Below are 57,671 nucleotides of genomic sequence, written 5' to 3'. Positions count from 1 at the left end.
GACTAAGGGGACTTGTGGGAACTACTTACCAGCACTGTATTATATCTGTCCCTGTTAAATTTACTGGTTTGGGACATTGGGACATTTCTAATAAATTATACTATCGCTCATAACACAATGATTTTTCTTTCATATTAATATTTTTTATCTGATTATAAAAATCAAGATGTTGGCTTTTGACATAAGTGCTAAAAGCTTTATTGCTTAATAATTGTTGTGACAAAGCATTAATTTGCTTATCAGCTCGCTCAGCAATGTAACCTGTCTGTCTTGGCCTCTCCTTTATAAGGGTTTCAAGTTGTCCAACCTCAAGGAAATCTTTTTTCAGCTGTTCGCAAGGTGTTTTAAATAACATGTTATCTTTTCTTATTTTTTCTTTTAAATCATTTCTTAACTGTAGATTACCTTTTGCTCGAATTTTACTAAGCTCCTGTTGCGGGTTTTGTTGTTTTTCTTTCAATAAGTATGTCTCATAATTAACAATAAAGTTATAAGCATTTTTAACTTTATGGGTAATGGCAAATATATGATTCACCACCTTACTTACTAATGAATCCGAATCAAAACCAACTCTCATAGCAAAATCAAATGGCCAATCGATGACATTATCTTTTGTGGTACTTCGAGATAGAGTTTGCTTCAGAGCTTGTTCAGTAGGATGATTTTGTTTATCTGCGTAGATATTCAGACTTTCTTTATGTCGGGTCATAGCAACGAAACTGAGGTTTCTGTCCCAGTATTTGCTATCTATCAGGACTCTAACCTTTTTGGCAGTCATACCTTGAGATTTATGTACAGTCAGTGCATACGCATAATCCAGTGCTTTATAATCTTTAGGGATAATAAGTTCTTCTCCGCTATCAAGATGCACCTTCATTTGTTGAGCAGTGACCTCCTTAACTGTTGCCGTATCACCATTGCGAATTCCTAGAGTCTTATTATTCTCTCTGAATAACAGACGCTCACCTGTTGATATAGACAAACTTCGCTCTAAGCCTTGATATGAAACGTTTTCTGTACCTATTCTATTGCTAACTATTAATGTTTCTCTAGCTCGATCATTAAGACTATTAACCGCTTTCCTAGTGAAAGAAAGCATAATGTTGTCTGCAAGGTCCGTATTATCAAGATCTCTTTTCCAGTCTGCGACTAGTAGCTCTGCGGCTTTCTCACTCGTTTCAGCCATAGCTATTGCCTGTTTGCTCTGATAATGCTGAATAGCCTTATCCATTTCACCCTTAGCTAAATCCATACTGGCCTGTCTGTCTCCAGCATCTAATTGTCGCTTGATATTTTCAAGCTCTATATAGCCTGTTCTCGCGGCTATCCCTCTGAATATCTCCCCTTTTTGAATAGGCTTTAATTGATCAGGATCGCCTATCAAGATTACTTTGCTACCAGCCTTTTTCGCTTCCTTTAGCAGATAAGCCATACTGGAAAAATCCACCATGCCAGCCTCATCAATTATCAACACATGCTTATCGCTTAACTGCATAGTGTTATTGGCTAAACGATAGTATAACGACTTAATAGTAGAGGATTTAATACCTGTTTCAGCTTGTAATGCTTTGGCAACCTTACCCGATAAGGCTGCCCCAATTACTAGTTGATTAGCTTGCCTATAGAATTCATTGACTGGCTTTAGCAGATAACTTTTCCCAGTTCCTGGACGCCCTATAACAACAGCGATATCAGGACTTTGCGCAATATAGCGAAATGCCTCACTCTGCTCCTCACTCAAAGCGTATTGCTGAGCAAGATAATCTATAGGCTGATTACTAGAATGTTTAGTACAGTGCATCATTTTTTCTATATCATCTAATAACGCTGCTTCCTCGAGAAAATGGCTACGAGTTGTATAAGAAATCTTTCCCTTATTATTCTCCCCTAACGAAATTACATCTTTATCACTTAATACCTTTTCAACAAACTGCAAATATTCTTGCGGATTATTAGAAAGACTAAAGGTCTTAAATAAAAGACGCTCCACATCTCTTTTTGTAAATACACTATGTTGTGATGATAAATGTTCAATAGCATGAGTAATATTATCCCGCGTAATTTCCATGCGCGCTTGTAGAATCAATTGATTTTCTTCTTGTAAGTAATGCGCGGATGAATTGCGTTGTTGTCCTCTGTGCCTCTCTGAAATTAAATGATTAGCATCAACTTCTAAATCAAGATTCTGCTCAATAAAATAGTCATTCTGCGTCTCACGCCATAACTCACCCCAATAATCATTTTCTACAATAAAGCCTTTTGCAAAAGTAGGATTCAGATCACGTGCTTTATATTTAGAAAATTGTTTTCCTTCAAGTCTACGAGTAGTAATTAAAATATGAGCATGAGGATTACCATCGCCATGATCGTGAATCGCGATGTCAGCTGGCAAACCATTCTCAACAAAATGGGTATGAGCAAATCGTCGAGTTAAATCAATCTGCTGTTCTCGATTCAATTCTTTAGGCAAAGCCAAAACCACATCTTTACACAACTGCGCATCAACTCTTTTCTCAGCAGCCTCAACAGCATTCCATAGGATCGAATGATCTAAAAAAGCAGAGTCTGAATTTTTAGGCAGTAACACTTCTGAAAAAACGACGTCATGACGATAGGAAAAATCGTGAGTTAATCCTGTGCGCTCATCAACTAACTTGAGTCCTGCTCGATAAGAAATTGCAGCAACTGCACTATGACCTTTTGATCTGGAATGAATTGAAACTCTAGCAAAAGCAATAGCCATGAATACACCTATTTAAAGTGATCCATCGGTTGCTTTTATAAAGAAAAATCCTTGTCCATTAAGGATTTTGTTTTAACCTGATTTTTATAATTTAGCAAACATTCGAATGAATGTATATTGCGCCCTTCTGCATTCGCTAAGGGAGATACCCTTCTTATCTAAAGTCGAGAGCTATATTAGAATATTATATTTTATCAACTGCTTTAAAAAACCATGTCTCAGAATTTATTACTTCTTGACCAGTAGGATGAATCATGACTTGCCCATTTTTTAATTTCCTAATATGAGTAATATCACCTAAATTTGGTGGATAAATTGGATGTAAGGCGTAAGGGTTATGGAAAAATACTATACCTTCAGACCAAGATTCAATATAGCTAGGGTCTTCTAATTCTGTAGCTTCAGGAGGTTCTTGAGATATTGTTAACTTACCTTCATCATTATTAAGAAATTTCAATTTTTGTCGGATTCTTAATCCTTTAATACGATTGTTACCATAACCGGCTAATATCCCCATACGATTAAATTTTGGTACGGTTGCTTGACCTGAGACTAAAATTCCACTAATGAAACTAGCATTACTCCAATCAAAAAAATCTAGATAGGTCTTTTGATTTTTATTTGGATATAACCAATTAGTTAAATGAAAGGGTGTATTTCCCAGAGATTCATTTAAAGTGTAATCATGAATGGCCAAAATAAGTGGCTTACCCCTAATCTCGGGCAGATCCCAATACTTCTTCTCCATCTTTTTTTTAAGTGTTTTTTTATATTTCTTAAGAAGATATACTTCATCTATTGATTCAGCGCTACCTTCTGGAATGTTTAATGTGGTAGCTTCGATATAATATGTAAATTGATTTTCACAAATACATATATCAGGACTTATACTTTTAATTATTATCTCTCGTTCATTTTTACTAGATAAATAAGAGTATAAATACAGTTCCCATAATCGATGATGAAAACTCGGTTTCAATTGAAATTGTTGAACAAACTTTTTTTCTTTAATTACGAAATGATTGAGCAGTTGCTCGATTATTTTTCTTGCTGGTTCATAGTCTTCACTAAAAGCCAACTCTCGGAAAATATGATGTTGCTTGGATGGGGAAACAAGTTCTGTGAATAAATCCATTTCTTTTCAGCCCCCCAAGAATATAGTTATATTGATTCTATCTAATTTAATTGCTAAAAATTTAGCTTGAATATTTTTATTTCTAGTTACATTTTAGTCCATTATCAGCCTATATGAGCAATAAATAACCGTTATTTTATTAAAATGAAACTAGAATCTGATTCGCGATTCATAACTCCATGTAGGTTATGAATCGGCTTTTTAAGGTTATTCCTCACCCCAAATTTTCTCACTAAAGAAATATAACCTAGGTGTGCCTACCCCATTAATTCGAGGTTTATGTGAAGACTTACCATCCGATGCAGGCATTAACCACCCAGCGTTAATTAACACCCGGGTAGCCATTCTAGGCTCATAGCCTTTGCAAAGTTCATTTTTATAAACTTCTGGAAGTACCATAAACAATCTAAAGCCCTTATCATCAGTACGATAGAATCCAGCACGATTGACTATTCGCCCATTATTAGGGTCACGCACATTATCAAATCTGCTCGCTCCATGGGATTCAAAGAAGGCACGAACTTGTGCCATAATAGCTCTGTCTTCTCGATTACCATCAGTACCGAAATTCTCTTGCCAGGATTTAAAACATTGCTGTGCTGCTTGAAAAGACTCTCCTCGTTGCCATCTAGTTAGGCCAAACTGGGTGGCGAGTTCTCCTGCTGCAGCTACTAGGGCAAATCGTCTTGCTACTCTTATAACTTGTCCGGTAATGTCTTTGCTACTAACTTTTTCAATAAACTGATTAATCATATTATTGATTACTGGAATAAGGGTTTGACGATTGGCTACAACATGTTCTAGCCATGACAAGCCGACAGCACCGTACAGTTTATCGGTTAATTCTTTAAGAGTTATTGCCATAGCTGCTGGGCTAATTTGCTCGTGCGTCTTTTCAAATAAACCCATACCTGTCCCAGCATCTGCTTCAATATCTGCAAGTCTAATTTCTTGGCCGGCATTGACCCGTTGACCGGCTTTTGCCATTAATGCAGTTAATGACTCCTCACCTGCTGAGAGAAAAACTAAAGACCAACTGGCTGATTTTTTGGCTGCACCTGTTTTTGATGCCCGCGTTTTTCCTTGACCATTTGCCAGTAGATAAGCCGCCTCCCCAGCTTCTCTTGGATCTATTTGACTGAGCTCGTCGAGAATTAATAAGCCGTCATTATGTAAGGCAGCCAAACCTTCTAAACCATTAGAGGTACTGCGCCATAAACGGCAATAGGATTTTGGATTACCCCACACAGAGGCAGCTACTTTAAGAGCGGTGCTTTTACCAGATGACGAGGTACCTCTAAAATGAAAACCGCCAGAGTCTTCGCCAGCAAGTTTTGCTAAACTTGGAGCAAAAGCGGTGGCAATAGCAAAGACTAAACGTGAATTACCTGAGGCTAAACGCCCTATTGAATTTCGCCACTCATCAACCGAACCAGAACATGACAAGGCCGGTTCAATAGCATTGTTATTTTGAAATACTACTTTTTCTTCATTAGTACCAATTGAACCATTTGCCGTGACGAACACATCCTCATACCATCCTAGTCTATCAACACACCGAGCACGTGCTTCGATAGGAAATACCTGTAAATAAGAGGTCAGTAGATCTCTTGCTAGTTTATTAGGCGAAATTGCTAAGCCTAAGCGAGCAAGTTCTCGTCTAACATCTGAGGAATCACCTTGTAATAACGCCAAAGGCATTGCCCATTGATGAATAACTCCATCATCATCTTTCCATTCGAGTAATCGCCCCCACTCCCCACTTTTAGCATCCCGTGTTTTAGCCACTACGGACAGTGCAGAGCATATCCAACGTGGTGGCAGTTGATTACCGTCTTTATCTGTACCAACAAAGGTTATGCCTTTATCGCTTAATTTAAAATGACCACCGGCATATTCACAGATGATTGGACGTTTTTGTGCATTAGGTAATGAAATAACCTGATTTTGTGACATAAAAAATTCTCCAACTTAAATTCAGAGAAGCATTAAGCTCTAACACATAAGAAGCTTTCTGAACTGTGAAACAACAATAAAAGTTATTCGTTACCCATTGCCAGTGCCTGGCCTTCATCACTGGTTGAACGGTATACTCGTTGTTGTTGGAGAAAACCCAAGACATCACTCTTGCGGTATAAAACTTTACGCCCAATTTTTAAATAAGGAACGCTTGTACCTGCCCAGCGGTTACGTTCAAGTAACTGCGTTGAACAGCTTAATACAGCCGCAATGGTTTGTTGATTAAATAAAGCTGATTCTGGAGCAGAATCGAATTCGTTTAATAGATGTAAACGGGTTGGTTTTTCTATAGACATGGTGAACCTCTACAATTGATTTCATTTCAGCTTAATGCCGACCGTTTGCGATCCATGCTGCAATGAATATCAAGTGCTTATACAGCTCACATTGATAATTCGTATCCATAAAACAATGGCCTTTCCATGCCATAAGCCTGTCCTAAATCTTAAGCTCGAAAAAAGTATCGCTTAAATATTCAAACTCTGTCAAGGGGTTTGGATCTAATTAAAAGTTATGGATTGGAATGATAGTAATTAAAAGATATTACAGGTTTGATGTCCCACTCGTCCCTAATATAAAATGGAATTAGGGACGTTTCTAACTCAGTATTTATAAGGGTTTCCCACATGTCCCTTTTATCCCCCCAGGTTTTTATAAAATTATTCGCAATTTAATTATTGCTACATTCTTGCATTCCATAATAGTCGGATTCATAATCCATAATAGTCGGATTTATAATCCATAATAGTCGGATTCACAATCCATAATAGTCGGATTCACAATCCATAATAGTCGGATTCACAATCATAATAGTCGGATTCACAATCATAATAGTCGGATTCACAGAGAATAAAGGTAAGCAATGAAAGCAAAGAATTTTCCTCGTCAAATCAAAAGCCGAATGGAAATTGCAATGCAAGATACTCCCGTTGTTTTAATAAACGGTCCTCGACAATCAGGGAAAACAACTTTAGTACAAGAGTATTCGTTGGATCTACCCTATTATACTTTAGATGACGAAAATATCCTCAACTCTGTAAAACAAGACCCGGTTGGTTTTATTAACCGAATTGATAAAGCAATTATAGATGAAATTCAGCGTGCACCTGAGTTACTTCGCGCAATAAAGCTCTCTGTAGATCAAAATAGAGAACCAGGTCGTTTCTTATTAACGGGGTCCGCCAACTTGTTAGCTTTACCTCAAGTCGGAGATAGCTTAGCTGGCAGAATGGAAATATTAACTTTATTCCCACTCTCTCAAGCTGAAATTCAATGCCGAGAAAATCATTTTATTAAATATGCCATTAACCAATCATGGCCAAACCAAGCACCAAGTACAGAAGAATCAGACATTATTTCCCAAGCTTTGACAGGAGGATATCCTGAGATGTTGACTAGATCCGCTCCTGCAAGGCGAAATACTTGGGCGAAATCATACATTAAGGCAATTGTAGAACGCGATGTAAAAGATATCTCTTCTATTGAAAAATTGGTTGAAATGCCTCGCCTGTTAGAAGTCCTCGCTCAGCAGTCAGGGAAATTAACAAATTTCACACAAATTGGTGGGCAATTAAATTTAGACACTAAAACCACACAAAAGTATGTTGGCTTACTGGAAACTTTGTTTCTAGTACAGCAAATAAGGCCTTGGCATAACAATACCTTAAGCAGAATTACTAAAACACCAAAAATCCATTTCATTGATAGTGGTCTTTTAGCATCGGTAAATAGAATTACAACTGAAAGTATTGAGGTTGATAAAACTTCCTTTGGAGCTTTATTAGAGACATGGGTGTATGGTGAATTATTGAAAATGTCCACCATGGAAGATGATCCTTGGAATATTTACTACTATCGTGATAAAGACCAATTTGAAGTAGATTTTATTCTCGAAAATCATGCTCGTAAGATTATTGGTATTGAAGTTAAAGCAAGCCATACCATTATTAATCAAGATTTCCGTGGCTTGAGAAAATTAGCTTCTTTAGCTGAAAAGGATTGGGTTAGCGGTATAGTGCTTTATAATGGGGATAGATGTTTATCCTTTGGTGATAATCTTTGGGCAATTCCATTTTCACTTCTTGATTAACTATCATGCGTAAGTCAGTCGTGCCTGGCTTTTAAAAGTACTACATTATAAATTCGCAATTCGCGAATCGCGAATTGCAAATTAATACGCGGATGCAAGTTAAATCAAACCTCCGCCGTTTCCATCATCTGTTCAAGCAAAAAATTAGTAACCTGCTGCATTGGCTTACGTAATCGCTCAACATCCTTCATGATATACCCTGCTGTGACGTCATTATTCATTTTATGATTGAGTAATCGTTTTAATGCATAAGCAGGTAAATCTAGACTATCAGCAACAGTGGCAAAGGTTCGTCGAAGATCGTGTAAGGTAAATTGTACCCCTGATAACTCCACTACCCTATTTACCGCTTTCTTAGGTTCATAAATATAACCAGTCTTACTTTCAGCTGGGAATACAAACTCACTCGTTTTATTTCGACTCCTACGTTCCATTAACTCAAAGACAAAATCAGACATGGGCAAAGTATGGATTTCGTGATTTTTTGTGTCTTGCAACGTAATGGTTTGAGATTTGAGATCAACATCTTTCCATTGTAACGATGCAGCTTCCGTTTTCCGCATGCCAGTAAAAAGTAGTAAGAGAAAGTAATCATGCCATAATAAAGCATTGCGATAGTTATCTGTCTCAACCAACACAATCACCGCTTTATACCAGTCAGCTAACTGATGCGATTTAATTACGGTTTGCTTGCGATCTACTCGATACCAAGCACGAGTATGGGATAGGTATTTAACAGGGTTAAGGTTAATAACAGGATTGCCATTGCCATCACGATATTCATACATCGCATAATTAAAAAGGGCTCTTAACACCCTCATGGCATTATTAGCTCGCGCTTTACTATTAGACTGACCATGCTTTGTATGTCGTTTAGCAATCATTTCACGAGTAATATTGACCAGTGGTTTATCAAGCCAGTCAGGTACCACTTCATGTAAAACAGATTGATAATCATCAAGAGTTCGAGGTTTTAAGTCTTTTCTGGCTTTTAAGTAATCATTCAACACTTGCTGCAAAGTCATAGCATGGACTTTTTTAGTCTTCTTCTCGGCAATAGGATCATCACCTCTGGCCACACTCCCTAATAGACTTTTAGCTTCTTTTCTTGCTTCTTCAACAGTTAGATTACCGTATTTACCTAAGGTGACCCGTTTTACCTTACCATTGATTCGCGTTTCTACAATAAAGCTTTTTACCCCGCCTGAAGTAATTCTGAGTCCAAATCCTTTTAAGCCTTCGTCTCGATAAAAAGTCTGGGTTTTTCCAGGAATATGCTCGAGTTTATCAACAATCGTTTTAGTTAATTTAATACCCTTTTCAGCTCCTGACATAATTACCCCTTAAATTCCATGTAGACGCCATGTAGACAGATTATTTAAAACAAATGAAAACTAAATAAAATTAATTATGGCCTATAAACGTTGATTTTAAAAGATTTTCAAAGGAAATTAAAAAATACTAAAAGTCGCTAAAAGTGGTATTTAACAGACTCATAATCCGTTGGTCCTAGGTTCAAGTCCTAGTGGGCCCACCAATTTAAACTTTTAAAATCAATAAATTACGTTGATTACCTGTTTAGTACAAAAGTCCTTGCGTAACTTTTGCGTCACTTAGATCACGAACTTACAAACTTACCTGACTATCCCTTAGAGTATTTTGACTGGCAGGTCTACTCTTTGGGTTTCGCAATAATGTTAATATCACTCCACTTTTACGATTCTCACAAATCTTATTCGCAGCTTGATATAAACTTTGCAACTCAGCTGAAGAATAGTGAGTTGTAATCCTACCTGAACAATGTCCAAGTAAATCTTGCCTGTCTTCAAAACTTACTCCTGCGGCTCTCAATCGTCTGCAAAGGTATGCTTTAAATCATGCACTCTTACTTCAGGCAATTTCGGGGTCTTTCCCAATTACGGGGGCACCTTAATCACCCGCAGAGCACCTTAACACGCACTCTATAATTTTCAAAATTTCGAAACCCATAAGCCCTTCTTTGAATCAATTTCATTTTTCGATGAAACCCTTCTGTTATTCCATTAGATTTGCTAAATCGCCACATTCTAGCCACCTCATCTTTCCAAGAAGTTAAGGTCTTTCCTAATGAAACTAATGCCTTAAATCCACTTTGTTTTAATCCATCAAGCATACCCAAGAAGGTAGGTATCACTTTGCGACAAGCACGCTGAGTTAATGCCCGTTTCATTAATAGAGCATGAAGCTGTTGCTGAAATTGATAGATGGCATCAATCGCGGGGTTCTGCATTAAAAACGCATCTCGTTTCACTTTCTTTTCTGTACTTAAGTTATCCGGTCGGGTTCTAAGCAAAGCCAAGACCCCCCTATTGCTTTTTATCTCACTGGATAGTTCTCGATAAGTCATCATGCATTGATGTTGAATTAAACGAATTACATGAAATCTATCCGCTACAATCAGGGCATTAGGGAAGTACTTTTTTACTATCGAACGATACGTGCTACTTAAATCCATGCAAACTACTTTTACTCGTTCTTTTCCAGGTAACCGCTCTAGATAATCCTTCAAGTCGCCTTCACTTCGTCCCTTTACCACATCATATATTTTATGGTTTTTCAGGTCACAAAAGGTGGTGGCAAATCCCTCTTTTTTACTAAAGAAGTGTTCATCAATACCCAGTACTGTTGGGCATGGTTTATTGATTAACTCTCGATGTTGTTCCTCATAATGGCGTTGATACCAACGTTCTATTGTCGCTTTACCTTTCTTATAGCGTTCTGATAGGTCTTTTTGAGAGACCCCTCGGCTATGCTCATGAAATACTGCCGCTTGGGCTCGCCAAGTCGAACGTTGGTGTTTATTTATTACAGGGAATTGTTGGTTCCCATAACGCTTACACGCATGACAATACAACTTATACGCTTTAAATCTTAATATACTTCGACGATGACCTAACAGCTCATGATGAACCTCTCGAGTATAAGCCGACTTCTTTCTAACGTGTTTACTTTGACAATGACCACAACGCGCTAAAAGACTATATCGAACATCTAATAGTAAGGGTTGATAACCACTCACTTTTACTATAGAAAATCCAGGTAAGTTTAGGATAAGATTATATTTCGGCACTTTAATTTCCTTTTGATCGCTAAATCAAGGAGTTAGTCTAGACTAATTTAATTAAAGTGCCCCCTTAATTGGTGTAGAGCCGAATATAGTATATGAAACATAACAGCAAACACCAATTATAGTACTTTACCTATGTTTTTTTATTCTTTATTACTTATAATCTTCAATATGCCATATAAAGGTGAATATTATGAGCGTCTTGACCAAATTTGAAAACTTGGCTAAACAAGCCATATTCTCTAGTAATAAAGATCAAACTCTTAAATCGCTTGGCCTACTTGATACATTTAAGGCTAAAAGCAATCAAAAAGTAAGAGCGGCGTTATCAAATAGTTCTGAACAATTTGCTGATATGTCCCGGGTGGTTAGATAGATAGTAAAAGGATTTATCATTAAAAAATTAGCTTTAATTGGTTCCGGTATTAAATCTATATCTCATTTTACAACTGAATTTAAGACTTATGCTACTAGTGCAGATAAGGTTTTGTACTTGGTTAACGAACCTATTACCAAACAATGGATAGAGCACTATTCTAAATTGTCAGAATCTCTTGAGCCGATATATTTTTCTGAAAATGATCGGCAGGATTCCTATGACAAAATACGAGATAAAATTCTCACGGACTTAGAGAGTTATGATTTTATCACTGTAATACTCTATGGACATCCTACAATTTTCGCAGATCCAGGTTTACAAGCTATATTTGAGGCTCAAAAAAATTCGATTGAAACAATTATTTTACCTGGTATTTCTGTTGAAAATTGCCTCTATGCGGATCTTAAAATCGATCCTGGACAATTCGGGTGTTTTCATGTAGAGGCAACGGAATTATTATTGTATGACAAGAGCATTGATCCTACAGCACATCTTTGTATTTGGCAGCCAGGAATGATTGGCAATCGCTCAATACCTAAGCTAAATCAAAAAATTAAACATTTAAATTTACTAAAACTCAAATTAAAAAAACATTACCCTGACGACCATATAGCTATTATTTATGAGGCGTCGATGTACCCCAGTGTGGAACCGAGAATACATCCATTCCCATTATATGAAATTGAAAATCAAACTATTGAAACTCTTTCAACACTATACCTACCCCCACTTCCTCAAAGGAAACCGGATTTAGAAATTCTGAATCAATTAACCTCATAGATCTAACGAACTAATATTTAAGGAAAAATATGTTTGCTGTGCTATCTCATCGATTAAGTTTAATACCTAAACTATCAAAGACGTGCTATTTACTTCTTCTTTTTTCATTCTTGGAATGTGCCGCAGGAGGAATTGCTTACTATTTATCATTATATTTAGGGACGTCGACCCCATTAACAAAATTGCAAATTGGTCAAGTTGGATCAATTGTTGGATTTGGAGCATTATCAGGCGCGTTATGCTCTGCATACATAACGGACAGGCTGAGTAGTAAAAATATTATTATCATCAGTTTTCTTTTTCTTGGCTTAAGTTTTTTCTGCCTACCTCAAAGTATTAATTTTCTAGCAATATCTGGCTGTGCATTCATCATTGGCATTGCAACAAGTATTTTTCTGACTACGAACAATACTCTCTTATTGCAACACGCCCCCCAAGATCAAAACAGCCTTCGCTTTGTACAAAGTATGAAAGTAGTCAGTGAAAACCTGGGTAGTAGCTGTTCTATACTATTGATTATGTTCTTTGCAGCACAATATTATGGACAAATTTTTGAAATAATTGGTCTATTCTTCCTTCTTTTTGCTCTGAATACGATGAAATATCTGCGTGTAGAGAAACACTCTCTAGCGCACTCACTCCATGAAGAAAAAGAAACAATTCACCAGCACGGTAACAATAAACGGCTTTACATTACCATTAGCGCAGTATTTATAGCAGGAATTATCTACGCCCAGCAACGGATTGCTTACCCGCTTTTTTTAAATGAAACATTTTCAAATTTTACTATCACTGCAACCCTTTTCTGGCTAGATCCCATTATTGTTTCCTTATTTCAAGTCAAAATAACAAAAATAGTGTCCCCCTTAAAAATCAATCATCAATTGGCAATTGGTGGATTTTTATTAGGTACAGGCTTATTTGCATTGATGATAGTTAACAGCGTTGCTGGAGCAATCTTGGCCTGCTTAACGTTTATTGTAGGAGAAATGTTATTCATGCCTACATCCTTTCTGGAATGTTATGAATCTGCAGGAGACAAGCGCAAAGGCATGGCAGCTGGAGCATGGAGAAGCGCATATTCCTCAGGCTTGATTGTTGGACCTATCTTATCAGGTCTCTTAATGGAATATTATAGCTATAATGCATGTTGGATTTTAGCTGGCATCCTTGGTTTTTTCTTATTTATTTTATTTTTTAGCCAAGAAAAAAGATAATTCCTCAGGGTACCTCTTCTTAAGACGACTATTTTCCGCTTCAAGTTCTTTCAGCCGCGACATCATCGATGCATCCATTCCACCATACTTAGTACGCCATTTATAAAATTTGGCGCTACTAAGGCAAAGCTCCGAACCAGGCGTTCCACCTCCCGCTTGTTTTAAAATTGAGTGGCTTTGGCTGTCTGTAAATTTTGATCTTTTCATGACGAATCTCCTTCGTCATAGGGTACGAGAAAATTCTACTTTTGACATCAGTTATTTTTAGGGGGAATTATCCCCTTCTTTACCATCACTACCACCTTCTTTTCCATTACTATACATACCAAAGAATATTTCAACTTCAGTGTTTTTATTTATACTTCCAGTCATATTAAATCCTTAACTCATTATTTTGAAACTGCATGTCCACCAATTACTTTTCCACCAAGTTTTGATTGGCCTCTTAAGATTACTTTCCCATCACCATCATCAAAAATAATATCGCCAGATACTTCAGAGAAGTTATCCAAATAAATAACTTGTTTTCTGGAGTCAGTATGTCCTAAATGCAAATCATTACTTACCTTACTGTTTATAAAACGTGTTTCGCTTGAATATACATTTAGTGTTTTTTCAAACTTTGTTGAAGATGCCGTTAAAGATCCCTTAATACTCGCTACATCATTAACAGTGCATTGAGTTAATTTGGCGCTTCCATTTACATCTAAAGAATAGAAGTTGGCACCATCCGCATTTAATAAACCATTAACAAGTGTTGCACCTGATACAGTTGTACCATTAACGGTAACCATTCCATTTCCAGATAAACTATCCACTGTACCATGGCCACAGGTAACACTTCCTGGAACAATATTACATACTCCCGCATTTGCAGTTACAACACTCCCAATTAAGCAAAGCGTTGCTGCTAATTTTTTTAGTTTTACCTTCATAGTTAACTCCTTTTTAATAAAACTGATTAATCAAATTTTTCTAGCTCAAATAGATTTCTACTCTCTTTTGGAGTAATAAATTTATTGATTGTCTTTAAGTTTCTTGCTGCACCATATTTTTTTCCTCTTGAGGAGCATCATTAAACGAACCATCTATTCTTAGAACACCCCTGTTCCTGAAAGCCAATACTGGCACTTGCCCTTGTATGGCTCTATTTATATTAATCAAAGCAATACTTAACGCCATACTTGAACTCTTAGAATCTTTCACAATAAACTGATCACTATTGGACTCTAATAAGTAACTAATTGACTCAAAATGTTCCCATGATTTTTTCATTGATGACATTATTTCAATAATGCGGTTGAAGTTTCATGCCTCGGCAAGTAAATGTAGCTTGTATGGCTTGAGCCAGGACTTGATTATCCAACTGCTCGTTACTTAATAATACATAAAGATCTAAGTAGTCTTTTAATAGACTATTCGACATGCCCAATAATGCAATTGCGTACAGCTTTTCTGCAATTACCGTATAAATTGGATAAATACGGGATAATGGGCATCTATTGGCCCTGGGGTAACTGCATCATCATAACCAATATCAATTTGTATTTTAATCTTTGCTTTTGCCAATTCCAAATAACTCAACTCTTGCTCCAGTATAACCTCCATCTTTTTTGATAGTGTCAACTGTCACTGTTTCAGACAGAAAACTTATTCCATTATCTGCAGAGATTCTGCAAATTTTACTGAACTTTTGTTTAATATACGCTAGATCATTATCACCAAACCCCAATAAATCAATATTTTTAGTTGGGCGATGAGGCATGTCATAAGTTAAATAGTAACGCACCTTTCAACAAAAACTGTTTAGAATATTCTGACTCACCAATATTTTTTGTCATTGAATTGCCTTAATATAAGGACGCATTACGTTTGCAACGCGACAAATTTTCGCATAATGCCATAGTTCATCAACTGTTACTTTATTTTTTGAATAAGCTTCTTTGAGTGCCTCAATAGCCACATTAAGGCCAATTTTATTACGGTGTTTGAAACAATCTGCAATTGTCTTGGCACGGTTATACCCCCTTAGCTTAATATTATCTGATTCTATAATTTCAATTCTTTCACTAAAGGCTTCATCTGAATATTGCACCATTTTTAGTCGAGGATAATCCATTTTTGGCGCATGACTTCCTTTTGGCCCCCATTCGTCTCACTACGAATTTCCATACCCACAACAAGAAAGAAAAAGGTCATCAGAATCTTACCTTTTTCTTTGCCAATATGTTTTAAGCGCGCTTTTAAAGCTTGTTCATTCATGTTGTCAACGTCAAAATATAAGGCTCAAGATTAAGTCCAAATTGTCTCGCATACTGCTGAAGCTTTTTAATATCCAATTTTTTTGTCCGCTCTACCACTCACCGCTGCTTTAAGCGCTTTAATGGCAATTTCTTTACTGAGATAGCGAAAAGCGTCTATTATCGTTCTTTCTCTGTCAAAAATGACAACTGTTTCCTGCCCTATTGGGTACAGTGTTTTACCTGTTTCTATATCTCGCATTCTAACAATACGAGTATGATCTCGCCTTGGTGCCGTAGTAAAATGAGGAACGGCTATCCAATGCTCTCTTGGCATTTCCTCTGTCAACTCGTACAGAGCCAAAGCGGAGACTAGACAGACCACACCCTGTGGGATACTTTTGGCAATGATAATCAGATCCTCGCATTTAAAATCCGCATCCATAGAGGATTCTACACCTCGATAAACACCGTGACTAATGCGTTCAATCCTATTAGTTTTTACATAATAGCTGAGCCGGCTGGGATGGATACCTGCTTCACGTGCCTCTGCGGCGTAAAAGACTGGTCTTGCAAACAGATCTTTCAATGTAATTTCATTATTTAGTTTCATCTTTATAATTTTAATATTAAAATAGCCCGGTAAAAATCCATTGTGGGGGATTTGCATATTTGAGTCCGACACAGTTATACATCGTAGGACATTTGCAGTGGATTCCTTCGATAAAAATTATAATAAAATCAATTTTTTATTTTTGAATTGACGGACTATTAATCCTTCACTTGCTGGACATGAAGATTTGATAAGCATCTTAATTCATGTTTTTTCTGGGCTTTCCTTTTATTCAATCAACTACACTGTCAATTTATTGAAAATAATTTTGTCATTACAAAAATTTAATTTGAAAAGAAATACCGAATTCTTCCATAACCAATAAGATAAGAATAGAGTGCTTGATTTATAGTTCAATTGTAGCAAAAATGGAGCCTGTTTGGTGGAAGTAAGGCCAGGGGATGTGACGAACAGAACTCTATAGGTTAACTTTTAATTATATTGAATATCCTATCGCAGTTAAATAAATAACCTAACCTTGACTATACGAAAAAATACTCGTACAACTTAAAGAATATTATCATTCTCTCCTCTAGGTTCATGGCAAGCTTAATTAATTTCAGAAAGTACGTGCTCATAGGTTTTTTACTATTATGCTCGACATTACATGCCTCTTTTATTGAACAAACAATGGGAACTGCTGTAGTGAAGGATGCAACAGCCCTTTACTTTAATCCTGCAGCATTAACTATTTCACCTCATCAACAATTTATTCTTCTGGGCACCCTGGCAAGGGCACAATTTGAGTTTAGCGGGAGTGCACAAAAAATACCTTTTGGGGGTAGCGAGTCAGGATCAACCGCCACTAAATCCAATTTTTTCTTGCCATCCATGTATCTTAGCATCCCTATAAATGAAAGATTTGTGGCTGGTTTTGCTGTCGTTGCAAATGATTTTAATCGCGAATTGGATAATCAACCGATCCTTCGCTATTTTCTTGCACGCAATCAAACAAAAAATATTGATTTGATTCCCGCGCTTGGCATTAAAATTAATCAATTTCTTTCCATCGGGGGAAATATTAATTTTACCTATGCTCATCTCATTCAGGAGCCTATTGCTGCAGGCATACCCCGTTTAAATATTCCTGAAAGCCGTAGCTTAAATGACAGTCAAGCAAACAATGTGGGCGGTGATTTCGGGATACTCATTAAGCCGGGTAAAAAAACAGCCTTGGGTCTTAATTATCGCAGTGCGGTGACTTATAATTTACAGGGTCGTAGTACGATCACTGCTTCGCAGAGTATTTCATCGAATGATTATCATTTTAAATACTGGACACCTGCAAGAAGTGTCGCAACATTAAGCCATTTTATCAATGAAAAATTAGGCTTTTTAGGAACTGTTCAATACCTGCAATGGAATATCTTTAAAGAAGTTTCAGTTCATAATTTTGCCACACAAGCTGGTTCCCAGGTCTTGATTATCCCACGGACTCTCATTAATTATCACTTTCACAACAGTTGGCTTCTAACCCTCGGGACAATTTATCAAGTTTCACCAAAGTGGGTTGTCCGAGTGGCAGGAACATATAATCAGTCACCGTCGAATGGGAGATTTCAAATAGGTGCTGGCGACAGTTTTATTACTGGGTTTTCCATGGGATATCGATTGATGAACCATCTCACTGTTGATTGCGGTTATGCTCATGCTTTTTATAGAAAAGCACCGATTGATATCCTGACCTCCCAGAATATTATCACTGGCATTAATGAAGGCTACCATGATGCAGTCTCACTCAAATTTACGCTCACTGCTTAATGGTAAACTTGCATGAGACAATAATTAATTATCTCGAAGCGAACATTGTTGTTTTAATCCTCTTAGGAACGCTTTGGTAAAAGACACTCCGACACCAGATTAGCCTCGGAGTGCTTAATAAAAGAGCATTATTTTAACCATAAATTGCAAGCAAAAATCAGCTAACCACAAGTTCCCACTATTGTTGCAACGGGAGCATTAAAATCTCCGCCTGTATTATTGCAATTAGTTAATACTCCATCGGTATCTGTACAGATAGTGATAGAATTATCAACTTGGTTTGTAATATAAGCAAATCCATTGTCCGATTCATAAATAGATACCGGCTGATTAAAGTTAGATCCAGTAGGAGTGCAATTACTTAACATAAAAGTTTGATTATCAAATGTGCATCTTAATACCGTACTATTACCTTTATTGGTAATCAGCACATAATAAGAGGACCCAAAAGTGACGACTCTTCCACCTACAAATGTTGGTTGATTAAAACCACTACCTCCTGCATCAGTACACGTAGGGATGGTAATAAAGTTGGTAATTGGACAGGCACTAATTGAATTAGACGTAGTATTAGCTGTATAAAGTACACCTGCAGCATTGGGGTTGCTAAGAACACCGCTTATAACGCTGATACTAGTAGTGGTTGCTGAATAATTGGTTGGCGTAGCAACACTACACCCACTCCAAGCATTACCTGTTTGCGCCGATGTACAATAAGTCAGAGTGCTGTCACCATTTGCAATCCATCCGAAACCATTTAAAGCAGCAAGGCCAGTTGGGCTAGACATATTACTTCCTGTTGCCGATGCAGTAAAAGGCGGTGACGGGTTGTTAACTGTATCAATTACAACTAAAGGATTACTACCGCTAGCATTGGTTATGGACAATAACAAACCATTCCATATCATAGCTGTTGGATTATTCAATGGTGCCCCAGTAACAGCCATATTACTTCCACTACATGAAACTATGGCGCCACTTGCACTATCTGAAGAACAAGCGCTGATCGTATTATTACCAGCATTTAAGACCCAAGTTTGAGCGCAGAGGAAACCTGCTGATGCAGTTGTAAAAGAGCTTATTGTACCCCCAGCGCTTAAAGCCACACCTTCGGCACTCGTAATATTCTCTGGGTCAGGGAGAATAATCTGATAAACCGTACTGAAGCTAAGTGATATATTTGTATTAAAAGTTACTGTTTTATTGGAATTACTATAAATTGGATTAGTTAAAGTTACATATGTAGATCCACCTGGATTATATAAGCGAAAATTAGAAGGTAAACCTTTAGATCACTATTTTTTAGTGTTCTTATTCCCCATCACTCCTAGTGATTTAGTCTAGCGCAATAAAATCTGAAGGCTGCTTATAAACAAACTGTTGGAGCACCTGCTCCCAAAAGAGACGGTATAAAATAGTAAATAACGGGGCTATGATTCACTTCCAGTAACCAAATATTTTTATTAAGCGCCTCTACCATAAAGTCAAAGCCCAAACAGGCAATTCGCGGTAGAGGGTCATTCCAACCCGTTGCAAATTGTTTTTTTTAGAGTTGCGACTAAAAGTTTACAAATTCGAATGATTTCCCATTTATAGGGCTTGCTAAATAGCCATTTCACTGCTTAAACTTTCGACTACATTAATCCGATTATCATCAAGCCGTAGGCGCACAGGCCGCAAAATCGCCACCGATAACTGGCTTCAAAATGCGGGCTTTTTATCAATGCCACCACCTTGCTTGCTGGTAATTGTGTTTTCATCCATTCCTATTGCATTTGTCGTTTCCGCACTTTGTTTAGTGGATAGCTCAGCTAATGCTGTAGAAATACGCTCAGCTTCGCTCATATGATACGCAAATCTTTATTTCCAGGAAATGAAAAAATAATGTTCATAAGCGCCTATTAAATTAATATCTTTTTTAACGATTCGGTAAATCAATTTTAATTTTAGAGCCAAAAGCCAAGCGTAATGCATTAACAATCGCAAGAATATCAATGCATTCTTGAAGAATTGCACCCACAACTGGGCTTATAAAACCAGCCGCTGCGAATCCCATTCCTACAAGGCTCAAGAACATTCCTCCAAAAGCACTTTGCGCTGCAATATTTCTCGTATTGATACTTAGATGGAGTAATTCATCCACTTTGCTTAATGTGTTTTCCATAATAACAGCGCCTGCTGCTTCAGCAGTAACATTACTATTTTGCCCAAAAGCAATGCCTACAGTGGCTGCAGTTAACGCGGGGGCATCATTGATACCATCTCCCATGAAAACAGTCGGAGCTTTTTTTCTTTCACTACGCACAATAGCTAATTTTTGTTCAGGGCTTTGAGAAGAATATATTTCTGTAAATGGAATTAATTTGGCTAAATAATTAACCTCGGATTCTCGGTCTCCGGAAACTAACATAATTCTTTTAAATTGATGGGCTGGCGTCAAATGACTAATAAATGATTTACTTTCTGCTCGTGGTAAATCATGAAAATGTAAAGTTGCCGCGTATTGGCTATCTAGCAAAATAATGCATTCTAAACCTGGAGAAACAGGAGGAAGTAATGACTTACATTCAGGCATCATTTCCAGTAATTTTTTTCGGCTCATAACGCTCACTTTTCGATGATTAATGATACCTTCTAAACCTTGTCCCGGTTTCTCCGATACATTTGTCGATTCTATTAAGTGAATATGGCGCTCTTCTGTTGCTTTAATTACTGCGCTAGCAAGAGGATGTTTTGAATAACGCTCAAGGCTACCCACATATTGCAGTATTTGTTCTTTGGTATAATTTTGAGTAGTATAAACTTCGGTTAACGTTGGTTTTCCGTAGGTCAGTGTTCCTGTTTTGTCAAAAATAGCGGTTTTACAAGTAGGTAGCTGTTCCAAAACAATAGGGTCTTTTATGATAATAGCTTGTTTCGCAGCTCGTGAAATAGCACTAATAATCGTAATAGGAATAGCAATTAATAAAGGACATGGTGTTGCAATAACTAGCACCGCAAGAAAACGAATGGCATCATTTGTAAAATACCAAGTGCCCGCAGCAAATAAAAGTGCTACAGGCGCAAAAATAGCTCCAATTTGATCACCCAACCTGCGAATTGAGGGTCGTTTTTGTTCGGCTTCTTCTAATACTTTTACAATAACCGCATATCTTGAATCCACTGGTAGCTTGGTTGCTTTAATGACGAGTACCGACTCTCCATTGATAGCCCCCGATAAAACGGATGCACCGGGCGCCTTAGAAATTTGATACGGCTCTCCCGTAAGATAAGACTCGTCCATTGAACCATTACCTTCAATTACAAAGCCATCCACTGGGCAAGTTTCATGGGGATAAATAACTATTTCATCGTTAATATTAATGTCGACTAAGGGAATATCTTTAATTTCACTGTTAATCTTCCGATGAGCAATAGAGGGCATGCGTTTGGCTAATGCTAATAAAACTGAAGAGGCTTTACGCAGCGCAAAACGCTCTAGGGTTTGACCACTGGCTAACATAAGAATAATTAGCGAGGCAGCTAAATATTCTTGTAAAATAATACCGGTGATTAAAGCAATCGCAGCGAGAGAATCAGCGCCAAAATTTCCTCTTAGCAATTTTAAAATAATTTGCAAAAATAATGGTACTCCTCCAATAACGATTAAACATAATAAAGGAAAATTTGTAAAAGGCGTATTTAAAGAACTTAAGATAAGAAAGATAGTAATGGCAATTAGAGAAAGCAAAGCAATAAAAGACTGCCATTTAGATTTTAAAAAGTTCACTAAGTTAGTTATTACGTTTGCACTATTCATTTAGTAGGTAAAACCTCCATTTAATTGATAACGATAACAGTTGATTCAGCAAATTGCATTAAGGTCTTCATTAACCTCTTTTAGAGCCTAATCAGAAAGAAATCTCGCCAGAATAACCCCTGCATGCTGCCGATCAATAAATCTGTCCACAAGTTCTCTATCTCAAAGAATTCAAAATAAATATCCAATCATTGACAAAAACCCAACAATGTCAGGCAGTAAGACCTATGAGTTTCTATAGCAATCTTACTATAAAGCTCAGATCCTATTTTTCTTGATTTTATAATAATAAAAGTCTAGTCTAAAATCACTCATTATGAACCTTTATAGCCCTGCACAAAAATAAATCATGTTTCATGAGTTCCCTAAATTTCTTAGTAATTTTTTATACTTAACGTAAGGGAGATATAAAAATGAGTAATTTAAATAAATGGAAAAAACACTCCAATTTCGCATGAACACATGAGCAAATTCGAGCAAAGCCACAGCACCCTTTAAAAAAGGGAGGTTATCGGTAAATATTCTCAAAAAATCAGAGAAGAACAATCAGTCACGTGAAGTCAAGGTTGAAAAAGCTTAACCTCCTGCAACACAGGTCCAGCTCTCCTTCACAGGGGAAAAGGTCTGAGGTCTAAAGCAGTTTTAATGACTATAAGTAACTCTATTTAGGATGTCGGTTCTATGATTCAATGGAATGAATAAAAAGCGGATGGGGTTTGAAGAAACAGCTTAAGCAGCTTGATAAATTTAAAAAATACCTGTGGCAATGGTAAATAAACACGTAACTTGGTTTGTAGCCCCTAACATGTGTAATTTTAAAAGAAGAAAATGACGAGAATGGATCTTAAACTTTTAACAACACTTGATAAAAAACAAGTGCTTTCTCAGCTTGATAGCTCTGCAGAGGGACTTACAAGAGCGCAAGTAAAGGAGCGATTAACTCGTTATAGCACCAACGAGATTATTACAAAACCTTCTCATTCGGTTATTTTAGAAGCCATTTCCCACTCCACCAACCCACTGGTTGCTATCCTACTGTTTGCAGCACTAATATCTGCGTTTATAGGAAATTTTCTCAATGCCAGCATCGTCGCAACAATCATCATCATCAGCATTGGCCTAGATTATTTTCAAAGTCACCGTGCTCTGGTCGCGGTGAGAACCCTCCAAGAACAGATTGCGGCATCTACAAATGTTTTGCGAGATGGCCAATGGTGTACTATTCCCTCCAAGGAATTAGTCCCGGGTGATATAATTCAACTGATTGCAGGTAACATGGTTCCTGCTGATGCCCTACTATTAAGTGCTAAGGATTTGCACGTCCATCAGGCAGCCCTCACCGGAGAATCACTCCCCATTGAGAAAGAAGCTGTCCAACTGGATAGTAGTCCAAAAAATCTGGTTGAGGCCATCAATGCAGTATTTTTGGGGTCTTCTATTATTGGAGGCACTGCAACCGCAATTGTAGTAAACACTGGGGAACAAACCTTATTTGGAAACATTGCCGAGAGTCTCAGAAAAAAACCTCCATATACAGAATTTGAAAAAGGTATCACTCGTTTTGGTGCCTTTATTATGAAGATGGTATTTTTTCTGGTGATATTGGTCTTTGCAATCAATATTTCTATGGCGAGGCCTTTACTGGAATCATTATTATTCGCAGTAGCACTCGCAGTGGGGCTGACGCCTGAATTATTGCCCATGATTACCACAGTGACTCTAGCTACGGGGGCTGTTCGTATGTCCAAGAAAAAAGTCATTGTTAAAAATTTATCTGCCATTCAAAATTTGGGAAGTATTGATATTTTATGTAGCGATAAAACAGGAACATTGACTAGTGGGGATATGATTCTAGAGCGATACATCGATCCTTTAGGAAAAAAATCAGAACATGTGATGTTACTAGCTTATCTCAACAGTTTGTTTATAACAGAAATTGCCAGTCCTTTTAACGTTGCTGTATTAAAAAAAGCCAATATCAATCCCTTAGACATTGCCATTTTAAAACATGACCATCCCGATATTCAGCCTTACCATAAACTCGATGAAATTCCTTTTGATTTTGAACGCCGCTGTTCCAGTGTAATTGTAGATAAAAATGATATCCCTATTCTCATCACCAAGGGTGCTCCAGAACATGTTATGAAACTGTGCACCCATTATGATATTGACGGCAAAATACAAACATTAGATGAGGAGACACGCACGCAATGTGAGTCAGTTTTTCTCTCCTTAAGTCGCGAAGGATATAGGGTATTAACGGTTGCCTATAATAGAATGATTAAAAAATCCACATATAATCATCACGATGAAAAAGAGTTAATTTTATCTGGATTTCTCGCCTTTATTGATCCCCCGCTCAATGATACTCCTGAGGTTATAAAAGAATTACAAAGGGAAGGCGTAAAAATCAAAATTTTAACTGGGGATAATGACCTGGTGGCGCGGCATGTTTGTACAGAGGTAGGGATAGATGCAAGCCGAATTTTACTCGGAGAAGAATTAGAACACGTCACCGATCCTGCCTTAGAACAATTGGCAGAAGAAATCGATATTTTTGCTCGTATTTCTCCTATGCAGAAACAACGAATTATCAGAGCACTGAGAGCTCGTAATCATGTGGTTGGTTATCTCGGAGATGGTATTAATGACGCTCCATCATTACATGCGGCAGATGTAGGTATTTCGGTTGCCGATGCAGTAGATATTGCCCGCGAAGCAGCCGATATTATTTTATTAAAACGTCACTTAAAAGTGCTATTAAATGGAATCATAGAAGGACGCAAGTCCATTGGAAATGTCATGAAATATCTCATGATGGGCACCAGCTCTAATTTTGGCAATATGTTGAGCATGGCCGGCTCTGTTTTATTTTTACCCTTTTTACCTATGCTGCCTACGCAAATCCTTTTGAATAATTTGCTGTATGATATATCTCAAATCACTATTCCTACGGATCATGTCGATCAGCGTTTTATCCACAAGCGCAGACATCTAAATCTTGATGTGATTCGCAAATTCATGTTTTCTATCGGTCCAATAAGCTCTGCTTTTGATTTTTTAACCTTCTTCGTAATGTTAAAGTTTTTTTCTGCCTCGGAGTCGTTGTTTCAAACAGGTTGGTTTGTCGAGTCACTTGCAACCCAAACATTGGTAATTTTTGTGATTCGTACGGCTAAAAACCCCTGGCAAAGCAAACCGAGCTTGCCTTTGACGATCATGGTATTAATGGTGGTTTTTATTGGCATTTGGCTGCCATTTAGCCCCTTTGCCAAGTTCTGGGGATTTGTTCCATTACCACCGCTGTATTTCCTTTTTTTAGTGATAGCTACGTTTGGATATTTATTTGTAGTAGAGCTTATTAAAAAGAAATTGATGTGGAAATTTATTGAACATGATATGTAGGTATAGCCCTCAAAGGTACTGAGCGAGAATTTGTAAATTAATCTGAGTTAGATTTGGGGATGAAAAAAAGAAATGTCGGGCCATCGCCCGACCTCCGTTCACGATTGGGCTTATTACATCGCGTAAGATTGCTGAACAGAAGAGCTCTCCTCTGCACAGATCTTCGAGGGGAAAAAGCCAATACCCTCATTACCCGCAATTTTCATAGGTAATTCTACTACTCCCGAGCTCACCACCCTGCTTGCAAATTTATCTGCCAATGAATGCACCTTAATTTTTGCATCAAACTGCGCAAACATGGATTTAAAATTCGAAAAATCTGCGGTTATCAGCCCACTTTCGCCAAGATTAGTCTTAAACCATGTTAACACTTGCGCTTCAACTTCTTCCTGCGACAAATGAGCTTTTTGTGCATAAGTTTGGATCATATCTTCATAACTTTTGGCTAAAGTTCCCATTTCTTGAGAGTCGCTAAAATGCAAGTCATTCACACCTAGGTATAAAAATCTCGCTAAGCACAATTGACGTTGGAGCCAATCCAAAGGCATGTTGTTATGCACCACGATTACCGCAATATCTTGCGCCCCACTTTTTTTCAGGTTAGTAATCGCCTGACATAAAGTGCTTCCAGTAGCCGTTTCATCATCGGTAATTAAATATTTATCCGCGGCATTAATCTCTACTCCCCCAGAATTCATAGTTTTAATTAAAGCGCTATCATCTTCATGAGATGCTCTTTGTTTTTCACCTAACACCCGAGATGTACAGAGCTTTTTACCTAATATTGATTGTAATTTATCGGTCAATTCATTCGTTCTTTTGGTTGCCCCAGCATCAGGCGTTACCAGACGTAATTGTCCTTGTTTAGAATCTTTTAACCAATCTAGTACTACTTGTTTTGCAATAACTGTCAGAGCCGGAACCCCTGAGCTTTGCATGCCCTTGGCTGTATAAGTACCCGATAAAGTATGGGGATCATGACATTCTGAAGTCACTAACTTGGTGATACCTGCAGCCTTGAGCAAATCCCCATTATGCTGCACATAAGCCCCAGTTTTTCCTTTAACATTGTTCTCGGCTTTGTCTGAGCGTGAATTAAATTGGTAAGGATTAATTAAATTAATCTCTGCGGCGCCCCGCAAATGGGCTTGTCTTGCAATCATCAGAGTTTCAAAAAAATAAGCAATGTTTCCATTAGTTTGATATTCTTGGCTTTCACTTAAGTCATCGGAACTAGGTCTAGTTGACTGCACTATGGTAACTGTTGCACCACAAATTTTTACCCCCTCCGGTATAGTTGCCTGCTCTCCTTTACCTTCGATGTCGTAAATTTTTACCCTCTCCCCGCGGACAAGCATTCTTTCGGCAATTTTTTGCGCTAGAGCTTTATTGGACGAACCGCAGAGTAATATATGGGATGGTTCTTTAATTTCAGGAGAAAATAATACTGGGGAATGCTCATGAGTTACACCAAATTTAATGCAAGCACGCTCTAAATAACTGTTGCGCATATTCTGCATCATTTGAGCGTCTAAGCTAGGTTGTGATGTAGCATGAAATGAATTCGCTAAGGCCTCTTTACTAATGTGATAATGATTTTTCGTATTTTCTAAGGTTCCATTATAATTTTTATCATAAAAATAAACCTTATGGGCGCCGCTGGCCTTGAATAAACGCAGTAACAATAGATTGAAATCATTATGATGCATAATCGGATGAAATTGCTCAGGTAAGGCAATGCTGATTTTTCCCGCCCCGTGTTCATAAGCGCTTCGGCACAATTGCAAGGCTTCATGGATTAATACCAACGGTGAATATTGGGGATGGTCGAGACCTACATGAATGGTAATAGGTGCATTTTTAATTTTAATATCTGGGGGGAGGATAGAAAAGGCATCTCCAGTGGAAAAGATTTTAAATTCTGTTTTGGCAGCTTTTTTAGAACTCCAACCCTCTGAGCAGCCATGGTTGTATAAATCAATAGATGGCATGATTGAAGAGATATTAGGGCTGCTAAAGAAAATACCTCTTTTAGCAAAACTACTTAGTCCCCTTACATCATTAAGACGAACCCAGGCACTTACATCTTCCATCGGCACAGATTTATGTTTCATGAGTTCTGGTTTCAATGCACCTAAAGCTTGCGTTAACGCCTGGAATAAATGCTCCGCTCTGGAAACCCCGCCAAAGAGCTTTTCTTGATGCGGATCGTTGGCTAGCTGCGCAAGTCCTAAACGTTTGGCGGCCTCCCCCCAAGTTTCTTCAGGGTTAACCTTTGCAATTAGATCTGTAGAAACTTTGCAACAATCTTGAGTGTGGTGTATGGTCTTATCGCCTTGTTTCACCCCTATATGCACAAAATCATAATAGCAGCTATCTTCTTCAGAATAGCGTAATCCATTTTCCATAGAGATAGCGATGCTAGAAGGTGCATTAGGATGTGCTATCCCTGCTAGTCTATTTATTGCGCCTTGTTTAGTTTCTTCATAACCTCTAGGTTGTTTTGAAACATGGGACTCTGCTTCATGCGCAATTAGCTCGATAACTAAGGGGTCAAACAGTCCTTGACAAACAAGTTGCGTAGCCTCTTTTTTCACTGGGGATGTGGAAGCTAAATGTACCTTAAGCTCGGTCTGACCAAAAGCATCAACAGCTTGCGCATGCTGAGATAATTGATAACTTATCGGTATTGGCAAATCTGGATTATAACATTTTTGAATGAGTAATAATTTTTGTAAATCTGCGTTGTTAAATTGTAATAAGCTAATAAGTTCAACCCCGGCTTCTTTTAATCGAGCTCTGGCATTAAAATCAACTAATTCAGTCATTACAAAAAGGCTGTCAACCAGCCCCCCACAAGAACGAATCAACTCAATCGCAGTTAGAGCTGAACCACCAGTAGCAATTAAATCGTCGGTGATTAGGTATTTTTTCCCTGGCTGTACGGTGCCTTTAAGAATCTGTAAAGCATCAGCGGAATATTCTGTATTAGTATCTATTTGAACAAAATGCGCATCGCCTTTAGATTTTACTTTTTGTATTAATTGCTCACCGGTTACATTTGATTGATTAGCAATCATTCCAGAAAAAAGGTAACCGCGCGATGCAATACCCGCTGTTGAATCGAAAACTAGATCCTTAGTGGCTGTGCGTACAGCTGCTGCTACTAGTTGTCTTGACTTAGGGTCATTGAATAAGGCATCAATAGCTAGAAAAACAACACCCTTTTTAGGGTAATCATTTAAAAGACATTTTTTGATAATAATTTGTTCTAATAATGCAAGTACAGCTGGATTCATTTTTATTCCTCAAGTTAATTTATTAGAGCTAAGTTTACTGAGGATATTTAATCTAACACTCCGTAGTGAATACGGGGTATTTATGAGCTCAAAACCTTTTGAATCAATTCTTGCTTATTACACACATCAAATTTTATTTTAAGCTGATTTAAATATTCTTCTACAGTCCTTGGCGAGATTTGCAGTTTTTTGGCGATTTGTTTCGCGGTATAACCCTTAGTAGAATATTCCAAACACTCTTGCTCTCTAGGAGTTAAAGAAACTCCGCGTAGGTTCACGCGAAGGCTTTGATTAGGTGGCGTATTTTCAGGTAATAATCCCAAGCTTGTCAAATGGACTATAGCCTCTGCTAAAGAGTGTTCCCCTATTACAATAGAGATGCCCAGGGTTCCTTGCAATTGTTGCTTGGCATCATAACAAGGAAATTTAATCGATAAAAAATGTAAGTTTTTACCATCGCAGCGCAAATTAAACTCATCAAAGAGCCTTACTGCTTCTTGTTGCAATACCGAGCTACAATTATCTAATAAATCTTTGGCGCTATTCCCCTGCGAAACATCGAAGATGGTTTTTCCATTTGCTTGTTCGGGAGAAGTAAAACCACAAATGCGAGCGCCAAATTCATTGATTTTTAAAGTCGCACCGGTGGAATCAAGCAAGTAAACGCTATAGGGCAAAGCAAAAAATGCCGTAAACTTTATCAATAAATTGTGGCTACTATCGAGACTATCGTAGAGCATCACACCGTTATGATATTTGGTGATACCAATACGATTTAAGTCAATGTGTTTGTCAAAATAAGGTTTCATGATTTCATCGTAACAAAAAAAATAATCCAATTACACTAGGCTCATCAAGACAACGAGACTAGCGTATTTTGGGGATTTAATGAGCGTAAGTCGAGCCCATGGCCGACTTATTAGGCAAATTCCGATTTGCCTGAAAATTCTGGTTTACGGTCCTGTGGAGGAGATTTCACATGCCAAAGTGGCAGCATCAATAATAATGGGATCAAACAGCAAACGAATAAGGTGACGAAGAAATTATCCCAACCGTAATTTTTAATAATTGCACCCAAAGGAGCACCAGCCAGAACAGCTCCTATGCAATAGGCAAAAAATCCGGCAAAGCCAGTTGCAGTCGCAGCTGCTTTTTTATGGGATAGCTCTGCACAGGCCATCCCAATCATCATTTGTGGTCCAAAGATGAAAAAACCAAAGAAGAAAAGAAACAAAGAATCGAGGAATGGTGTATATCCCTTGGTCAGCGCAAATAGCAGCAAAGTGGCAAATACGCCTGCAGTAAAGAGAACATTGATTGGATTGCGTTTACCTTGAAATACTTTATCAGAAAGCCAGCCTGCGGCAAGATTTCCAAAGAAACCACCAACTTCAAACCAAATAATACAGCTACCCGCAGTGATCAAAGAGTAATCTTTCACTTCGGTTAAGTACAGCATGCTCCAATCATTAAGAGCCGTGCGGACAATGTAAATAAACACATAGGAAATGGCTAGTATCCAAATATACTGATTGCTCAATACATAAGTCCAAAGAATTTCTTTAACTGAGAGTTCTGTTTTTTCTTGGGGATGATTTGATAAACCAGAGGAATCTTCCCTATAGTACTCTATCGGAGGTAAACCAAGCGACTGTGGAGTATCTCTTAAACGATTGATCAAAAAAAGACCGCCTAAAATGCAGATAATCCCAGGCACAAACATGCCTGAACGCCAGCCAAAATACTGCGCGCACATAGCTACAATCAATGGAATTAATGCTCCCCCAACATTATGTGATGTATTCCAAATGCTCCACCAACGACCGCGTTCAGATTGCGAATACCAATGGGTCAACAATTTAGTACACCCTGGCCATCCCCAACCTTGAAACCAACCATTCAATCCCCAAAAAATAGCGAATAACCACCAGGTGGAAGATAATCCAAACAAAATATTACAAATACCTGTGAGAATTAGTCCAATCGCCATTAAATAACGAGGATTTGACTTATCGCCGAGAATTCCACTCAAGAATTTGCTGATACCATAACTTAAGCTTAAAATGCTGGCAATTAGTCCCAGTTCAGTTTTGCTCATCCCCAAGGTACTTTGTAATGCAGGCATCGCGAAGGTAAAACTTTTTCGCGTAAAATAAAACAAAGCATACCCTATATACATTGCATAAAAGGTACGAATACGCCAATAGCGATATTGCTGTTTCACAATGTTTTTATCTTGAATTTCATCAAGATAAGGAGCAGGTTTTAAAAAATTTAAAAATGACATGATTGTCCATATCATGATAAAAAATAAGATTAGAATGTAACTCGCACAGTATGTCAAATTTTTCTAATGAAAAAGATAGCAGCTTCATATCTAATGATAATTAATTACAAATTTAAATGGAATTCTTATCAATTTATAAATAAACTAGGCGATTTGCATTAAAAAGGGATTTATAGGAATGAAAGAAATTGTAACTTTATTAGAACAAGAACAAATCGATTTTTCTCTTCATCAACATCCTCAAGTCTTAATGGTTTTAAGAAGAAAATTTCGTACTCAAAAAGATTGGATTATTGCGTCATTCGACCAATATCAATTTAGTGAAGTAGAATCGGCAATGGTTCAACAAGCCATTCTGAATGGGGATCTTCGAGTAACAGATCTTCTAGAGCGTCCTTTCTCCAACCATTTATGGAGTTTCCTTACCTTTAAATGGGGAGAGATACTCGCTGGTGGAAAAAGATTATCGAAAAAAGAGGTCCTACAAATTGCCACGTACTCGAGCAAGGGCCAAGAATTTGCAAGAACCCCCGCTCAAAATAGAGATAGGCTACTAAAAGGTGTGCCATTAGTCATTGGCAAGGTCGTGACCTCCATGGCTCTGTGTATGGTATTTTGCTTAGGCTTATTGAGTACCTTAGGCGCCCCCTTTGCCATTAGTCTCGGCCTATCGATAGTACTTTCCTGCTGTAACGGAGTAGTTTGCCTATTAAGTCGTGGGCAAGCCATGCTTGATAGTGCTGGCTTTCAACCTAAAAAACAAAAAACGCTGCAGACCCTTGAAGAAAATACAAAAGAAAAAACGATATTAGATAAAGGGCAGAAATTATTTTTTGGTATTGTGACCTTGCTGGCATGTATTTCTGCAGGTATTTCTGGATATGCGGGTCTAGTAGGGCTTCTTAACTTTTTGGGGGCTGGTGCACTCGCCTCTACCCCTCTAGTTTTGGCAGCTACGATTGGTTTATCGGTGGTTGCCGCTATTTCGTTCTATTCGTTTCAAGCAGTAGGCATACGGGAAAATTATGCCAAATTTAAAAATCTTTTTATTGACGCGTATCAACAACCCTATGGTCTTTTGCGATGTCTCTTACTTGGAGCCGTAAGTACAGTCTTTTTAGCAGTTTATGCAACCCTAACGTGGTTTACTACTGTCTCAGGGGTTAATCGGTTTTTCGATGCTATAGGTACGAATTCAGGGACCTTTTTAGCCCATCTTCTTGCCATGATATGTACCTCGACCACCATGGTTGTTAATACTTTTTCACAAGTTTATAAAGTTTTTAACCCGAAAACGTATGTTGATTTAAAAGATAAATTTGAATCAATATATCAACCACCAGAAGACAACCTAACTAAAGCACAAAAGATAAAACATGGAGCCCTTAATATGCTCAAGTTATTTGCTTTGATAGGTGACTCTCTTGCTTATTCTGTTGCAGGGGGAATTCGAAGCGGGATTCATGTTGGAGAAACGCTGGGAGAGGCAATAGGGGAAAAATTTGCATTAACCGTTACCATGGCAATATTGTCTCCTGTGGTTTTAGTGTTTGTATCGATAGCATTTACATGGCCTGCCGTGTTTCATAGTAAAAAATCGACTCAAGATTCTTCACAGAGGGAGCCATTGATAGACAAAAGGACTCCAAGCGATACTCGTGATACACCGGAAAGATCATCCGAACCTAATCATTATACAATTGGATTAAGATTTTTTAGAGAGGATATTGTTGACTCCGAGTCCCCTACTTTAGGCAGCAGCACCCTTAGGACATCCTTAAAATAAGTGGTGCATTATAGGGTCCATGCCAGAAAGAAACGTCGGGCCAGGGGCCCGACCTATTACACTGTGCTCAATACATTTCACCGATCATGTTTTTAAAAGAGATTTTTCGTTTATCCCTTTTTAACGATTTAATCTTCTGATTTAATGCTAAAACCTCTCGCTTATTAACTTCAAACTTTTCCTGCAATTCTCGAAGCTCTTTTGAGCTTTTACTTTCTAACTCTAGATAAGCCAGGGAAAGTCGATTATTTTCCTCTAAAGCACTCTTAAGTTCATTCTGGATTAAATTTTTGTTACTTTCTAATTGATTAAAATCCAGTAAAATTTGGCCCTCAAGAACTTGTAAGCTATTGAGGATATGATTTCCTAGAGGAAAAGTAGACGATGCATTGTTTAATAAATCACTATATAACGCAACTTCTTTAGATAAACATTCAATTAAAGCAATAACTTTGCTCAAATTATCTTTTACCTCATTTAACGATAGAGAATATTCTGTTGCATGCTGTTCTTTTATGTAACATTTATCCCACCATGCACAAAGAAACTTCATTGCCGTTTGACGGTCTACTTTAGTTTCCAGACAAATTTTTTTTACATCTGGAATCTCACTCCTCCCTGACAGCTTATAGAGATTATCAATCATTTTTATTATTTTACTTTTAATAAATTTATTATTGTTCACATGCTACTCCTTTTTAAGAATACTAAGGCAGCAGTTTCACTACCAAATAATAATATATTTCCCGTCAAATATATGATGACAAAAAAATCATATCAAACAAAAATTAAAATGACAAATTTTATTTGCCATTAAAATCAAAATAAATTGTCATTTATTTTTTGACAGACAAGCCAAGTGCGACTTATAATGATTCTACGTTAAACCATCAGGATAATATTTATGGACCTATTTGACGAAGAAAATTACCTATGAAAAACAAATGGTTAAGTTAACAAAAATATTAATCACAATTTTTTTGACAAAAAAATCTAGAATAGTTCCTCATTCTAATTGCATCGATACAGTCGTATAAATGCGGATTCAGGTTAATTTCTCATTTAATTAGCGTACAGGAGTTTATTAATGAATATAAAAAAGTCATATCCTTACATCATTTTGGGTCTTTTCTTATTTGCAATTAGTGTTTCAGTCAACACAGCTGATCGCAATTTCGCACTCCCTCCTAATGAATTGATAATGCTTGATGGAGATTCATTGCAAAATAAGCTCATAACCTGCCAGGTTAAGGCTGATGTGGAAGAAAATTATCATTTGTTAAGTTTTATTTCAGAAAAAGGTACGAGCATTGTCAATAATTTAGTTTTACCGGAGGGCACTATTATGAGCTTATCTTTTCATTCTTTAGAGCAAGGTAAATTAACTATAGAGCTAAAAAAAGGCTCTCACTTAGGCATTACTAATGACACGGAGGAATTCATTAAACTGATATGCGATCAACGTGAGTAGAGCTTTTAATTTTAATCGAATATACTCAAGCACAAAGCGTTGCTTGAGTATTAATCCATAACTTATCAGAGAGTATCTTATGCTAATCAGTCCAGAAAAAGATGAAAATAAAATCCAGTTTCGTGTTCGAATTAAAGCCTCTGTATTTAAAGAAATTGAAGATTATTGTGAATGGGCTGGCATTCAGTACAAAGATTACTTTATTCAACAAGCTTGCCAGTATATTTTTGCGAATGACGAATCGTGGATTAATCACAAAAACCAGAAAGTAAAGGATAGTTAGTCTAGAAAAAAATCAAAGCATATCCCAAATTATCTGTATATTCATCATGAAGGCCAGTTGCCTCTTTGGCAACATTGGCCAAACGAGAACTCTTAAAGCAAGCTTAACAACAGCGCTGCTGTAAGTCGAAAAATTACCTTCTTTTCCTCTACGTTGGAAGGTTCATTAAAACCCTAGACTTACAGCATAAAATACTTATATGATGAAAAGCTTTTTCAGTATTAATCCTCTATTTTAAACCCAATTTAAAGAGAAGAATAACATGGATCAGTTTTTGGGATGGAGTAAGCTTCTAGAATATGGTCTTTATGCAAGAGGGATCATCATCACCTTATATGCAATTGTTTTATTTAGAACAAATTCAAATGCTATCTATGGCGAACATTCTCCTTTAGATTTTATTATTTACATCATTTTAGGCGCCATCTTAGGAGAGGCAATAGTTAACAATATCCCTTTAATTCCCTCCATGATTGTTTGTCTATTAATAGTTATCATCCATCGATTTTTAGCTTATTTATCTTATAAAAATCATAAATTTGGTAAATACATTAAAGGACAGAAAGTTATTTTAATTAACCGAGGGAAATATATTGAAAAAAATATGCGGTGCTGTCGATTAACTGCAAATGATGTATTACAGTCTTTGCGCATCCAACACAGCATGAATTCTATTAAATCGGTAAAACGTGCAACCCTGGAGCGAGGAGGGCAAATTTCGTTTATATTTAATTAAGGGTTGGCTTGAAGATTGTGAAATTAAAGAACACTTATAAAGCAATAAAGGAAATTGGACGTTATTTGTAACAAATCCTAGGATCAATAAATCAGGAAAACAGTACGAATGAATTGGACAAAGGAACGTCGGGCCATGGACCCGACTTATGTTTAGGGATTGAGAACCCATATAACCCCATTAAGATAACTGGCAAAAATGAGCCACAAAAGATAAGGTATTAATAGTAACCTAAGCACTATTTCCCTAATTTTAATAATTAAAAATGCATTCAAAAGTACCATGACGATTATCCATAAAAAACTAAATCCTAGCCAATGCAACTGAAAAAAGAATGGCGTCCAGAGCCAATTCATAGTGAGTTGTACTAGATAAAGATTAAATACGTTTTTAATTTGAGGTTTACCCCTGTTTTGCCATAATCGAACCCCCACAATCGCGAGAAATGCATATAATATCGGCCAAACCACAGAGAAAACCCAACCCGGAGGAGTTAGAATTGATTTATGAAGCCCCTCATACCAAGAATGAATATTTTCTTTAGTTAATAAACCTAAGAAAATACCCATTAATTCAAAGGATAAAATCCAAAGAATTAATTTAATCCCGTTTTTTTTGTTCAAAATCTTGCCTCCATAGTTGTGTTAGTCCCTCACGGTATGTAGGAAAGTGCAAAGCGATATTAAGCTCCCTTTTTATCTTTGCATTAGATACACGACGATTACTTAAATAAAACTCCTGTTCTTTGGGTGATATTGAAGCATCTTCAAACGAGATTAAAGGTAAAGGGGACCGCTTAAGTAAGGAAGCTGCATATGCATCAACCACATAAGATGCGGCCGGTTCATCATCAGCTACATTATAGATGGATAACGGATGTGGATTCTTTATTGAAGCAAGAAGCACCGAAGCAATATCGTCAACATGGGTACGTGAAAACACCTGGCCTTCTTTATAAATACTGTATTCTTTCCCAGACTGGATCCGTTCGAGCGGATTTCGTTCGGGTCCATAAATTCCCGCTAATCTAAAAATGTGTAAAGGAAGCTGGTTGTCTTTTGCATAAGAGAACCATGCCTTTTCAGCTTCCTTACGTAAAATTCCAGATGCACTCTGTGGTCTACAAATACTTTCTTCATCAACCCAATTTCCTTGATAGTCACCATAGACCCCAGTAGAAGAAAGATAGCCTACCCATTCAATATGTGCGGCATGTCGTCTAATCAATTCTGAATAATGTGATAATACGTAATCGCCCCCCCCCGCTACAGGTGGGATGCTAATTAAAAGATGAGTCGATTCACTGAGGTAGTTTTCAATATCAGGAGCATTAAAATCAATAAGCCTGATTGCAGGAGGATGACTCATTACTTTTTTCCTTTCTTGACGTGTTGTTCCCACCACATCAAAACCTAGCGAAAGCAGCTGGTGTGCGAGCCGAGTGGCAGTGTAGCCAAAACCAAACATAAAAAAAGTAGGCGTCATTAAATTACTTCCTCTTAGCAAGTAACGCCATAAAATGGCGTTACTATAGTTTGAACTCTTCTTAGAGCACTGAAGAATTCACGATTGATTTTTTGAAAGTAACAATTAAATTTGAATCTTTCGTCTTTGTAGTCATAGAATTTGGATCATAGCCTTGAGGTAATTGAAATGCCTGACGGTAATTGCTCTGGGAGTAGCTTACACTTTTGCTATTATCATGGTCTCGCGTAATTTGCTGGGTTACGTTTGAACTCACGATTAGCTGCCCCTTTTTAACAGAGACATCCACTTTACTATTCCCTGCTTTGGGTAGTTTTATTTTATAGATAATCTCATTTTTACTTTCTTTAATTTCAACGGTATTTGTACTACCAAATGGCATTTGATTCGGTTGATTCGCCAAGTGATGTTGCATTTGTGAAAACTGGCTTTTCATAAATTGATCCATAACTCGTTGCATTTGAGCCATTTGCTTTAAAACATCATCCGATGATTGAAAGAAGGGATCGTTATCAAAAGGATCCATAGGTCCTTGCGCATTGCTCTTTTGCACTTGATTATTGTGCTTCGCCTCAAGTGCTATAGCTCCTGCTGATATCATCGTGATAAGAGGAGCTGCGATTAAAATAGGGAGTAGTTTCTTTTTCATCTAAATCTCCTTTAAATTGCAAAAACTAAGGTTTTTTCGATAAAAGTAAGCCCGACTTTATTTACTCGTCAAAAAATAAGACCTCTCCAGAGGACACATCGTACAAACCACCAATAATTTTAATGGTTTCTTGCTCCTTTAGCTCCGCTATAATGCTACTTTTGTTTAAAATATTTTGAATGCTATTTTTGATATTAATTCGGGCAACTTCATTGACGTAAGCGAGATTAGCCCCGTTTCGATTTTCTTTGAATGTTTTTTCCTGCTGTATTGCAGGTTTTATTTTTTCCAAAAGCTGAGTCAAAGAGCCTAGCTGAGCATCATCACAAGCCCCTTTTATTGCGCCACAATTGGTATGACCTAGCACTACTATTAATTTCGACCCTGCTGCTTTGCATGCAAATTCTAAACTACCGAGAATATCTTCATTTACAATGTTACCCGCAATCCTAATACTAAAAATATCTCCCAGACCTTGGTCAAATATCAATTCTGCTGGTGTTCGCGAATCAATACAACTTAAAATTGTGGCAAAAGGGTATTGTCCATCCGCTGTTTCATTTACTTGTTGCAATAAATTTCGATTAAATCGTAAGTTTTGAACAAATCGTTGATTTCCCTTGTGCAGCAAATCTATTGCTTGATCCGGGGTGATGTTATGTTGTTCTTTTTTTCCAATCGTTTTCATAGATACTCCAATCTCAATATTTAATTATTTATGTTGTTTTTTTTAATTTCCATTACGTTCCTCTCTATGGTCTTGCAGATATCATTCAGAGGTAAATGACTTAAATTCTCAATTGAAAAGGGGTTTTGTAGCTCAACGCCTATTTGGTCTAATGAAAAAAGAGCATAGGCGACCAAAGTCACGACGAGAGGGCTAATATATGGCGAATAATTAACTAAAGCCGCAGGCAATATAATCAAAAATAAAAGAATAAATCGACGTGATTTGATTGCCATTACAAAAGGCATAGGCGTTTTTAGGATCCGTTCACAGGCGCCTTGGCAATCAATAATTATTTCACGAACCTCTTCTGCTTTCAAAAAAGAAAACTGATTTAATTTACCGCTTTCTTGCATCTGCGACAAAATTGAAGCCTGTTTTGCCGAAATAAAATTAGGTTTATGTTGCCACTCCTGCAATTCAGCATAGGTCTCGTCAGACAATAAATGTTTGACCTCTTCTATAGAGTTACTTCCCCGAAGACTATTCTTCATCAGATAAGGCATTGCTGCAACTAGGTCGAGCATTTTATCTATCTCGCCTCTATTTGAGGGATCTACGTAACTTCTTATGATAATTGCCAAATTTCTACTGCAATTAACCACAGTCCCCCATAGTTTTCTTGCCTCCCACCAGCGGTCGTATCCTGCATTTACACGAAAAACTAAAATTAAACCCATAATTACCCCAGCATACTCAAAAGGGCTTATAGGAAGAGCCAAATCAGGGATAAAAATACTTAACGTAGAAATAAAACACGCATAAAAAAATACCGCTATAACCTTTGTAAATACTCTGGGAGTGACCGACCCATGAATGGCAAGCGCACAATCCATAAAATTAGGGTATTCGTATTGGTTTCTTATTTTCTTATTTTCTTTCATAGCACTTCGCTCCTAATTTATGCATACAACTCCTGGTTGCTTCAGATAGTTAAAATGGAACATCGATTAGCAATCGATAATTTTTATCTCTCAATAAAATCGTCTTAACAGGACGGCATTTCAATTGCCGATGAGTATGAAACAGAACGAAATGTTATTTGAACTGATGACATAGCTTAAATCCTCTTAATTTAAATTAACTTTTGAATTAAAAAAATTTTAAATTTAATGATAAGAGATAAACAGTATATAGGGATGGTTGGTTCTAATTTCAAGATAATTATAGAAAAATCATACGCATCAGCAACGAACTTTTAAAATATAAGCACTCAAGGAAAGTAAACTGAGCTGTAAAGTCCAGCATATTCATAGCCCCAATTAGTGCCAAATATTTTTTATTATTAGTTAGTTACATAATGACTAGTAACTGAATTTGAAGGTAGCATATAATCCTATGTTATTTCATAAATTATCCTTAAGATGTAAGGAGCACAGCTGTTCATGCAAAATGATATTGCTATTTCAATTAACGCGCTGCAAAAGATTTATGAAAATGGTTTTAAGGCATTAGAAGATATCAACCTTGAAATTCGTCAGGGCGAGATTTTTGCCTTGCTTGGACCAAATGGAGCGGGGAAAACTACGCTCATTAATGCGATTTGCGGCATTGTACAACCCACTAATGGTACCGTCACGCATCCGCCAATACCGACAGGCACGCAGCGTGGTGGGTTTAGTCCCTCAAGAACTCACGACTGATGCATTTGAAACCGTATGGGATACCGTTAGTTTTAGCCGCGGTTTATTTGGCAAACCCAAGAATCCTTTATATATTGAAGAACTATTAAAGCGTCTCTCACTTTGGAATAAAAAAGACTCACAGCTTCAACATTTGTCAGGTGGGATGAAACGCCGCGTCATGGTCGCCAAAGCACTATCCCACGAACCCCAAATTCTCTTTCTTGATGAGCCTACAGCAGGTGTCGATGTGGAGTTGCGGAAATCCATGTGGGCGCAAGTACGCACCTTACGCGAAACAGGGATTACAATTATTCTCACCACACACTATATCGAAGAAGCGCAGGTAATGGCCGACCGTGTGGGAATTATCAATAAAGGCAATTTAATTCTCACCGAAGACAAAAACACCCTGATGCATAAAATGGGTAAACGGCAGATGATTTTCGTGCTACGCGAGCCATTAGCAAGCATACCAGCCGGCTTAAAAAATTATCCCTTAACACTAGAGCAAGACGACAATGGCGGTAAATTGATTTTGACCTATGATGTTGAAGCGGATAATGATATTTCAGATGTACTAGATAATCTAAAATCACATGGCATACGACCAAAAGATATCTATAGTCATCAAAGCAGTTTAGAAGAAATCTTCATTGGATTGTTGGGGGAAAAATGAATCTACGTGGTGTTAGGGCAATTTATACATTTGAAATGGCGCGCATGTTCCGTACGCTAGGACAAAGTATTGCCTCCCCTGTTATCTCAACGGTCCTCTATTTTATTGTGTTTGGGTCTGCCATCGGCTCTCACATGCAAGCGATTAATGAGATACCCTATGGTGCTTTTATTGTTCCAGGCCTTATTATGCTAACCATTTTAGGCCAAAGTGTGTCCAATGCCTCATTTGGCATTTATTTTCCGCGTTTTACTGGTACCATCTATGAAATTCTCTCCGCCCCTCTTTCTTTTGTCGAAATAATGTTAGGTTATGTGGGAGCTGCGGCAACGAAATCAGTGATCATTGGCGTGATTGTGCTCGCCACTGCCTGGTTTTTTGTGCCGCTACATATTGCGCACCCGCTATGGATGACCTTCTTTTTAATTATGACCAGTGTGACCTTTAGTCTGCTTGGCTTTATCATTGGCATATGGGCCGATGGCTTTGAGAAATTACAATTAATTCCTCTTCTCATCATAACCCCGCTCACCTTTCTTGGCGGTAGTTTTTATTCCATTCATATGCTGCCCCCATTCTGGTATCAAATTTCACTAGCCAATCCAGTCGTCTATTTGGTAAGTGGATTTCGTTGGAGCTTTTACGAGCACAGTGATGTGAGTATTACCATTAGTATCACCATGATTTTAGCTTTTACAGTACTTTGTCTAGCAATTATCGGATGGATTTTTAAAACAGGATATGGATTAAAAAAATAAATATAGTGAAAAAATCAACCTCCGTTTTCATTTCTTCATGATAAGTAATAGTTTTACTAATTAGAATCTATAATTTTCAATAGGTAGCGCTTAACTAATGGATTATTGATGATGGCTCTTATAAAGAAATGGCGTTTCCTTTTTTTATTCTTGGTTATTTTAGCTTTTTGTTTGTTCCGAGCTATTGAAGCACAAACAAGTATAGCCCCCTTTGCAGATTTGTTTTTAATTACCCTAATTATTGTCAGTTTGGTAGCAATTGCCGCACATAAGGAAAAATTTATTCATGGTTTATTTATTTTAGGTCTGTTAGAAATAGCCCTGATTGCGGTGAACCTATGGATAATAAGTTTTCCAGATCATTTTTTAAAACTACTTTTCGGATTACTTTTTTTCCTATTAATGACGGTTACTTGTATCAAACTGACGTTACAAGATAAAACCATTAGCATTACCACCTTATTTGGTTCTCTCTCTGCTTATCTGTTTATCGGCTTAACTTTTGCCTATTTATACTTACTTGTTTATTTAATATATCCCCAAGCAATGTCAGGCTTAGAGCCCTATGCCAATACCCGAGCAATTTATTTCTCCTTCATCACCCTAACTACAGTGGGATATGGCGATGTAGTCGCTACAACTCCTATCATGCAATGCTTATCTTGGATGGAAGCCTTCTGCGGCCAAGCCTATCTAGCCATTTTTATTGCTCAGCTGGTAGGACGATATGCATCGAAACCTTGATTACGCTACGCGACATCAAGGTTTCGTTTATACTGGAGAAACATTTAGGAAGGTATATACGATGTAAAGTCTAGCTTTGAAGGTTTTCTTTTTCTTGTTCAAGCCATGCCAAAAAAGCCTCACGATCTGATTGAGACAAGTTAAAAAACTTATTTTTTATTGTTTCAATTGGTTGATATTGTTTTCTGGAAGCTTTGACATAAGTTTCGTTTATATTCATTTTTCCCTGTACTACATTTTCATAGGCATCGGGATCTTTCTTCATTAACTTCAAAAGTTGGCCATCTATTGAGCGCGAATGAGATGGTAAATACGTAATGGTATTTTCCAGAGACAGCTCTGGATTCAGAGTATCTTGCTCTCTAAGATCATTATTCAAATCTTTAATAGAGATTTTATTCTCTCTTGCATACGTTCTGACTGTGTTATCTACCCTACTCAAAACATCTCCCCAATGAGCTACATGTTGCGTATTTACATTCATAGCCGAGCGTAATAACCACAACATTTCATTGTTAGTAATGCCTAAGCCGTCTGATGATTTATCAAGAGCATATTCCCCAAAGTTTTCGTAGGGCTTAGCTCTTTTAGTCCAAACCTCTCGTTCAATAATCTCAGATATTACGGAAGGCAGGCTCTGGGAGATAAGTTGATTAAATTCACCTATATACTGATTAGCTTGAGCATGTAGTTCTTCATCAGATAAGTTTGAGGCCTCTAATATTTTATTTGATAGTTCTTCTGATTGCATTATAAATTCACTTGTTGAGCAATAACCGTTCGGTATTTTAAAATTACCAAGCGGATATCTTAAGCTGATAAGCTGGTTAAACTCAAGAGGTGCTCCACAAAATAGCGTGTTTCTTCCGCGAAGTTCCCTTGATGCTGTTTCAGAATATCGGCTGGGTGATAAAGCCCCGCATCGGGAGAGTAAAACAAACTGTGTTGGCTGGGCTTTACCTCCCAGCCAACGCTTTACTACCCAATTTTCCATTCAGTTTCAGTGAGTAGCTTATGCTGTTGCCAGATAATCCTTTCCATACTGTTCCAAATAATCATTATAATTACCCAGAAAATCTTGCACTCCATATTGTTCAGTTAACACAATAATGCGGGTTGCAATATCATCAATAAAATAACGATTATGGCTGACAAATAATACGGTTCCAGGAAACAGTTGAATGGCTTCGATTAAGGCATCGATTGACTCAAGATCTAAATGGTTGGTTGGCTCATCAAAGATCAATGCATTATGTTTTTCTAAAATTAATTTGGCCATAATTAAGCGAGCGGACTCTCCCCCACTTAATACGCCAATTTTCTTATCAACATCAGCTCCACGAAATAATACCTGACCAAGTACCTTTCTGATTTCCTGGCTTGGTGCGGCTATATGGTCTTCCATCCATTGCAAAATAGTTTGTTCTGGATTCAATTGGGTTCGATAATCCTGAGCAAAATAACCAACTTTTACCGTGTCGCTCCATTCAAAATTGCCCTGATCTGCATGTAACTCTTTTAATAAAATTTTTAGGAACGTCGATTTTCCAATACCATTTGGCCCGATGATGGCACATTTATCGCCACGTTGAATGGTAAGCGATACATTTTTTAATAATACTCGCTCATCAAATTTTTTGTGTAACTGGTCTACTTTGACTACCACCTTGCCTGACGATTTTTTTTGTTGGAAATTAAAATAGGGTTTGAAAATATTAGAGTCTTTAATCTCAACCAACTCAATGCGATCAATCATTTTTTGTCGTGAAGCGGCCTGACTTGCTTTACTCGCTTTTGCACCAAAGCGATCAACAAAACCTTGCAATGCATCAATTCGTTTTTCCTGGTTTTTCAGTTCGCTTTGTTTCAAACGTAAACGTTCTTCTTTAGAAAAACAGAATTTGTCATAATTTCCTGGGTAATCCAGAATCGTATCATAATCAATATCAAGGATATTCGTGGAAGTATTATTGAGAAAACTTCGGTCATGAGAAATAAAAATCAATAATCCTTTAAATGATGTTTTTAAGAACTCTTCCAACCAAGCAATCGATACAATATCCAAGTGGTTGGTTGGTTCATCGAGCAACATGATATCGGGTTGTTGATAAAGAACTTGTGCTAATAGAACACGTAATTTGTAACCGCCTGACAAAGCGCTCAAAGGACCATAATGAAACTTTTCCGCAATACCTAAGCCAAGCAACAAATTTTTTACGGTGGCCTCAGCTTCATATCCCCCTTGATTCATTACTATTTCTTCTAATTCACTCAAGCGAAAGCCATCTTCCTCGGTAAACTCTTCTTTAGAATATAAGCTCTCTTTCTCTGTAAGAGCATCCCACAAAACAGGATTTCCACGAATCACCACATCAATAAGACGATCTTGCTCATAACGAAAGTGATCTTGCTTCAAAATACCTATTTTGTGAATTTTAGCTTTTTCGACTGTGCCATGTGATGCTTGTTCTTCGCCTGACAATATTTTTAAAAAAGTAGACTTTCCTGTGCCATTGGCACCAACTACCCCATAACGTTGCGTAGGCAATAAGGTCAAATCCACATTTTGGAATAACGATTTTGGTCCAAACAGCATACTTAAACTTTTTACTTCTAACATTAACCCAGCCTCTCAAAACACGATGTGCACAATTAAATCTATTTGTTCTTTTTGTGCAATTTTAACATTATTTGCAACAATTAGCATTCAACTTCAAATTTTTAGATTATTTAAATAGGCTATTAATCTGATAAATATTCAATTTCCCAAAACAAATTGATTTAATATTGAACTAAAAAATGTTAATCTATACCCTTTATATAAGACATAAGTGCCCTCAATGATCCAATCTGAACTCCCCTTGTTCTCTCAGTTACCGCTGCGCGAAGAATTATTAAAGAGCCTCCATTCGTTAAATTACGAAAATATGACGCCCATACAAATGCAAAGTCTGCCCATAATCCTTAACAATGAGGATATTATTGCTCAAGCAAAAACCGGCAGTGGAAAGACTGCGACCTTTGGTTTGTCCCTACTAAATAATTTAAAAATTTCGTTTTTTGGTGCACAAGCATTGGTGCTTTGCCCTACCCGCGAACTGGCAGAACAAGTAAGCCAGGCAATTCGTCGCTTAGCCTGTTTAATGCCTAATGTTAAAATTATTAATTTGTCAGGTGGCATTCCGATGAAGCCACAACTGGATTCATTAAGACATGGCGCTCACATCATTGTAGGAACCCCAGGTCGAGTTCTTAAACATTTAAAAGGCGGCTCACTAGACTTGAGCCAGCTAAAAACTTTAGTTTTAGATGAAGCAGATAGAATGCTGGATATGGGTTTTTTGGATGACATCACCAGCATCATTTCCGCCACCCCCAAACAACGTCAAACCCTACTTTTTTCTGCAACCTATCCTGATGAAATCAAACAACTGTCAAAGCAGTTTATGAAGAACCCCAAAGAGGTCCATGTGGAAACCCCACATGATGAAATTGATATCGAACAACGTTTTTATGAGGTGGAAAAACAAGGTCAGAAATTTTCTGTATTAAAATCCTTATTGCTGCATCATCAACCCAGTTCGACGCTCATCTTCTGTAATACCAAACAGCAAACAACAGATGTAACCGAGCAACTCATTCATGAAGGCTTTAGTGCCATCGCTTTGAATGGAGATATGGAACAAGTAGATCGTGATCTGGCCGTCTTGCGTTTTGCAAACCAAAGTTGTTCTATCCTAGTTGCAACCGATGTTGCCGCTCGAGGCCTTGATATTAAGGAGCTTCCGGCTGTTATTAATTTTGATCTTGCCTTTGATCCTGATGTTCATATTCATCGTATTGGCCGCACTGGGCGAGCTGGGAATAAAGGTATTGCGTTAAGTATTACCACGCCTGCCGATGCACAACGACTTTGTGCTATTGAAGAGAACCAGGCTTCCCCTATTGTCTGGGGAAACAGGGATGAGTTTGCCACCAGTCAATCTACTCGATTAGTACCAGAAATGGTTACTCTATGCCTTGCCTCTGGTAAAAAAGATAAAATTCGACCTGGGGACATTCTTGGTGCATTAACCAAAGATGCGGGCTTAGCAGGTACCACGATCGGTAAAATTAATGTCACTGCCATGCAGTCCTATGTTGCAATTCACCGCAACCATGTCGACAAAGCCTATGACTATTTACAACAGGGTAAATTGAAAGGGCGCAAGATTCATGTTCGTAAAATAAGTTAAACAACCTGTGTGGCCTTGATTAAGCTGCGGTGCATCAGGGCTACGACAACTTACTCACTAATAAGTTTAGCTAATTTTATTGCCCAGCGTGGATCACCATTATCGTCAATACACCAAGCAGCCATCAATATTAATCGCACAAAGACCCAATCATTAATCCGCTGCGCATCAAGCCCTGATTGTTGTGCGAGTAATGCAGCCCGCTTCGAAAAGAGGGCCTTTACATTGCTTGTCGTGGCAAGCTCATTAATGTACATAAAATCAAAAGCAGCGATTTCAAACTCAGCCTCGCCAATAATGCCTTTAGGGTCAATTGCCAACCATTCATTACCATGTTTTAAAATATTGTCATGATGTAAATCCCCATGTAAGAAGATAAGGGGCTTTGATGAGGAAAGAAGTTTATTTCTTAACACAACTGCCTTATCTAATAGGATTGCAGGTATTTGTAATTTAGGATTATCCAATGCATTCAGCCAATCGGCAACTTGAGGATTATTTGATTGGTTAAGCTGGGGTTGATTATGGTGAAGACGTTGCATAGTCTCGACATAGCAATCCATCACATAATCTTGCTGCTCTGGGTATAGGGATTTAAGTGTTATCCCAGGAATCGCTTGTTGCAGTAATAAAGCATTATACTTGCTATTATAATCAATCAGCTTAATAGAGCCTCCCGGACCAAAGTGGGCTAAGGCTTGTTGTTCATTGAGAATACTTTGCCTATCATAACTAATTTTTAAAACCACAGGCTCACCAGTATCTAATATAGCCTTAGCAACGTAATTAAAGGTCATATTAGAAACAGGAATGACCTCACGTAAACCCCAATGATTTGTAAGTGTGGTTATTAGAATGGGTAAAGTGGCAATCCACTTAGCACCTTGCGAGCCATAGAGATTGGTTATGTTTTGCTGGAGTGTTTGCATTTAAATAGAAACTATTCTCTAGGCTTATAAATTTCGTATAAGTCTACCTCATTATTCCAATAGTGCGAACGGCCTACATAATTCATTCCTGTTTTTTCCAGGACGCGTCTTGAACCTTCATTATTAGGATTAATAACTCCAACAAGCCTTTCAATTGTTAAATGTTGAAATCCCCAATGAATCAATGCCCGAGCCAACTCCGTACCATAACCTTTATTCCAGGCATTTTTCGTTAAGGCATATCCTATTTCAATATCAGCTTGGTCATCGTCATAAGCAAGGTAAATTAAACCCGCTCGCCCAACAAATGCGCCACTTTCTTTTTCAAATACACACCCAAGACTAAAATTGTGTTTTTGATAATGCACAATAGCTTTCTCTAAGCCAGTCATCACTTCAGTTTCTGTACGCACACCCTGCCCGATATATTTCATCACATCAGCATCTGATTGTAATGCATATAAATAATTAAAATCAGATAATTCTGGTGTATTAATAATTAAGTTTTTAGTTTCTAAAAAAAGACTCATAATATAGCTCAGTAAGCAATTTATTCAATAATCCTCTCGCGGAAGAGATGTCTGCTCATCAATTAATACAAGCTGGCATCGAGGCTATCTTTTATTTCGAACAACGAAAACAATCGGTTATGTGATCATCAACCATGCCAATTGCTTGCATATAAGCATAGATGATGGTGGAGCCGACGAAACTCATACCTCGCTTCTTTAAATCCTTGGATAAGGCATCGGATTCTGGAGTTGATGCAGGTACTTCTTTTAAGGATTTTGGGTGATTAATTTTGGGAGTATTGTTAACAAATCGCCAAACGTAGGTATCGAAGGAACCAAATTCCTTTTGAATTGCGAGGAAGGCTTGCGCATTTTTTCGAACAGAAAATACTTTGAGGCGATTGCGAATGATATTTGAGTCAGTTAGTAATCCTTCTAGCTCGTTGTCAGTCATTTGAACTACCGCATGAGGATCGAATTGCTTAAATGCCAAGCGATATGCGTCTCGTCGTTTTAAAATTGTTTCCCATGAAAGCCCTGCTTGGGCTCCTTCTAATGTGAGCATTTCGAAATGTATAATATCATCATGTACCGGAACGCCCCATTCCGTATCATGGTAATGTACATAATGAGGTTTGTTTTCGTCTACCCAAGCACATCGTTTCATTATTTTTCCTATTCAATATAATGGGAGAATAATACAATACTTCTTTATTCAAAATAATATCTGTCATGTCTAAATTACCTATCACATTACGCAAACTTAAAGAAGCCGATATGATTGAATGCATGGTACTTTTTCAAAATACCGTTCACAGCATCAATGCAAAGGATTACTCAATCACACAACTCGAAGCTTGGGCTCCTAAAACAAATCTGGAAATCACTACGCGTTGGAAATCTTTATTAGAGAATATAACTTATGTTGCTGAATATAAGCAGCAAATCGTTGGATTTGGTGATTTAACGCACCAAGGTTATTTAGATAGATTATTTGTGCATCGAGATTATCAAGGTCGTGGTATTGCTGCGGCTATTGTAAAAAAATTAGCGCTTTGCGCGCAGAACCTGAATCTTCAAGAAATAGCTGTAGAGGCCAGTATTACGGCTAAGCCTTTTTTTGAAAGATATGGATTTACTACGGTTAAAGAACAACAGGTTAAAATTCGAGGGGAGGAGTTAACTAATTTTGTGATGAGGAAAGCTCTATGCAAAAAACTACCCCTCACCAAGGATTTGGTACCTAAGCCCTAATTCCCCCTTCAACCGCCTATGTTTTTAAACCTGCATAAGTCATTAAACAGCGAAAAAAGAGGGCTATTAATGCTAAAACGCAAACACTACTGCCCCAAATTAACATGAGCCAGCCCAATCGTTTCCACCACAGCATTTTCATTAATGATAGCCCTCATTTGAATTTATTTTGCCACGAAACACATAATAAGCCCAAGAAGTATAAACGAGAATAAACGGGATAATGAATAAGGCGCCCACAAGGGAAAACCCCATACTTTGCTCCGGCGCTGCTACGTCACGAATTGAAATATTCGGAGGAATAATGTTGGGCCAAAGACTAATGGCTAATCCCATGTACCCCAAAAAAAGAATGACTAAGGTGAGAATAAAAGGAGAAACATGGGTTTCGTGACGTAATTTTCTTAACATATAATAGGCGGCAACAAAAGCCAACAATGGAAAGGGGGCCAGAAAAAACAAGTTGGGCAGGGAAAACCAGCGTGCAGCAATGTATTCATGGCTGAGAGGCGTCCAAATGCTGACAATGATTATAACCACTAAAAGTAAAGCTAAAATAGGCTTGGCAATCTGAATCATCTTTTCTTGTAATAGTCCTTCAGTTTTCATAATGAGCCAAGTACAACCTAAGAGCGCATAAGCCACAACCAGGCCAAAACCAGTAAATAGACTAAACGGTGTAAACCAATCAAGACTGCCTCCATTAAAAATTAATCCTTGGGCCTGAGATTCCAGTTTAAAACCATTGATAAAGGCCCCTAAACTAACTCCTTGGAAAAAGGTTGCTACATAAGAACCCCCAATAAAAGCTTTGTCCCAAAACGGTTTGTGATTCTCCTTCGCCTTAAAACGAAACTCAAAAGCTACCCCTCTCCAAATGAGTCCACAAAGCATAAAAATAAGCGGCATATACAGCGCGGTCAGAATAATGGCGTACGCTTTAGGAAATGCAGCTAAAAGTCCTACCCCCCCCAGAACCAGCCAGGTTTCATTACCATCCCAAACTGGGGCTACCGTATTCACCATTAGATCGCGTTCCTCGCGATGGGGAATAAAAGGAAAAAGAATGCCAATACCAAGATCAAAGCCATCCATGATAATGTACATCATTAATCCAAAGCCGATAATCAAAAACCAAATGAGGGGTAGATCAATGCCCATAATTACTTACTCCTTCTCTGTACCAGGTTTAAAGGTTGGATCAACATTATCAGGGGCTGCAGATAGAGGTCGTGCTGGTCGGTGTAGATTCAACACATCGGGCTCTTCATCTTCCCCTTCAGTTTTCGGTCCTTGGGCAATTAGTCTTAATAAATACATAATCCCGGTACCAAAAACACTCATGTAAACTAGGATGAAAATAATAAGCGAGATAGATAGAGTAAGTGTTGAATGATTAGATACGGCATCTTTAGTGCGCATAAGACCATAGATAACCCAAGGTTGGCGCCCTATTTCGGTTGTATACCACCCTGCAAGAATGGCAATAACTCCAGACGGCCCCATAAGAAACGCAAATTTCAAGAAAAATTTAGACGTATATAACCTATTTTTTACTCGTAGATACAGGCTAAGCAAACCTAATCCTAGCATGAGTAAACCAAGACCAACCATTAATCGAAACGTCCAAAAAACAATAGTTGCATTCGGTCTATCCTCTGGAGGAAAGTCTTTAAGTCCAGGAATCCGACCATCCCAATGATGCGTTAATATAAGTGACCCTAGATGAGGAACCGCTAATTCAAAATAATTTTTCTCCGCGGCCATATCCGGAATTGCAAATAACACTAAAGGTACCGCTTCGTTGGGCTTATTTTCCCAGTGCCCTTCTATCGCCGCAATTTTTGCAGGTTGGTATTTAAGTGTGTTTAGACCATGTTGATCACCTAAAAATATTTGGACTGGTGCCGCAACTAAAACCATCCATAAAGCCATTGAAAACATAAGCTTCACCGCGCGCGATTTATTTTTCTTTAACAAATGCCATGCAGCCGACGCAGCGACGAATAAAGCAGTCGTGAGAAAAGCGGCCACAACCATATGCCCGAGTCGGTAAGGAAAAGAAGGATTAAAAATTACTTCTAGCCAGGAGGTAGGGATAACTTGATTATTTACAATGGTGAAACCTTGCGGCGTTTGCATCCAACTGTTCGAGGCGAGAATCCAGGTTGCCGAGATTAGCGTTCCTAGTGCCACCATGATTGTAGAAAACCAATGCAGCCCAGGTCCAACCTTATGCCAGCCAAAAAGCATTACCCCCAAAAAACCGGCTTCAAGAAAGAATGCGGTTAAAACCTCATACATGAGCAGGGGCCCGGTAATTGTTCCGGCAAAAGAAGAAAAATTAGCCCAGTTGGTACCAAATTGATAGGCCATTACCAAACCGGATACTACCCCCATGGCAAAATTAACAGCAAATATTTTTGACCAAAAGTGATAAAGATCGCGATAGACAATTTCTTTTTTATAAAGCCATAAACCTTCAAGAAGCGCTAAATAACTCGCTAAACCAATCGTAATTGCTGGAAAAATGATGTGAAAAGAGATAGTAAATCCAAACTGAATTCGGGCTAGCTCTAAAGCATTGAGACCAAGCATAAACTATTTCTCCTATACCAAGACATTCTGCGGCAGAAATGATTGTTGCATCAATTCAACTAATAACTGTAATGATTTCTTAACTAAAGCCTCTGTTGTTGCCGCGCCCAGGGAAATACGGACGGCGTTAACTGGAGTCGTTTCATCAATAGCAAAAAGATAACTAGGGACAATGGCCAGGCCAAACTGGCGCGCATAAGCGGCAAAATCCCTGGCCTGCAAATGTTTGGGTAGATAAAGCCAAAGATGATGTCCTGAAGGATGGGCATTAAAAGAATAATCAGATAATATTCTTTTAGCTATAAGCTGGCGCGACTCTATTTCTTTTCTAATCGCAACAAGTATTTTCTCAGCTTCACCAGTACTAATTAACGTGGTTGCCAGTGCTAAAGTTATGGGAGATAACATTAAGGACGTTGTGCGCAGCATGACAGCCAATTGTTCGCGTTCTTGAAATCCTGGACTAATAACGTAAGCCACTCTTAAAGATGGGCTTAACGATTTTGACAAGGTTGAAATGTGCCAAGTCCGTTCAGGAGCTTTCACTACAAACGCCTCGTGTACTTGATCCACCAATGCAATGTATGGATCATCTTCAATAATTTTGACATCAAATTGGCGCGCAATAGCAATAATCTCTTCCCGGCGGGTATCAGGCATAATAGCTGTTGTCGGATTATCCAATGTTGGAATTAAGTAAATCCCCGCCGGCGTCTCTTGTGTGCAAAGTTCTCTAAATGACGCGGGAATTATTCCTTCGCCATCCATAGCTAATGGTTTAAGTCTCAATTGTTGATTAGTCGCTATGGCTTTTAATCCTGGATAAGTGAATTCACCCGCACAAATAAGCGAATTAGGTTTAAAAAGCAGATTACATAGTGAAAACAATGCATTTTGGGCTCCCGCAGCAATAACAATTCGCTCTTTGTCGATAAAGCCCAATCGGGGTTTAAACCATAACGATGCGCCATACAAATGATGTTGTGAGTGATTGCTTTCTTGATATCCCAAAGAAAAACTGGATTTATTGAGTAAAAGCCCATTGAGTATTTGAGAAAATTTCTTATTTAAATCATCCGGTTGAGGTGCGATGTTCATGCTCAAATCAAGCTCAGAAGGAACTTGAACACCCTCTTTCTGTTGGCTAGTCTGCCGGACATGCGTGCCATCCCCTCTTTTGGCCTCAATAAGCCCTCTCCTAGCCGCCTCATTCAATGCACGGGTTACTGTAGTTAAATCAATATCCAACGCTTTAGCAATCTGGCGTTGTGAAGGCAGGCGTGCACCATTCATTAACAGACCATTTTCTATATCTTCTGCTAGCGCCTCCACAATTTGCATGTATTTGCTTTTAACTTTGCGACTAAAGCGCGGGGTCCAATAGATCATCAGTCACTCTTAAAAATAGTGATTTTATAGAATATTTTAGCACTACCTCACTAAAATTCCATACATTATAAAAAAAATTATAGGCAAAATATACATACAAATAAGCAGTGTATGGCTTTTCATGGCAGTAACTAAATGTCTTTATTTAAAATTTTTATAACCTCTAGATAAAGACTCTATTTTTCACTTCGACTTAATTGCGATATAGGTTGGATAAAACATGCTATTTATTAAGTATTTCTTTAGCTGTGGCATATCCTTTTGCTTTAAGCTCCTCAATCGTTTTTCTGGAGAAATCAGAATCCCAGGAATAGAGTCCTTCTTTTTCTGTTTGAAGCATAATCCTGGTAATAGACAGCACTCCAGGATCACCCATTATTTGAATAAATAGAGGTAATTCAGTAATTTCATTAATCGCCTCAGGTTCGCAATAAGGTAAAATAAGTTCAATCAGCTTTTTATAATCACCAATTAGATCTTGGGTGCGAAAATCCTTCCTCATCTTTTCAGCAAATAAAATTTCGTTTTTCCGAGAAAGCACTTCGATTATATTCTTCGGCAACCCTCGTTTTTTGGGGTACACGTCGACTACATAAACCTTTTTGCTACTCCAGCCACAAATTTCAAGAGCGGAATCAAGGGGTGTGTTCGTAACAATCCCTCCATCCCAATAATGTTTCCCTTCAATGGTTGTCCAGGGAAATGCCGGGGGTAAACTTCCACTGGCAAGAATGTGATCCGGTGTAAGGTCATCGGTATAACTATCAAACGTTTCAAATTCAGATGTTTCCACGTTCACCGCCATAACGAGTAAACGGACTGGACTCTTTTTTAATTTTTTAAAATCGACATACTTACAAAGCAATTTTTTTATCGGAGCTGTGTCATAAAAACTAGTCCAATTCGAAGCGAACTCGTTTAAATTCATACATTGAGAGAGCCATCGGGGATGGAAAAAATTTGGTGACCCCCACATTATGGCTTGCAAATAGGATAAAAACCTCCTGGACTGTTCATCAAAAATTTCAGGGGTGTCCAATGCAAGATCATTCCAAAACGCCTCTAATGCTGCAGTCGCATTTTTGGGATTGCCTGCAATAATCGCCGCATTAAATGCGCCTATTGATATACCCGCAACAATTTCAGGATAAATTTCCGACTCCTCCATTGCCTTGATTACTCCACATTCAAAAGCACCAAATGCACCCCCACCTTGAAGCGCAATAAGTGTTTGAGTTGCAAGAGGTTCAAGCGGAAACGAGATATCGACCAGCTGCTCTTTAACTGGCTTTAGATTCGTGTGATTTTCAATAAGAGATTCAGCAGCTTTAATTTCAGTAGTAGGACGCCCAATTAAAATTGCACCTTGAAGTGTGTTATTTTTTAAATAAAGATTAGCGAAATTCTTCTCTTTAGGAAAACCTCTTATTAAAAGTTCTGTGGCGTCATTTGCGTCGCCAATAATGATAACTGCAGTGCCAAACGCATAGAAAAATAAATAGGATGCGGTACGGTTGTAGTGTCTCGCACCTGACATATTCGCTGCGGCAATTTTTCCTTGCTTAATTGCCGTATCCCCGTATCGCGTTTTACGAAATTTTTCGAAAATCGGATCATAAAATGTCACCACATCACCAGCCGCATAAACATCAGGTATATTGGTTTGCATATACTGATTCACTAAAATGCTCTGATCCGCATCAAGCTCTAACCCGCTCTCCTTAAGAAAATCTGTATTGGGCTTTAAGCCCATATCTACAATGATAAAATCACCCGAGACACTTTTTCCTGAATTAGTTTTTACCGATTGAATGCGACTACGGCCCTCAATTTTTGTAATTTTTTCACCCAGGATAACTTCTACGCCATTGTTCATCAGAAAATGAGCTATCTCCGTACAAACTTTGAAATTTCCTGTATCAAACTCGGGGGTAATAACTGTTACCTTGATACCTTTATGGCTTAAAGTAGAAGCAAGCTCAATCGTAATATAACTATCACCATAAATGATGACCTTTTTTGCTGTTTGCATCTCTTGAATAATTGCTTCAGCATCATCAATTGTTCTTAGATAATGCACCCCCGCTAATTTTGCGCCAGGAATGTTAATTCTTTTAGGACTACATCCTGTTGCAATAAGCAGTTTCTTATAGTGAAACTCCTCAGCATGGGCTGTTTTAACACGTTTATTTTTGGTATCAAGGGTCCGTACCTTGGTATTCAAAATAATTTCGATATCATTTTTTTGATAGTAGTTCTCATCGAATATATATAATTGCTCTTTTCGTTGTTTTCCTAGAAGAAACGCTTTAGGAATTTGCATACGAAAATAAGGGAGAAATGCTTCTGCTGAGAGAATTATAATTTTACCGATTTCTCCCTCTCTTCGAAGAACATTCGCAGCAAAAATACTTGCTAATCCCCCACCGATGAGTAAAAAATCAGCAGCCTTGCTCATAATAACTCCTCATCCTGAGACCAAAATGATCAGTGCATAAAATTAAATTTAGCACAACTCATAAGATAAAGAACAGAGGCTATATGCTTTGCTGCATCAAGACTGCTTTTATTACAGGCTAGTCTTGACGCATACAGCATAATTTTTCTAGCCGCTACTCTTAATCACTACCTCCTGCAACATCTACTTGCTGGCTAATACCTGGGGGATTTTCTGGATTAATTAATCACTTAGATCAGACGAAACACATTGAAATTTACATCAGGCATAAATCATTGCGAAAAAAGCCTGGCTGTAAGTAACCAAGGCTGTATCTTTAATTTGAAGGGGATGCTGCAGAAGAACTCGCTTCAGGTTTGATTGCATTTAACAATGCTTCGCCATCCACTGTGGGTTTCTTTTCCGAGAGAACAAAGCAGGAGGGAATTAATCCTTTTACCTGATATTTTTCTAATATTTTCGTAGCAAAATCAGTGTTTCTTTTCCACAACATCCATTGGATGAAATTATTTTGCCCATAAGCCGTCAATTGTTGTTTTTGAGCAGCAAAACATTGAGCTAATAATTGATAAAAAGGATGAGTTAAATAATTATCTTCGTGCACGTCCACTAAAAGAGTCATATTACGCTCACTCAACGCAGGCTCCGCCTGCAAGTCATTAGATGCTGCGTCTAATATTTTCTTGAGTATCGGTTTAAGAAGTTGCCTCTCTGATACGGTCACAGAATCTTCCTGTATACTTTTTACAAGAAAACGATTCAACATCCCAATATAGTGTTCTCTATGAGAATCTTGAAGATAAAAGATATGAGCACTTTGCGTTAAAAAAAGATCTAAGGCTAAAATCACATTCACTCGGCCTATTACTTTTATCTGATCATGAGTTTGCGTTTCATAACCTAAAGAATTAGAAACCTGATAGTCTGTTTGCTGCTTCATATGAATAAAATTAAGCAAAGTTTCTGCCGCAAGACAGGCGGGTGTTTGGCTAGAATTAGATGTTTTCCAACTATCCTTTTCCGGAAATAGGAAAACCAATTCCAGCTCATCAATAGACAGAATCCCCAATGAATGCAGCATTAAATCCTCCAAAAACGAAATAAAGTCATTTTAACATATTTAGAGCTCATTGAGCGATAAATAAACTACCCAGCAACATATTGAAAGATATGAGGATATAGAAAACATTTTAATCTATAGAAAATCTAGGTTAATACTGCCAAAATATGTCAGTATTAAACGCTGTAGAGGTTTCCTATCTTGTCTCGAACCCAACGACTTTTTGATCTAATCCAAATACTCCGGCGATACCGCTATCCCGTTACTGGAAAACAACTAGCTGATGAGCTTGAAGTCAGTCTACGCACCATTTATCGAGACATCGCTACATTACAAGTCCAAGGAGCCTCCATCGAAGGTGAACCGGGTATGGGGTATGTTTTACGCCCGGGATTTATGCTGCCGCCACTTATGTTTTCTGAAGAGGAAATAGAAGCCTTAGTACTTGGTTCTCGCTGGGTAGCCCATAGAGCCGATAAAAAATTAAGACTTGCGGCAACCAATGTTCTGGCTAAAATTTCCGCGGTACTTTCAGAGGATCTGCGACACCAACTTGAATTTTCAGGCTTACTCATTGGACCGGCTAAAACAGCAATAGAGCATAATGACGAAATCGAAGCATTAATTCGTCATGCGATTCGTAAAGAATATAAACTACACATGACCTATATTGATATTAAAGGTGATGAGTCACAGCGTGTGCTCTGGCCACTTGCTCTTGGTTTTTTTGAAGAGGTCCATGTTATTGTTGCCTGGTGCGAGTTACGAGCGGGTTTTCGCCATTTTCGCACCGATAGAATTGTCACATTAGCACCGCTAGAAACACGCTATCCCAAACGGCGTCAAATACTATTAAAAAAATGGCGTGAAGCTCATAATATTCCTGAGCAGTAGCTGCTTACTACTGACAAGAACTGTCAGTAGTAAGCAATAAACTAGGTTCGTTCATATCACTTAATAAGGAGAAAACATGATATTCGAGCCCAGTGTTATCGTACTGTATGCTGAAAAGCTTACTCTAAGCAGCAATTTTTACCGTGATTTACTTGGGATAATGCCCGAGGAACATTCACCAACATTCCATGAGTTTAAATTTTCAAATGGAATGAGTTTAGCATTGAAGGCGAAACATACGGTGGAGCCACCTACCGATAAAAATAATGGTAATGGCGAATTAGCCTTTACTGTGAGCGATCATAAAAAAGTCGATGAGTTTTTTACTCGCTGGCAGACTAAAGAAATAAATATAATCCATGCACCGACTCGTGTACCCTATGGTTATACTTTTCTCGCGCAAGATCCCGATGCAAATCGACTACGGATTGTGTCTTTGGAAAAACCACCGACTAAATAGGAGTAATGCAAATGCCCTCTATATTACCCAGCCTAAAACAGGTAAATAGTTTTAAAGTAATCGGCTTAAG

53 protein-coding genes and 3 pseudogenes (1 of these 56 only partly in view) are annotated in these 57,671 nt (G+C 37.9%); 19 read left to right on the top strand and 37 right to left on the bottom strand.

Annotation, left to right across the window (positions count from 1 at the left end):
* Window positions 1-100: 100 nt before the first annotated feature.
* The 4 genes from traA to E1P08_RS09415 all read right to left on the bottom strand — a co-directional run bounded on the left by traA (window position 101) and on the right by E1P08_RS09415 (window position 6,193).
* Window positions 101-2,743 carry a Ti-type conjugative transfer relaxase TraA gene (gene traA / locus E1P08_RS09430; protein WP_133136770.1) on the bottom strand — a complete coding sequence of 881 codons (2,643 nt, stop codon included), beginning with the start codon at window positions 2,741-2,743 and terminating at the stop codon, window positions 101-103.
* A gap of 184 nt (window positions 2,744-2,927) precedes the next feature.
* Window positions 2,928-3,878 (bottom strand): hypothetical protein, encoded by a 951-nt coding sequence (locus E1P08_RS09425; protein WP_133136769.1) that lies wholly within the window; start codon window positions 3,876-3,878, stop codon window positions 2,928-2,930.
* 207 nt (window positions 3,879-4,085) lie between these two features.
* Complete coding sequence (locus E1P08_RS09420) at window positions 4,086-5,834, bottom strand: DUF927 domain-containing protein (protein WP_133136768.1); 1,749 nt, start codon at window positions 5,832-5,834, stop codon at window positions 4,086-4,088.
* 83 nt (window positions 5,835-5,917) lie between these two features.
* Window positions 5,918-6,193 carry a MerR family transcriptional regulator gene (locus E1P08_RS09415; RefSeq protein WP_133136767.1) on the bottom strand — a complete coding sequence of 92 codons (276 nt, stop codon included), beginning with the start codon at window positions 6,191-6,193 and terminating at the stop codon, window positions 5,918-5,920.
* Between the two features lie 566 nt (window positions 6,194-6,759).
* Here E1P08_RS09415 and E1P08_RS09410 point away from each other — a divergent pair.
* Entirely contained in the window at window positions 6,760-7,986 is a 1,227-nt protein-coding gene (locus E1P08_RS09410) for an ATP-binding protein (RefSeq protein WP_207387353.1), read from the top strand.
* Window positions 7,987-8,090: 104 nt separating this feature from the next.
* Here the strand turns inward: E1P08_RS09410 and E1P08_RS09405 are convergent, their stop codons facing one another.
* The 3 genes and pseudogenes from E1P08_RS09405 to E1P08_RS09390 all read right to left on the bottom strand — a co-directional run bounded on the left by E1P08_RS09405 (window position 8,091) and on the right by E1P08_RS09390 (window position 11,095).
* The gene (locus E1P08_RS09405; protein WP_133136766.1) at window positions 8,091-9,320 is read right to left on the bottom strand and encodes a tyrosine-type recombinase/integrase; all 1,230 of its coding nucleotides are present in this window, start codon (window positions 9,318-9,320) and stop codon (window positions 8,091-8,093) included.
* Between the two features lie 292 nt (window positions 9,321-9,612).
* Window positions 9,613-9,887: pseudogene (locus E1P08_RS17465) on the bottom strand (site-specific integrase); the annotation flags it as partial.
* 32 nt (window positions 9,888-9,919) lie between these two features.
* Window positions 9,920-11,095, bottom strand: coding sequence for an ISL3 family transposase (locus E1P08_RS09390; protein ID WP_133136765.1), 1,176 nt, complete (start codon window positions 11,093-11,095; stop codon window positions 9,920-9,922).
* Window positions 11,096-11,285: 190 nt separating this feature from the next.
* On the opposite strand from E1P08_RS09390, the gene E1P08_RS09385 reads away from it, so the two are divergent.
* Genes E1P08_RS09385 through E1P08_RS09375 form a run of 3 tightly spaced genes read left to right on the top strand, consistent with a single transcriptional unit; the run spans window position 11,286 to window position 13,468 of the window.
* Window positions 11,286-11,468 (top strand): hypothetical protein, encoded by a 183-nt coding sequence (locus tag E1P08_RS09385; RefSeq protein ID WP_133136764.1) that lies wholly within the window; start codon window positions 11,286-11,288, stop codon window positions 11,466-11,468.
* Window positions 11,469-12,251, top strand: coding sequence for an SAM-dependent methyltransferase (locus E1P08_RS09380; RefSeq protein WP_341272480.1), 783 nt, complete (start codon window positions 11,469-11,471; stop codon window positions 12,249-12,251).
* Between the two features lie 29 nt (window positions 12,252-12,280).
* Window positions 12,281-13,468: an MFS transporter gene (locus E1P08_RS09375; RefSeq protein WP_133136762.1), complete on the top strand. Its 1,188-nt coding sequence runs from the start codon at window positions 12,281-12,283 to the stop codon at window positions 13,466-13,468.
* Here the strand turns inward: E1P08_RS09375 and E1P08_RS09370 are convergent.
* The 7 genes and pseudogenes from E1P08_RS09370 to E1P08_RS09345 form a co-directional block, all read right to left on the bottom strand.
* A pseudogene (locus E1P08_RS09370) lies at window positions 13,469-13,675 on the bottom strand (transposase); the annotation flags it as partial.
* 182 nt (window positions 13,676-13,857) lie between these two features.
* A complete protein-coding gene (locus E1P08_RS09365; protein WP_133136761.1) occupies window positions 13,858-14,403 on the bottom strand; it encodes a hypothetical protein in 546 nt (181 codons plus the stop codon).
* A gap of 94 nt (window positions 14,404-14,497) precedes the next feature.
* The gene (locus E1P08_RS09360; protein WP_133136760.1) at window positions 14,498-14,743 is read right to left on the bottom strand and encodes a hypothetical protein; all 246 of its coding nucleotides are present in this window, start codon (window positions 14,741-14,743) and stop codon (window positions 14,498-14,500) included.
* A gap of 13 nt (window positions 14,744-14,756) precedes the next feature.
* A pseudogene (locus tag E1P08_RS17680) lies at window positions 14,757-15,233 on the bottom strand (nucleotidyl transferase AbiEii/AbiGii toxin family protein).
* Window positions 15,234-15,305: 72 nt separating this feature from the next.
* A complete protein-coding gene (locus E1P08_RS09350) occupies window positions 15,306-15,587 on the bottom strand; it encodes a type IV toxin-antitoxin system AbiEi family antitoxin domain-containing protein (protein ID WP_242602419.1) in 282 nt (93 codons plus the stop codon).
* The gene (locus tag E1P08_RS17175) at window positions 15,569-15,730 is read right to left on the bottom strand and encodes a Na+/H+ antiporter NhaA (protein WP_165485138.1); all 162 of its coding nucleotides are present in this window, start codon (window positions 15,728-15,730) and stop codon (window positions 15,569-15,571) included. Before E1P08_RS17175 ends, E1P08_RS09350 begins: the two co-directional genes overlap by 19 nt.
* Window positions 15,731-15,796: 66 nt before the next feature.
* Window positions 15,797-16,378: a type IV toxin-antitoxin system AbiEi family antitoxin domain-containing protein gene (locus tag E1P08_RS09345; protein ID WP_242602418.1), complete on the bottom strand. Its 582-nt coding sequence runs from the start codon at window positions 16,376-16,378 to the stop codon at window positions 15,797-15,799.
* 483 nt (window positions 16,379-16,861) lie between these two features.
* Between E1P08_RS09345 and E1P08_RS09340 the strand changes: the two genes are divergently transcribed.
* A complete protein-coding gene (locus E1P08_RS09340) occupies window positions 16,862-18,082 on the top strand; it encodes an OmpP1/FadL family transporter (RefSeq protein ID WP_242602417.1) in 1,221 nt (406 codons plus the stop codon).
* A 161-nt stretch (window positions 18,083-18,243) separates the two neighbouring features.
* Here E1P08_RS09340 and E1P08_RS09335 read toward each other — a convergent pair whose 3' ends face one another.
* From E1P08_RS09335 to E1P08_RS09330, 3 genes are all read right to left on the bottom strand, one after another.
* A complete protein-coding gene (locus E1P08_RS09335) occupies window positions 18,244-19,029 on the bottom strand; it encodes a hypothetical protein (RefSeq protein WP_133136759.1) in 786 nt (261 codons plus the stop codon).
* A 754-nt stretch (window positions 19,030-19,783) separates the two neighbouring features.
* Window positions 19,784-19,927, bottom strand: a complete 144-nt coding sequence (locus tag E1P08_RS17170; RefSeq protein ID WP_165485137.1) for a hypothetical protein — start codon at window positions 19,925-19,927, stop codon at window positions 19,784-19,786.
* Between the two features lie 73 nt (window positions 19,928-20,000).
* Window positions 20,001-21,881 (bottom strand): heavy metal translocating P-type ATPase, encoded by a 1,881-nt coding sequence (locus tag E1P08_RS09330; protein WP_133136758.1) that lies wholly within the window; start codon window positions 21,879-21,881, stop codon window positions 20,001-20,003.
* An 837-nt stretch (window positions 21,882-22,718) separates the two neighbouring features.
* On the opposite strand from E1P08_RS09330, the gene mgtA reads away from it, so the two are divergent.
* Window positions 22,719-25,286 carry a magnesium-translocating P-type ATPase gene (gene mgtA / locus E1P08_RS09325; protein WP_133136757.1) on the top strand — a complete coding sequence of 856 codons (2,568 nt, stop codon included), beginning with the start codon at window positions 22,719-22,721 and terminating at the stop codon, window positions 25,284-25,286.
* A 113-nt stretch (window positions 25,287-25,399) separates the two neighbouring features.
* On the opposite strand, the gene E1P08_RS09320 is transcribed toward mgtA, so the two are convergent.
* The 3 genes from E1P08_RS09320 to uhpC form a co-directional block, all read right to left on the bottom strand.
* Window positions 25,400-28,585: a DUF84 family protein gene (locus E1P08_RS09320; RefSeq protein ID WP_133136756.1), complete on the bottom strand. Its 3,186-nt coding sequence runs from the start codon at window positions 28,583-28,585 to the stop codon at window positions 25,400-25,402.
* Between the two features lie 80 nt (window positions 28,586-28,665).
* Window positions 28,666-29,394, bottom strand: a complete 729-nt coding sequence (locus E1P08_RS09315; RefSeq protein WP_133136755.1) for a PAS and helix-turn-helix domain-containing protein — start codon at window positions 29,392-29,394, stop codon at window positions 28,666-28,668.
* 110 nt (window positions 29,395-29,504) lie between these two features.
* Window positions 29,505-30,872: an MFS transporter gene (uhpC, locus tag E1P08_RS09310; protein ID WP_133136754.1), complete on the bottom strand. Its 1,368-nt coding sequence runs from the start codon at window positions 30,870-30,872 to the stop codon at window positions 29,505-29,507.
* Window positions 30,873-31,050: 178 nt separating this feature from the next.
* Between uhpC and E1P08_RS09305 the strand changes: the two genes are divergently transcribed.
* The gene (locus E1P08_RS09305; RefSeq protein WP_133136753.1) at window positions 31,051-32,658 is read left to right on the top strand and encodes a hypothetical protein; all 1,608 of its coding nucleotides are present in this window, start codon (window positions 31,051-31,053) and stop codon (window positions 32,656-32,658) included.
* A 67-nt stretch (window positions 32,659-32,725) separates the two neighbouring features.
* On the opposite strand, the gene E1P08_RS09300 is transcribed toward E1P08_RS09305, so the two are convergent.
* Window positions 32,726-33,343 (bottom strand): hypothetical protein, encoded by a 618-nt coding sequence (locus E1P08_RS09300; protein ID WP_133136752.1) that lies wholly within the window; start codon window positions 33,341-33,343, stop codon window positions 32,726-32,728.
* Between the two features lie 402 nt (window positions 33,344-33,745).
* Here E1P08_RS09300 and E1P08_RS09295 point away from each other — a divergent pair, with 402 nt between their 5' ends.
* The 3 genes from E1P08_RS09295 (at window position 33,746) to E1P08_RS09285 (ending at window position 35,148) form a co-directional block, all read left to right on the top strand.
* A complete protein-coding gene (locus E1P08_RS09295) occupies window positions 33,746-34,129 on the top strand; it encodes a hypothetical protein (RefSeq protein ID WP_133136751.1) in 384 nt (127 codons plus the stop codon).
* Between the two features lie 79 nt (window positions 34,130-34,208).
* On the top strand, window positions 34,209-34,412 hold the full coding sequence (locus E1P08_RS09290; RefSeq protein WP_133136750.1) for a hypothetical protein: 204 nt from the start codon (window positions 34,209-34,211) through the stop codon (window positions 34,410-34,412).
* Window positions 34,413-34,674: 262 nt separating this feature from the next.
* Window positions 34,675-35,148 carry a DUF421 domain-containing protein gene (locus tag E1P08_RS09285; protein ID WP_133136749.1) on the top strand — a complete coding sequence of 158 codons (474 nt, stop codon included), beginning with the start codon at window positions 34,675-34,677 and terminating at the stop codon, window positions 35,146-35,148.
* Window positions 35,149-35,300: 152 nt separating this feature from the next.
* Here E1P08_RS09285 and E1P08_RS09280 read toward each other — a convergent pair whose 3' ends face one another.
* The 5 genes from E1P08_RS09280 to E1P08_RS09260 all read right to left on the bottom strand — a co-directional run bounded on the left by E1P08_RS09280 (window position 35,301) and on the right by E1P08_RS09260 (window position 38,893).
* Entirely contained in the window at window positions 35,301-35,771 is a 471-nt protein-coding gene (locus E1P08_RS09280) for a TspO/MBR family protein (protein WP_133136748.1), read from the bottom strand.
* Entirely contained in the window at window positions 35,749-36,633 is an 885-nt protein-coding gene (locus E1P08_RS09275) for an SDR family oxidoreductase (RefSeq protein ID WP_133136747.1), read from the bottom strand. The genes E1P08_RS09280 and E1P08_RS09275 overlap by 23 nt, the downstream gene beginning before the upstream one ends.
* 61 nt (window positions 36,634-36,694) lie before the next feature.
* A complete protein-coding gene (locus E1P08_RS09270) occupies window positions 36,695-37,282 on the bottom strand; it encodes an Hsp20/alpha crystallin family protein (protein WP_133136746.1) in 588 nt (195 codons plus the stop codon).
* 61 nt (window positions 37,283-37,343) lie between these two features.
* A complete protein-coding gene (locus E1P08_RS09265) occupies window positions 37,344-37,970 on the bottom strand; it encodes a carbonic anhydrase family protein (RefSeq protein ID WP_133136745.1) in 627 nt (208 codons plus the stop codon).
* A gap of 20 nt (window positions 37,971-37,990) precedes the next feature.
* Entirely contained in the window at window positions 37,991-38,893 is a 903-nt protein-coding gene (locus tag E1P08_RS09260; protein WP_133136744.1) for a bestrophin family protein, read from the bottom strand.
* A 501-nt stretch (window positions 38,894-39,394) separates the two neighbouring features.
* Here E1P08_RS09260 and E1P08_RS17640 point away from each other — a divergent pair.
* From E1P08_RS17640 to E1P08_RS09245, 4 genes are all read left to right on the top strand, one after another.
* Window positions 39,395-39,652: an ATP-binding cassette domain-containing protein gene (locus tag E1P08_RS17640; RefSeq protein WP_207387352.1), complete on the top strand. Its 258-nt coding sequence runs from the start codon at window positions 39,395-39,397 to the stop codon at window positions 39,650-39,652.
* Window positions 39,618-40,310 (top strand): ATP-binding cassette domain-containing protein, encoded by a 693-nt coding sequence (locus E1P08_RS09255; RefSeq protein WP_207387351.1) that lies wholly within the window; start codon window positions 39,618-39,620, stop codon window positions 40,308-40,310. The genes E1P08_RS17640 and E1P08_RS09255 overlap by 35 nt, the downstream gene beginning before the upstream one ends.
* Window positions 40,307-41,068: an ABC transporter permease gene (locus E1P08_RS09250; protein ID WP_133136743.1), complete on the top strand. Its 762-nt coding sequence runs from the start codon at window positions 40,307-40,309 to the stop codon at window positions 41,066-41,068. Before E1P08_RS09255 ends, E1P08_RS09250 begins: the two co-directional genes overlap by 4 nt.
* A 108-nt stretch (window positions 41,069-41,176) precedes the next feature.
* Window positions 41,177-41,812 carry a potassium channel family protein gene (locus E1P08_RS09245; RefSeq protein WP_133136742.1) on the top strand — a complete coding sequence of 212 codons (636 nt, stop codon included), beginning with the start codon at window positions 41,177-41,179 and terminating at the stop codon, window positions 41,810-41,812.
* A gap of 70 nt (window positions 41,813-41,882) precedes the next feature.
* Here E1P08_RS09245 and E1P08_RS09240 read toward each other — a convergent pair whose 3' ends face one another.
* Both E1P08_RS09240 and E1P08_RS09235 read right to left on the bottom strand, forming a co-directional pair.
* A complete protein-coding gene (locus E1P08_RS09240; protein ID WP_242602416.1) occupies window positions 41,883-42,806 on the bottom strand; it encodes a DinB family protein in 924 nt (307 codons plus the stop codon).
* Window positions 42,807-42,824: 18 nt separating this feature from the next.
* Window positions 42,825-44,432, bottom strand: coding sequence for an ABC-F family ATP-binding cassette domain-containing protein (locus tag E1P08_RS09235; protein WP_133136741.1), 1,608 nt, complete (start codon window positions 44,430-44,432; stop codon window positions 42,825-42,827).
* Between the two features lie 220 nt (window positions 44,433-44,652).
* Here E1P08_RS09235 and dbpA point away from each other — a divergent pair, with 220 nt between their 5' ends.
* On the top strand, window positions 44,653-46,047 hold the full coding sequence (dbpA, locus tag E1P08_RS09230) for an ATP-dependent RNA helicase DbpA (RefSeq protein WP_133136740.1): 1,395 nt from the start codon (window positions 44,653-44,655) through the stop codon (window positions 46,045-46,047).
* A gap of 50 nt (window positions 46,048-46,097) precedes the next feature.
* Here dbpA and E1P08_RS09225 read toward each other — a convergent pair whose 3' ends face one another.
* The 3 genes from E1P08_RS09225 to E1P08_RS09215 form a co-directional block, all read right to left on the bottom strand.
* Complete coding sequence (locus E1P08_RS09225; RefSeq protein WP_133136739.1) at window positions 46,098-46,976, bottom strand: aminoglycoside phosphotransferase family protein; 879 nt, start codon at window positions 46,974-46,976, stop codon at window positions 46,098-46,100.
* An 11-nt stretch (window positions 46,977-46,987) separates the two neighbouring features.
* A complete protein-coding gene (locus E1P08_RS09220; protein ID WP_133136738.1) occupies window positions 46,988-47,506 on the bottom strand; it encodes a GNAT family N-acetyltransferase in 519 nt (172 codons plus the stop codon).
* Between the two features lie 91 nt (window positions 47,507-47,597).
* Window positions 47,598-48,155, bottom strand: a complete 558-nt coding sequence (locus E1P08_RS09215; RefSeq protein ID WP_133136737.1) for a DNA-3-methyladenine glycosylase I — start codon at window positions 48,153-48,155, stop codon at window positions 47,598-47,600.
* Window positions 48,156-48,220: 65 nt separating this feature from the next.
* On the opposite strand from E1P08_RS09215, the gene E1P08_RS09210 reads away from it, so the two are divergent.
* Window positions 48,221-48,742 (top strand): GNAT family N-acetyltransferase, encoded by a 522-nt coding sequence (locus E1P08_RS09210; RefSeq protein WP_207387350.1) that lies wholly within the window; start codon window positions 48,221-48,223, stop codon window positions 48,740-48,742.
* A gap of 16 nt (window positions 48,743-48,758) precedes the next feature.
* Here E1P08_RS09210 and E1P08_RS09205 read toward each other — a convergent pair whose 3' ends face one another.
* The 6 genes from E1P08_RS09205 to E1P08_RS09180 all read right to left on the bottom strand — a co-directional run bounded on the left by E1P08_RS09205 (window position 48,759) and on the right by E1P08_RS09180 (window position 56,268).
* Window positions 48,759-48,878, bottom strand: coding sequence for a DUF2474 domain-containing protein (locus E1P08_RS09205; RefSeq protein ID WP_278042715.1), 120 nt, complete (start codon window positions 48,876-48,878; stop codon window positions 48,759-48,761).
* Window positions 48,879-48,883: 5 nt separating this feature from the next.
* Entirely contained in the window at window positions 48,884-49,903 is a 1,020-nt protein-coding gene (cydB, locus tag E1P08_RS09200; protein ID WP_133136735.1) for a cytochrome d ubiquinol oxidase subunit II, read from the bottom strand.
* A 6-nt stretch (window positions 49,904-49,909) separates the two neighbouring features.
* The gene (locus tag E1P08_RS09195; protein ID WP_133136734.1) at window positions 49,910-51,340 is read right to left on the bottom strand and encodes a cytochrome ubiquinol oxidase subunit I; all 1,431 of its coding nucleotides are present in this window, start codon (window positions 51,338-51,340) and stop codon (window positions 49,910-49,912) included.
* 12 nt (window positions 51,341-51,352) lie between these two features.
* A complete protein-coding gene (locus E1P08_RS09190) occupies window positions 51,353-52,729 on the bottom strand; it encodes an aminotransferase-like domain-containing protein (RefSeq protein WP_133136733.1) in 1,377 nt (458 codons plus the stop codon).
* A 223-nt stretch (window positions 52,730-52,952) separates the two neighbouring features.
* A complete protein-coding gene (locus E1P08_RS09185) occupies window positions 52,953-55,187 on the bottom strand; it encodes an FAD-dependent oxidoreductase (protein ID WP_133136732.1) in 2,235 nt (744 codons plus the stop codon).
* Window positions 55,188-55,503: 316 nt separating this feature from the next.
* A complete protein-coding gene (locus tag E1P08_RS09180) occupies window positions 55,504-56,268 on the bottom strand; it encodes a hypothetical protein (RefSeq protein ID WP_133136731.1) in 765 nt (254 codons plus the stop codon).
* A 180-nt stretch (window positions 56,269-56,448) separates the two neighbouring features.
* Here E1P08_RS09180 and E1P08_RS09175 point away from each other — a divergent pair, with 180 nt between their 5' ends.
* From E1P08_RS09175 to E1P08_RS09165, 3 genes are all read left to right on the top strand, one after another.
* The gene (locus tag E1P08_RS09175; RefSeq protein WP_133136730.1) at window positions 56,449-57,141 is read left to right on the top strand and encodes a helix-turn-helix transcriptional regulator; all 693 of its coding nucleotides are present in this window, start codon (window positions 56,449-56,451) and stop codon (window positions 57,139-57,141) included.
* A gap of 76 nt (window positions 57,142-57,217) precedes the next feature.
* Window positions 57,218-57,601, top strand: coding sequence for a VOC family protein (locus tag E1P08_RS09170; protein ID WP_133136729.1), 384 nt, complete (start codon window positions 57,218-57,220; stop codon window positions 57,599-57,601).
* Between the two features lie 11 nt (window positions 57,602-57,612).
* A protein-coding gene (locus tag E1P08_RS09165) for a GyrI-like domain-containing protein (protein WP_165485136.1) crosses the window boundary here: on the top strand, window positions 57,613-57,671 show its beginning. The gene runs 388 nt beyond the window's last position; only the first 59 of its 447 coding nucleotides appear in the window; the start codon lies at window positions 57,613-57,615; its stop codon lies beyond the right edge, outside the window.

Origin of the sequence: Legionella rowbothamii, from assembly GCF_900639985.1 — a bacterium.
Classification (GTDB): Bacteria; Pseudomonadota; Gammaproteobacteria; order Legionellales; family Legionellaceae; genus Legionella; species Legionella rowbothamii.
The sequence above is the reverse complement of the archived record's forward strand: the minus strand, read 5'-3'. Positions and strand labels throughout refer to the sequence as shown.

Coding starts and splice junctions, on each gene's coding strand:
- traA (WP_133136770.1), bottom strand. CDS start 2,743: ATGGCTATTGCTTTTGCTAGAGTTTCAATTCATTCCAGATCAAAAGGT.
- E1P08_RS09425 (WP_133136769.1), bottom strand. CDS start 3,878: ATGGATTTATTCACAGAACTTGTTTCCCCATCCAAGCAACATCATATT.
- E1P08_RS09420 (WP_133136768.1), bottom strand. CDS start 5,834: ATGTCACAAAATCAGGTTATTTCATTACCTAATGCACAAAAACGTCCA.
- E1P08_RS09415 (WP_133136767.1), bottom strand. CDS start 6,193: ATGTCTATAGAAAAACCAACCCGTTTACATCTATTAAACGAATTCGAT.
- E1P08_RS09410 (WP_207387353.1), top strand. CDS start 6,760: ATGAAAGCAAAGAATTTTCCTCGTCAAATCAAAAGCCGAATGGAAATT.
- E1P08_RS09405 (WP_133136766.1), bottom strand. CDS start 9,320: ATGTCAGGAGCTGAAAAGGGTATTAAATTAACTAAAACGATTGTTGAT.
- E1P08_RS09385 (WP_133136764.1), top strand. CDS start 11,286: ATGAGCGTCTTGACCAAATTTGAAAACTTGGCTAAACAAGCCATATTC.
- E1P08_RS09375 (WP_133136762.1), top strand. CDS start 12,281: ATGTTTGCTGTGCTATCTCATCGATTAAGTTTAATACCTAAACTATCA.
- E1P08_RS09365 (WP_133136761.1), bottom strand. CDS start 14,403: ATGAAGGTAAAACTAAAAAAATTAGCAGCAACGCTTTGCTTAATTGGG.
- E1P08_RS09360 (WP_133136760.1), bottom strand. CDS start 14,743: ATGAAAAAATCATGGGAACATTTTGAGTCAATTAGTTACTTATTAGAG.
- E1P08_RS09350 (WP_242602419.1), bottom strand. CDS start 15,587: ATGGATTATCCTCGACTAAAAATGGTGCAATATTCAGATGAAGCCTTT.
- E1P08_RS17175 (WP_165485138.1), bottom strand. CDS start 15,730: ATGAATGAACAAGCTTTAAAAGCGCGCTTAAAACATATTGGCAAAGAA.
- E1P08_RS09345 (WP_242602418.1), bottom strand. CDS start 16,378: ATGCAAATCCCCCACAATGGATTTTTACCGGGCTATTTTAATATTAAA.
- E1P08_RS09340 (WP_242602417.1), top strand. CDS start 16,862: ATGGCAAGCTTAATTAATTTCAGAAAGTACGTGCTCATAGGTTTTTTA.
- E1P08_RS09335 (WP_133136759.1), bottom strand. CDS start 19,029: ATGGCTGTTACTGGGGCACCATTGAATAATCCAACAGCTATGATATGG.
- E1P08_RS17170 (WP_165485137.1), bottom strand. CDS start 19,927: ATGAGCGAAGCTGAGCGTATTTCTACAGCATTAGCTGAGCTATCCACT.
- E1P08_RS09330 (WP_133136758.1), bottom strand. CDS start 21,881: ATGAATAGTGCAAACGTAATAACTAACTTAGTGAACTTTTTAAAATCT.
- mgtA (WP_133136757.1), top strand. CDS start 22,719: ATGGATCTTAAACTTTTAACAACACTTGATAAAAAACAAGTGCTTTCT.
- E1P08_RS09320 (WP_133136756.1), bottom strand. CDS start 28,585: ATGAATCCAGCTGTACTTGCATTATTAGAACAAATTATTATCAAAAAA.
- E1P08_RS09315 (WP_133136755.1), bottom strand. CDS start 29,394: ATGAAACCTTATTTTGACAAACACATTGACTTAAATCGTATTGGTATC.
- uhpC (WP_133136754.1), bottom strand. CDS start 30,872: ATGTCATTTTTAAATTTTTTAAAACCTGCTCCTTATCTTGATGAAATT.
- E1P08_RS09305 (WP_133136753.1), top strand. CDS start 31,051: ATGAAAGAAATTGTAACTTTATTAGAACAAGAACAAATCGATTTTTCT.
- E1P08_RS09295 (WP_133136751.1), top strand. CDS start 33,746: ATGAATATAAAAAAGTCATATCCTTACATCATTTTGGGTCTTTTCTTA.
- E1P08_RS09290 (WP_133136750.1), top strand. CDS start 34,209: ATGCTAATCAGTCCAGAAAAAGATGAAAATAAAATCCAGTTTCGTGTT.
- E1P08_RS09285 (WP_133136749.1), top strand. CDS start 34,675: ATGGATCAGTTTTTGGGATGGAGTAAGCTTCTAGAATATGGTCTTTAT.
- E1P08_RS09275 (WP_133136747.1), bottom strand. CDS start 36,633: ATGACGCCTACTTTTTTTATGTTTGGTTTTGGCTACACTGCCACTCGG.
- E1P08_RS09270 (WP_133136746.1), bottom strand. CDS start 37,282: ATGAAAAAGAAACTACTCCCTATTTTAATCGCAGCTCCTCTTATCACG.
- E1P08_RS09265 (WP_133136745.1), bottom strand. CDS start 37,970: ATGAAAACGATTGGAAAAAAAGAACAACATAACATCACCCCGGATCAA.
- E1P08_RS09260 (WP_133136744.1), bottom strand. CDS start 38,893: ATGAAAGAAAATAAGAAAATAAGAAACCAATACGAATACCCTAATTTT.
- E1P08_RS17640 (WP_207387352.1), top strand. CDS start 39,395: ATGCAAAATGATATTGCTATTTCAATTAACGCGCTGCAAAAGATTTAT.
- E1P08_RS09250 (WP_133136743.1), top strand. CDS start 40,307: ATGAATCTACGTGGTGTTAGGGCAATTTATACATTTGAAATGGCGCGC.
- E1P08_RS09245 (WP_133136742.1), top strand. CDS start 41,177: ATGATGGCTCTTATAAAGAAATGGCGTTTCCTTTTTTTATTCTTGGTT.
- E1P08_RS09240 (WP_242602416.1), bottom strand. CDS start 42,806: ATGGAAAATTGGGTAGTAAAGCGTTGGCTGGGAGGTAAAGCCCAGCCA.
- E1P08_RS09235 (WP_133136741.1), bottom strand. CDS start 44,432: ATGTTAGAAGTAAAAAGTTTAAGTATGCTGTTTGGACCAAAATCGTTA.
- dbpA (WP_133136740.1), top strand. CDS start 44,653: ATGATCCAATCTGAACTCCCCTTGTTCTCTCAGTTACCGCTGCGCGAA.
- E1P08_RS09225 (WP_133136739.1), bottom strand. CDS start 46,976: ATGCAAACACTCCAGCAAAACATAACCAATCTCTATGGCTCGCAAGGT.
- E1P08_RS09220 (WP_133136738.1), bottom strand. CDS start 47,506: ATGAGTCTTTTTTTAGAAACTAAAAACTTAATTATTAATACACCAGAA.
- E1P08_RS09215 (WP_133136737.1), bottom strand. CDS start 48,155: ATGAAACGATGTGCTTGGGTAGACGAAAACAAACCTCATTATGTACAT.
- E1P08_RS09210 (WP_207387350.1), top strand. CDS start 48,221: ATGTCTAAATTACCTATCACATTACGCAAACTTAAAGAAGCCGATATG.
- E1P08_RS09205 (WP_278042715.1), bottom strand. CDS start 48,878: ATGCTGTGGTGGAAACGATTGGGCTGGCTCATGTTAATTTGGGGCAGT.
- cydB (WP_133136735.1), bottom strand. CDS start 49,903: ATGGGCATTGATCTACCCCTCATTTGGTTTTTGATTATCGGCTTTGGA.
- E1P08_RS09195 (WP_133136734.1), bottom strand. CDS start 51,340: ATGCTTGGTCTCAATGCTTTAGAGCTAGCCCGAATTCAGTTTGGATTT.
- E1P08_RS09190 (WP_133136733.1), bottom strand. CDS start 52,729: ATGATCTATTGGACCCCGCGCTTTAGTCGCAAAGTTAAAAGCAAATAC.
- E1P08_RS09185 (WP_133136732.1), bottom strand. CDS start 55,187: ATGAGCAAGGCTGCTGATTTTTTACTCATCGGTGGGGGATTAGCAAGT.
- E1P08_RS09180 (WP_133136731.1), bottom strand. CDS start 56,268: ATGCTGCATTCATTGGGGATTCTGTCTATTGATGAGCTGGAATTGGTT.
- E1P08_RS09170 (WP_133136729.1), top strand. CDS start 57,218: ATGATATTCGAGCCCAGTGTTATCGTACTGTATGCTGAAAAGCTTACT.